The 56229-nt window shown below is 61.1% G+C and carries 52 protein-coding genes and 2 pseudogenes (2 of these 54 running past the window's edge); 26 read left to right on the top strand and 28 right to left on the bottom strand.

Features of this window, described 5'->3' with window-relative positions; all coding sequences use genetic code 11:
* The 5 genes from AB4Y97_RS03760 to rnr all read right to left on the bottom strand — a co-directional run.
* Nucleotides 1-138, bottom strand: the 5' portion of a protein-coding gene (locus AB4Y97_RS03760; protein WP_441997662.1) for a hypothetical protein. Its footprint begins 96 nt before the window's first position; the window shows 138 of its 234 coding nt (coding positions 1-138); the start codon lies at nt 136-138; its stop codon lies off the left edge, out of view.
* A 471-nt stretch (nt 139-609) separates the two neighbouring features.
* Nucleotides 610-777: a 50S ribosomal protein L33 gene (gene rpmG, locus AB4Y97_RS03755; RefSeq protein ID WP_227384139.1), complete on the bottom strand. Its 168-nt coding sequence runs from the start codon at nt 775-777 to the stop codon at nt 610-612.
* Nucleotides 778-952: 175 nt separating this feature from the next.
* Entirely contained in the window at nt 953-1696 is a 744-nt protein-coding gene (locus AB4Y97_RS03750; RefSeq protein WP_441997661.1) for an NUDIX hydrolase, read from the bottom strand.
* Entirely contained in the window at nt 1647-2120 is a 474-nt protein-coding gene (locus tag AB4Y97_RS03745) for a DUF983 domain-containing protein (RefSeq protein WP_441997660.1), read from the bottom strand. Before AB4Y97_RS03745 ends, AB4Y97_RS03750 begins: the two co-directional genes overlap by 50 nt.
* Before the next feature lie 14 nt (nt 2121-2134).
* Entirely contained in the window at nt 2135-4432 is a 2298-nt protein-coding gene (gene rnr / locus AB4Y97_RS03740) for a ribonuclease R (RefSeq protein WP_441997659.1), read from the bottom strand.
* Between the two features lie 299 nt (nt 4433-4731).
* Between rnr and AB4Y97_RS03735 the strand changes: the two genes are divergently transcribed.
* Both AB4Y97_RS03735 and AB4Y97_RS03730 read left to right on the top strand, forming a co-directional pair.
* The gene (locus AB4Y97_RS03735) at nt 4732-4869 is read left to right on the top strand and encodes a hypothetical protein (RefSeq protein ID WP_441997658.1); all 138 of its coding nucleotides are present in this window, start codon (nt 4732-4734) and stop codon (nt 4867-4869) included.
* 190 nt (nt 4870-5059) lie between these two features.
* Entirely contained in the window at nt 5060-5404 is a 345-nt protein-coding gene (locus AB4Y97_RS03730) for a hypothetical protein (protein ID WP_441997657.1), read from the top strand.
* A gap of 76 nt (nt 5405-5480) precedes the next feature.
* On the opposite strand, the gene parE is transcribed toward AB4Y97_RS03730, so the two are convergent.
* A complete protein-coding gene (gene parE, locus AB4Y97_RS03725) occupies nt 5481-7547 on the bottom strand; it encodes a DNA topoisomerase IV subunit B (protein WP_441997656.1) in 2067 nt (688 codons plus the stop codon).
* Nucleotides 7548-7789: 242 nt separating this feature from the next.
* Here parE and AB4Y97_RS03720 point away from each other — a divergent pair, with 242 nt between their 5' ends.
* Nucleotides 7790-7984: a hypothetical protein gene (locus AB4Y97_RS03720; protein ID WP_441997655.1), complete on the top strand. Its 195-nt coding sequence runs from the start codon at nt 7790-7792 to the stop codon at nt 7982-7984.
* Here AB4Y97_RS03720 and AB4Y97_RS03715 read toward each other — a convergent pair.
* From AB4Y97_RS03715 to AB4Y97_RS03695, 5 genes are all read right to left on the bottom strand, one after another.
* Nucleotides 7981-8460 carry an MgtC/SapB family protein gene (locus AB4Y97_RS03715; protein ID WP_441997654.1) on the bottom strand — a complete coding sequence of 160 codons (480 nt, stop codon included), beginning with the start codon at nt 8458-8460 and terminating at the stop codon, nt 7981-7983. The two genes, AB4Y97_RS03720 and AB4Y97_RS03715, sit on opposite strands and share 4 nt — an antisense overlap.
* Nucleotides 8461-8582: 122 nt before the next feature.
* Nucleotides 8583-11276, bottom strand: coding sequence for a type I DNA topoisomerase (gene topA, locus AB4Y97_RS03710; RefSeq protein ID WP_441997653.1), 2694 nt, complete (start codon nt 11274-11276; stop codon nt 8583-8585).
* A gap of 134 nt (nt 11277-11410) precedes the next feature.
* Nucleotides 11411-13054, bottom strand: a complete 1644-nt coding sequence (locus AB4Y97_RS03705) for an isovaleryl-CoA dehydrogenase (RefSeq protein WP_441997652.1) — start codon at nt 13052-13054, stop codon at nt 11411-11413.
* A gap of 88 nt (nt 13055-13142) precedes the next feature.
* Nucleotides 13143-13832, bottom strand: a complete 690-nt coding sequence (locus tag AB4Y97_RS03700; protein WP_441997651.1) for a phosphatase PAP2 family protein — start codon at nt 13830-13832, stop codon at nt 13143-13145.
* 44 nt (nt 13833-13876) lie between these two features.
* Complete coding sequence (locus tag AB4Y97_RS03695; protein WP_441997650.1) at nt 13877-14239, bottom strand: hypothetical protein; 363 nt, start codon at nt 14237-14239, stop codon at nt 13877-13879.
* 151 nt (nt 14240-14390) lie between these two features.
* Between AB4Y97_RS03695 and AB4Y97_RS03690 the strand changes: the two genes are divergently transcribed.
* From AB4Y97_RS03690 to dprA, 4 genes are read left to right on the top strand one after another with little or no spacing between them, the layout of a single operon-like run.
* Complete coding sequence (locus tag AB4Y97_RS03690) at nt 14391-15338, top strand: aspartate carbamoyltransferase catalytic subunit (protein WP_441997649.1); 948 nt, start codon at nt 14391-14393, stop codon at nt 15336-15338.
* A gap of 8 nt (nt 15339-15346) precedes the next feature.
* Nucleotides 15347-16639 carry a dihydroorotase gene (locus AB4Y97_RS03685; protein WP_441997648.1) on the top strand — a complete coding sequence of 431 codons (1293 nt, stop codon included), beginning with the start codon at nt 15347-15349 and terminating at the stop codon, nt 16637-16639.
* Nucleotides 16640-16649: 10 nt separating this feature from the next.
* Nucleotides 16650-17252 carry a glycerol-3-phosphate 1-O-acyltransferase PlsY gene (gene plsY, locus AB4Y97_RS03680; RefSeq protein ID WP_441997647.1) on the top strand — a complete coding sequence of 201 codons (603 nt, stop codon included), beginning with the start codon at nt 16650-16652 and terminating at the stop codon, nt 17250-17252.
* Nucleotides 17249-18451: a DNA-processing protein DprA gene (gene dprA, locus AB4Y97_RS03675; protein WP_441997646.1), complete on the top strand. Its 1203-nt coding sequence runs from the start codon at nt 17249-17251 to the stop codon at nt 18449-18451. Before plsY ends, dprA begins: the two co-directional genes overlap by 4 nt.
* A 4-nt stretch (nt 18452-18455) precedes the next feature.
* On the opposite strand, the gene AB4Y97_RS03670 is transcribed toward dprA, so the two are convergent.
* Nucleotides 18456-18686, bottom strand: coding sequence for a hypothetical protein (locus tag AB4Y97_RS03670; RefSeq protein WP_441997645.1), 231 nt, complete (start codon nt 18684-18686; stop codon nt 18456-18458).
* Nucleotides 18687-18783: 97 nt separating this feature from the next.
* The gene (locus tag AB4Y97_RS03665; RefSeq protein ID WP_441997644.1) at nt 18784-19707 is read right to left on the bottom strand and encodes an AEC family transporter; all 924 of its coding nucleotides are present in this window, start codon (nt 19705-19707) and stop codon (nt 18784-18786) included.
* 186 nt (nt 19708-19893) lie between these two features.
* Between AB4Y97_RS03665 and AB4Y97_RS03660 the strand changes: the two are divergent.
* The 6 genes and pseudogenes from AB4Y97_RS03660 to AB4Y97_RS03635 all read left to right on the top strand — a co-directional run.
* Nucleotides 19894-19992 (top strand): annotated as a pseudogene (locus AB4Y97_RS03660) (alternative ribosome rescue aminoacyl-tRNA hydrolase ArfB); the annotation flags it as partial.
* Nucleotides 19993-20030: 38 nt separating this feature from the next.
* Nucleotides 20031-21704 carry a recombinase family protein gene (locus tag AB4Y97_RS03655; protein ID WP_441997643.1) on the top strand — a complete coding sequence of 558 codons (1674 nt, stop codon included), beginning with the start codon at nt 20031-20033 and terminating at the stop codon, nt 21702-21704.
* 194 nt (nt 21705-21898) lie between these two features.
* Entirely contained in the window at nt 21899-23071 is a 1173-nt protein-coding gene (locus AB4Y97_RS03650; protein ID WP_441997642.1) for a DUF262 domain-containing protein, read from the top strand.
* Entirely contained in the window at nt 23068-24237 is a 1170-nt protein-coding gene (locus AB4Y97_RS03645; protein WP_441997641.1) for a DUF3696 domain-containing protein, read from the top strand. Before AB4Y97_RS03650 ends, AB4Y97_RS03645 begins: the two co-directional genes overlap by 4 nt.
* A 199-nt stretch (nt 24238-24436) precedes the next feature.
* Entirely contained in the window at nt 24437-25207 is a 771-nt protein-coding gene (locus AB4Y97_RS03640; protein WP_441997640.1) for a hypothetical protein, read from the top strand.
* 31 nt (nt 25208-25238) lie between these two features.
* On the top strand, nt 25239-26054 hold the full coding sequence (locus tag AB4Y97_RS03635) for an AbiJ-NTD4 domain-containing protein (protein ID WP_441997639.1): 816 nt from the start codon (nt 25239-25241) through the stop codon (nt 26052-26054).
* 17 nt (nt 26055-26071) lie between these two features.
* Here AB4Y97_RS03635 and AB4Y97_RS03630 read toward each other — a convergent pair whose 3' ends face one another.
* Both AB4Y97_RS03630 and AB4Y97_RS03625 read right to left on the bottom strand, forming a co-directional pair.
* On the bottom strand, nt 26072-26680 hold the full coding sequence (locus tag AB4Y97_RS03630) for a hypothetical protein (protein ID WP_441997638.1): 609 nt from the start codon (nt 26678-26680) through the stop codon (nt 26072-26074).
* A gap of 15 nt (nt 26681-26695) precedes the next feature.
* Complete coding sequence (locus tag AB4Y97_RS03625) at nt 26696-27979, bottom strand: DNA cytosine methyltransferase (protein WP_441997637.1); 1284 nt, start codon at nt 27977-27979, stop codon at nt 26696-26698.
* A 242-nt stretch (nt 27980-28221) separates the two neighbouring features.
* On the opposite strand from AB4Y97_RS03625, the gene AB4Y97_RS03620 reads away from it, so the two are divergent.
* Together AB4Y97_RS03620 and AB4Y97_RS03615 are read left to right on the top strand one after the other, a co-directional pair.
* A complete protein-coding gene (locus tag AB4Y97_RS03620) occupies nt 28222-28491 on the top strand; it encodes a helix-turn-helix domain-containing protein (RefSeq protein ID WP_441997636.1) in 270 nt (89 codons plus the stop codon).
* Nucleotides 28491-29525 (top strand): Cfr10I/Bse634I family restriction endonuclease, encoded by a 1035-nt coding sequence (locus AB4Y97_RS03615; protein WP_441997635.1) that lies wholly within the window; start codon nt 28491-28493, stop codon nt 29523-29525. Before AB4Y97_RS03620 ends, AB4Y97_RS03615 begins: the two co-directional genes overlap by 1 nt.
* Before the next feature lie 5 nt (nt 29526-29530).
* Here AB4Y97_RS03615 and AB4Y97_RS03610 read toward each other — a convergent pair whose 3' ends face one another.
* The gene (locus tag AB4Y97_RS03610; RefSeq protein WP_441997634.1) at nt 29531-30007 is read right to left on the bottom strand and encodes a very short patch repair endonuclease; all 477 of its coding nucleotides are present in this window, start codon (nt 30005-30007) and stop codon (nt 29531-29533) included.
* A 554-nt stretch (nt 30008-30561) separates the two neighbouring features.
* Here AB4Y97_RS03610 and AB4Y97_RS03605 point away from each other — a divergent pair.
* Complete coding sequence (locus AB4Y97_RS03605; RefSeq protein ID WP_441997633.1) at nt 30562-32880, top strand: replication endonuclease; 2319 nt, start codon at nt 30562-30564, stop codon at nt 32878-32880.
* A gap of 26 nt (nt 32881-32906) precedes the next feature.
* Here the strand turns inward: AB4Y97_RS03605 and AB4Y97_RS03600 are convergent, their stop codons facing one another.
* The 6 genes from AB4Y97_RS03600 to AB4Y97_RS03575 form a co-directional block, all read right to left on the bottom strand.
* Nucleotides 32907-34280, bottom strand: a complete 1374-nt coding sequence (locus AB4Y97_RS03600) for a DNA cytosine methyltransferase (protein ID WP_441997632.1) — start codon at nt 34278-34280, stop codon at nt 32907-32909.
* A gap of 494 nt (nt 34281-34774) precedes the next feature.
* Nucleotides 34775-35032, bottom strand: a complete 258-nt coding sequence (locus AB4Y97_RS03595; protein ID WP_441997631.1) for a hypothetical protein — start codon at nt 35030-35032, stop codon at nt 34775-34777.
* Nucleotides 35033-35034: 2 nt separating this feature from the next.
* Nucleotides 35035-35265, bottom strand: coding sequence for a hypothetical protein (locus AB4Y97_RS03590; protein ID WP_441997630.1), 231 nt, complete (start codon nt 35263-35265; stop codon nt 35035-35037).
* Nucleotides 35266-35427: 162 nt separating this feature from the next.
* Entirely contained in the window at nt 35428-36072 is a 645-nt protein-coding gene (locus AB4Y97_RS03585; protein ID WP_441997629.1) for a hypothetical protein, read from the bottom strand.
* Nucleotides 36072-37307, bottom strand: a complete 1236-nt coding sequence (locus AB4Y97_RS03580) for a hypothetical protein (RefSeq protein WP_441997628.1) — start codon at nt 37305-37307, stop codon at nt 36072-36074. Before AB4Y97_RS03580 ends, AB4Y97_RS03585 begins: the two co-directional genes overlap by 1 nt.
* Nucleotides 37307-37525: a hypothetical protein gene (locus tag AB4Y97_RS03575; protein WP_441997627.1), complete on the bottom strand. Its 219-nt coding sequence runs from the start codon at nt 37523-37525 to the stop codon at nt 37307-37309. Before AB4Y97_RS03575 ends, AB4Y97_RS03580 begins: the two co-directional genes overlap by 1 nt.
* 163 nt (nt 37526-37688) lie before the next feature.
* On the opposite strand from AB4Y97_RS03575, the gene arfB (AB4Y97_RS03570) reads away from it, so the two are divergent.
* Both arfB (AB4Y97_RS03570) and AB4Y97_RS03565 read left to right on the top strand, forming a co-directional pair.
* Nucleotides 37689-38267 (top strand): alternative ribosome rescue aminoacyl-tRNA hydrolase ArfB, encoded by a 579-nt coding sequence (gene arfB, locus AB4Y97_RS03570; RefSeq protein ID WP_441997626.1) that lies wholly within the window; start codon nt 37689-37691, stop codon nt 38265-38267.
* Between the two features lie 163 nt (nt 38268-38430).
* Complete coding sequence (locus AB4Y97_RS03565) at nt 38431-39450, top strand: hypothetical protein (protein WP_441997625.1); 1020 nt, start codon at nt 38431-38433, stop codon at nt 39448-39450.
* A 166-nt stretch (nt 39451-39616) separates the two neighbouring features.
* Here the strand turns inward: AB4Y97_RS03565 and AB4Y97_RS03560 are convergent, their stop codons facing one another.
* Nucleotides 39617-40561: an ATP-grasp domain-containing protein gene (locus AB4Y97_RS03560; protein ID WP_441997624.1), complete on the bottom strand. Its 945-nt coding sequence runs from the start codon at nt 40559-40561 to the stop codon at nt 39617-39619.
* Nucleotides 40562-40737: 176 nt separating this feature from the next.
* Nucleotides 40738-41340 carry a hypothetical protein gene (locus tag AB4Y97_RS03555; RefSeq protein WP_441997623.1) on the bottom strand — a complete coding sequence of 201 codons (603 nt, stop codon included), beginning with the start codon at nt 41338-41340 and terminating at the stop codon, nt 40738-40740.
* A gap of 268 nt (nt 41341-41608) precedes the next feature.
* Here AB4Y97_RS03555 and arfB (AB4Y97_RS03550) point away from each other — a divergent pair.
* Together arfB (AB4Y97_RS03550) and AB4Y97_RS03545 are read left to right on the top strand one after the other, a co-directional pair.
* Nucleotides 41609-41950: pseudogene (arfB, locus tag AB4Y97_RS03550) on the top strand (alternative ribosome rescue aminoacyl-tRNA hydrolase ArfB); the annotation flags it as partial.
* A 568-nt stretch (nt 41951-42518) separates the two neighbouring features.
* Nucleotides 42519-44063, top strand: coding sequence for a helicase HerA domain-containing protein (locus tag AB4Y97_RS03545; protein ID WP_441997622.1), 1545 nt, complete (start codon nt 42519-42521; stop codon nt 44061-44063).
* 71 nt (nt 44064-44134) lie between these two features.
* Here the strand turns inward: AB4Y97_RS03545 and AB4Y97_RS03540 are convergent, their stop codons facing one another.
* On the bottom strand, nt 44135-45262 hold the full coding sequence (locus AB4Y97_RS03540) for an anhydro-N-acetylmuramic acid kinase (RefSeq protein WP_441997621.1): 1128 nt from the start codon (nt 45260-45262) through the stop codon (nt 44135-44137).
* 200 nt (nt 45263-45462) lie between these two features.
* On the opposite strand from AB4Y97_RS03540, the gene AB4Y97_RS03535 reads away from it, so the two are divergent.
* From AB4Y97_RS03535 to AB4Y97_RS03515, 5 genes are all read left to right on the top strand, one after another.
* Nucleotides 45463-46086: a histidine phosphatase family protein gene (locus AB4Y97_RS03535; protein WP_441997620.1), complete on the top strand. Its 624-nt coding sequence runs from the start codon at nt 45463-45465 to the stop codon at nt 46084-46086.
* A gap of 123 nt (nt 46087-46209) precedes the next feature.
* Complete coding sequence (locus AB4Y97_RS03530; protein ID WP_441997619.1) at nt 46210-47646, top strand: M20 family metallopeptidase; 1437 nt, start codon at nt 46210-46212, stop codon at nt 47644-47646.
* A gap of 1397 nt (nt 47647-49043) precedes the next feature.
* The gene (locus AB4Y97_RS03525) at nt 49044-49985 is read left to right on the top strand and encodes a ring-cleaving dioxygenase (protein ID WP_441997618.1); all 942 of its coding nucleotides are present in this window, start codon (nt 49044-49046) and stop codon (nt 49983-49985) included.
* A 134-nt stretch (nt 49986-50119) separates the two neighbouring features.
* Entirely contained in the window at nt 50120-51676 is a 1557-nt protein-coding gene (locus tag AB4Y97_RS03520) for a serine hydrolase domain-containing protein (protein ID WP_441997617.1), read from the top strand.
* A 20-nt stretch (nt 51677-51696) separates the two neighbouring features.
* Nucleotides 51697-52020 carry a hypothetical protein gene (locus AB4Y97_RS03515; protein WP_441997616.1) on the top strand — a complete coding sequence of 108 codons (324 nt, stop codon included), beginning with the start codon at nt 51697-51699 and terminating at the stop codon, nt 52018-52020.
* Between the two features lie 38 nt (nt 52021-52058).
* Here AB4Y97_RS03515 and AB4Y97_RS03510 read toward each other — a convergent pair whose 3' ends face one another.
* Nucleotides 52059-52967 (bottom strand): Gfo/Idh/MocA family protein, encoded by a 909-nt coding sequence (locus AB4Y97_RS03510; protein ID WP_441997615.1) that lies wholly within the window; start codon nt 52965-52967, stop codon nt 52059-52061.
* Between the two features lie 80 nt (nt 52968-53047).
* A complete protein-coding gene (locus tag AB4Y97_RS03505) occupies nt 53048-54868 on the bottom strand; it encodes a heavy metal translocating P-type ATPase (protein WP_441997614.1) in 1821 nt (606 codons plus the stop codon).
* 340 nt (nt 54869-55208) lie between these two features.
* On the opposite strand from AB4Y97_RS03505, the gene AB4Y97_RS03500 reads away from it, so the two are divergent.
* Nucleotides 55209-56030, top strand: coding sequence for a MipA/OmpV family protein (locus AB4Y97_RS03500; RefSeq protein ID WP_441997613.1), 822 nt, complete (start codon nt 55209-55211; stop codon nt 56028-56030).
* Nucleotides 56031-56111: 81 nt separating this feature from the next.
* Here the strand turns inward: AB4Y97_RS03500 and AB4Y97_RS03495 are convergent, their stop codons facing one another.
* Nucleotides 56112-56229 carry the final stretch of a 6-pyruvoyl trahydropterin synthase family protein gene (locus AB4Y97_RS03495; protein WP_441997612.1) on the bottom strand. The gene runs 386 nt beyond the window's last position, so only the last 118 of its 504 coding nucleotides appear in the window; the start codon falls outside the window, past its right edge — the gene reads right to left on this strand; its stop codon occupies nt 56112-56114.

The following is a 56229-nucleotide window of genomic DNA, read 5'->3' as shown; positions in this document are numbered from 1 at the left end:
CGCCGTAACCGGGTTCGGATAGTGCTCCAGGGTCGAACCAGTTGCGGCATCGACCCCCATGCCGACAATGCCGCCGATGAGAACGTTGCCTGCAAAACCGGCCGCGCCTGCTCCTGCCACGCGAGTCTGGATCGCCACTTCCTCGCTTCGATACCCTTCCTTTGAGAAGGTCGCGATGAATTCCGATTTCCTGCTAACTTCAAGCGTGCAAGGCGTCGTCGGACAGGTAAGACCCGTCGAGGTCCGCATGGCTGCAGGTGGATCAGAGGTAAAGGTGATCTGCTCTGTCGTGCCACGTGTGACGGTGGCGCAAGCCCCCAAAGATAAACAGCTCGCGATTATCGCGAGTAGAAATATGCGCACAATGCCCCCCAACTGCTCTGCTGTTATGATGTTTACTCGTCTGTACGAGATGTAACAGCTAAGATGCTAGAGTATTGCCTATCAAGGCTGGTATTCAACTTGTTAACAGGCCGAAGTGATAAGGTTTTTGTGTTTGCAAGGGCGCGCCGGGGCTCATTCATTCGCCTCACGGTAGGGCTCCGAAAGAAAAACCGCCTCCTTACGGAGGCGGTTCTCATGACTTCAAAAGCTTTCCGGAAAGCCGGATTACTTAATCTTGGTTTCCTTGAACTCGACATGCTTCTTTGCGACGGGGTCGTACTTCTTCATCGCGAGCTTATCGGTCATCGTGCGCGAATTCTTTTTCGTCACGTAGAAATAGCCCGTGTCGGCGGTGGAGACGAGCTTCACTTTGATGGTTGCGGCTTTGGCCATGGTCAAACCTCTTAGATCCGGTGCTTCGGCGGAATGGGAACTTGGCCGAAACGCAAAAGCCGGGCGAACCCGGCCGAAAATTCGTGCTGCTCCATGCACGATTATCCCCATTCCGTCAAGGGTTTCCCTACGCGGGGATGATCCAAGGTTCGGCCGAAAAGGTGGGCTTCGAGGGCTAAAGCTCCTCCCGCACGAAACTGCCGCGCTTCTGGTAGTAGAAGGGAACCGGTAGCTCATGGGTGAACCCGTTGGAGATCCTGGCCTCCAGCTCCTCCAGAATGACCTTCGTGATCGGCATCAGGTCGAGGGCCTTCGCCTGCGTCAGCGTCACCCAGGTCGTCTCCACGAGCTCCGAATCCGGGCCGATCACGCCCTCGACCGATTCCGCGATAGAGGTACGGTCGACGGCGAAGAAGCGCGTGTCGAATCGCTTCACCCGGTGTGGTGGAGTGATGGCCCGGGCCACCACCTGCAGCCCTTCGAGATCGGGAAAGACGCCCCGCTCCCGGAACGCGGCCCAGGTGCCGGCGGGCGCGCTGTCCGGCCCGCCATATTCCTTGGTGCCGAGCAGGATGCCGGTTTCCTCGAAGGTTTCACGGATCGCCGCCAGCGCCAGGGCCCGGCTGCGCTGGGAGGAGGGGCGTGTCACCCGCGCCATCAGGGCCTGCTCGGCACGGGGATGGAGCATGCCGACTACCGACATGGAGCGATCCCCGGCCTCGACCCGCCCACCGGGAAAGACGAAGACGCCGGGCATGAACTTGTGCCCGGCATGCCGGCGTCCCATCAGGACCTTCGGATTCTTTCCCTTCCGATCGACGATGATCAGGGTGGCGGCGTCGCGTGGGGTGATTTTCGTGAGAGCCGAGTCATGCGCCTCGGAGGCGCGGAGATTCGTCTGTTCCAATGTCTGCGTCACGCCCGATCTCCCCTTCCATCGCCTTGCGGGCGCGCGCCGCCCCGAAACCATGCATCCCTAACGCGTATTGCAGGCCGACGACAGCGCCTTTGACCGGCTGCATGAGGATCAGGCACAGGACGAGGGTCAGGGCGGGCCAGATGGCGAGGTGAATCCATATCGGCATCTCAAGCTTGGTCTCGGTCATGAGAATGCCGTAACCGATCAGATGGCCGACGATGAAGATCACGATATAGGGCGGAAGGTCGTCCGCCCGGTGGTGGTGAAGTTCCGTGCCGCAGGCTTCGCACCGGTCGGTCACCTTCAGAAAACGACCGAAGAGCCGCCCCTCGCCGCAGGCCGGGCAACGGCCCAGGAAGCCGCGCTTCATGGCCGTGACTCGGCTGATGGGTTCGGATGGAACCGGCTCGGAAAACGAGGGCATTGCAATTCCTTCAATCAGGCGCGACTGCGCCGTTTGACCTTCACTTTGGGCGCCGCGCGACGGCTCGGCTTGCCTGCCTTGGCGCCGCGCGCTTTCTTCGCCCCCTGGGGCTTGCGGCTGAAACGCCCCTCGGAGAGCAGCTCGAACCGCAAAGCGCCCGCGACGGGAGCCGCTTCCACCAGCTTCACCTGAACCCGGTCGCCGAGCCGGTAGGTTTCGCCCGTGCGCTCGCCGCGCATGGAATGGGTCTTTTCGTCGTAACGGTAGTAATCGGCCCCGATCGTCCCTGCCGGAACGAAGCCGTCAGCGCCGGTCTCCTTGAGCTTGATGAATAGACCGGCCTTGGTCACGCCCGAGATCTGCCCCTCGAATATGGCTCCGATCCGGTCGGCGAGGAAGTGCGCGATCAAGCGGTCGATTGTCTCACGTTCCGCCGCCATGGCGCGCCGCTCCGCCGCCGAGATGCGGGCGCTGATCTCGATCAGCTCCGCGCGGGTGGTATCGGCGGGGAGCCCGTCCTTGCCGAGTTTCAGCGCCCGGATCAGCGCGCGGTGCACGATGAGGTCGGCATAGCGGCGGATGGGGGAGGTGAAGTGCGCGTAGCGCCTCAGGTTGAGGCCGAAATGGCCGTAATTCTCGGCGGAATATTCGGCCTGCGACTGGGAGCGCAGCACGACCTCGTTGATGAAGAGCTGATGCTCCGAGCCCTCGACGGTGCGCAGGATGCGGTTGAACAGCTCCGGCTTCAGCGCGCCCGTGGTCGGCAGCTTCAAGGCGATGGAGGCCAGGACCTCGCTGAGTGCCCGCATCTTTTCCAGCGAAGGCTCGTCATGGACCCGATAGATCAGGTCCGACTTGGCCTTCTCCAGGGTCTCGGCGGCGGCGACATTGGCGAGGATCATGAATTCCTCGATCAGCCGGTGCGCTTCCAGCCGCTCGGGCACGAAGATCCGGTCGACGGTGCCATCGGGTTTGAGCACGATCTTGCGCTCGGGCAGATCGAGGAAGAGCGGTTCGCGGATGTCGCGCGCCTTCTTCACGGTCTCGTAGGCCGCCCAAAGGGGCTTGAGGATCGAGTCGAGAATGGGACCCGCCGTCTCGTCCGGCCTGCCGTCGATGGCATCCTGCGCCTGTTGATACGAGAGCTTCGCAGCCGAGCGCATCATCACCCGGTGGAAGCTGTGGTTCTTTTTACGCCCGTCGGGGCCGATCACCATGCGTACGGCAAGCGCCGGGCGGGGCTGGTGCGGGCGCAGCGAACACAGGTCGTTCGAAATCCGCTCCGGCAGCATGGGCACGACCCGATCCGGGAAATAGACCGAGTTGCCGCGCTCCTGCGCGTCGCGGTCCAGCGCCGAGCCGGGACGGACATAAGCCGACACATCGGCAATCGCCACGGTGACGATGAAGCCGCCCTTGTTGTCTTCATCCTCGTCGCGCACCGCATGGACCGCGTCGTCATGGTCCTTGGCGTCGGGCGGGTCGATGGTGACGAGGGGGACGTCGCGCCAATCCTCGCGCCCGGCCAGGGTGGCATGCTCGGCCCTTTCCGCCTCGGCCAGGGCAGCGGCGGGAAAGTCGCTTGGAATGTTGTGGGTGTGGATGGCGATCAGGCTCACCGCCTTCTCGGATTTCAGCGAGCCGAGCCGCTCCTTCACCTTGGCATGAGGCAGGCCGAAACGGCCGTGCTTCACGATCGAGGTGGCGACGAGATCACCATCGCGGGCTTCGCCCTCGTCGCCGGGGCGGACCAGCAGTTCCTTCTCGCGCGATTTCTTGTCCACCGGAACGAGCCGCCCGCCGCCTTCGGGGAGCGCCTGGAAGATGCCGAGCACCTGCGCCCGCTGCTTGGCAAGGATCTTGGTGACCCGGCCCACATAGCGATGGACGTCGCCCTGCTTCAGCGGATCGACCCGCAGCAATGCCCGGTCGCCGACGCCGGCCACCGGCATGCCGGGGCGCGGCTTGCGCGAAGGAATGATGATGATGGTCGGAATGGGTCCGTATTCTTCCTCGTCCCATTCGGTAGGCTCGGCGATCAGCTCGCCATCCCGGTCCCGCCGCTTGATGTCCGCGAGGACGACCGGTGGGAGCTGGCCCGCCTTGTGCACGGTCTTGCCGCGCCGGTCGACGATGCCCTCGATTTCCAGATCCTTCAGCAGCTGCTTCAGCCAGATGCGGTCGCTGCCCTGGACATTGAAGGCGCGGGCGATTTCCCGCTTGCCGACTTTACCGGAGGAACTCGTGATGAAGGCGACGACGTCCTCCCGGGAGGGCAGGGTCGCGGTCGAGGTTTTGGAACGTTTAGCCAAGGAGGAAACTCTTCGCGTTCATATGCTCTTGTGGCATGCGGGCACCGCCACGGCTAGCGCATCGTGCGGAAAAGTGGACCCGGTTTTCCGGATACACCGATGCGCCGCTTAAGGAAATGAGCATCGGATTGCTCCCAAAAGTGGAGTCCACTTTTGGGTCCGATGCTCTAGCCCGGGCCGCTATCGCCCATGATGACGCGCGAGACGCTGTGATGGATCCAAACCGCCATTCAAGACAAAAAAAAGGCCCCTTGCGGAGCCTTTGAGGGACCGGCTCGTGGGGGCAGAATGAGCCGGTGATGCCTGTCAACGTGGGATTCAAACGAAGGTTCCGCAGGTTTCAAAAAATTTCTGAAATTTTTTTCGAGGTGGTCGTCGTGGGGCAGCCGCCGCTCCCGCGGGCGGGTTCGCAGGCGGAAAGCGCGCTGATTATTTGAAGTAACGCATTTGAGCCGCCGCCTTCCAGGACCGGGGGGCGGGAATGTGATACAAAGGCATTTGGCGCGTCCCCATGGCGGCAACCGGGAAACGATCCGTCATCGATCGATCCTGAGAGCCTGGTTGATCGCATGATCCTGCGGCGAACCGGCATCCGCTTCGTCTGGACATGCTCGAGAGGGAGATCCCATGTTCCGGTTCCTCGCCTTCACGCTTGTCCTTGCCGCAACCTCCGCCCTCGCTGCCGAGGATATTCCGCATCTCGACATTCAATCCACCTGCAAGGCCGCCGTCCCTCTGGTCCCTCAGGATCGTTCTCCGCAGGAAAACTGCATGAGGGACGAGACCGACGCCCGTGGCGAACTCGACAAGAAGTGGACCAGCTTTCCGGCAGCCCTGCGGGCGCGGTGCGTCGAGGAAACGAATATCGGCGGGTATCCCAGCTATGTGGAAGTACTCACCTGCCTCCAGATCGCCACCGGCAATGCTGCGCAAGCGCCAAGCGAGAAGACCTATAGCCGTCCACGCCGGTAGCGGGAAACGACGGGCGTCCCGCAAGGCTGCCGAACGTCACGTCACCCGACATCAAGGTTGCCTGATATCAGGATCGTCAGATATCCAGATCCGCCTCGTTCGCGAAGGCCGCCCGTTCCTGGATGAAGGTGAAGCGGGCCTCGGGCTTGTTGCCCATCAGGCGCTCGACCGCGTCTCCGGTCTCCGGACGCTCGTCCGCCTCGACCACCACTTTCAGGAGCAGGCGCTTCTTCGGATCCATGGTGGTTTCCTTCAACTGGGCCGGCAGCATCTCGCCGAGGCCCTTGAAGCGGCCGATCTCCACCTTGCTGTTGGCCTTGAAGGCGGTTTTGAGGAGCCTGTCCCGATCCGCCTCGTCGCGCGCATAGACCGTCTTGCCGCTGTGGCTGAGGCGGAACAGCGGCGGCACGGCGAGGTAGAGATGGCCCGCATCGATGAGGCGCGGCATCTGCCGGTAGAAGAAGGTGATGAGCAGCGAGGCGATATGCGCGCCGTCCACGTCTGCGTCGGTCATGATGATGACCTTCTCGTAACGCAGATCCGCATCCCGGTAATGGGAGCCCGTGCCGCAGCCGAGCGCCTGGACGAGGTCGGAAAGCTGCTGGTTCTGGTGCAGCTTGTCCCGGCCGGCCGAGGCCACGTTGAGGATCTTGCCGCGCAGGGGCAGGATCGCCTGGCTCTTGCGGTCGCGCGCCTGTTTGGCCGAGCCGCCCGCCGAGTCGCCCTCGACGATGAACAGTTCCGATCCCGCTGCGCCCGCATTGGAGCAATCGGCGAGCTTGCCGGGCAGGCGGAGCTTGCGGGTCGCCGTCTTGCGGGCGACCTCCTTCTCCTGGCGCCGGCGCAGGCGCTCCTCGGCCCGGTCGATGACCCAGTCGAGGATCTTGTTGGCCTGGAGCGGGGAGGCGGCGAGCCAGTGGTCGAAGGTGTCGCGAATGGCGGTCTCGACGATGCGGCCTGCTTCCAGGGTCGCCAGCTTGTCCTTGGTCTGGCCTTGGAATTCCGGCTCGCGGATGAAGACCGAGAGCATGGAGGCACAGGTCGCCATCACGTCGTCGGTGGTCGCCGGCGCCATGCGCTTCTGCTGGCCGACACGCTCCGCATGGTCGCGCAGGCCCCGCAGCAGCGCGATGCGCAGGCCGTTCTCATGCGTGCCGCCTTCGGGGGTCGGCACGGTGTTGCAGTAGGAGGAGGAGAACCCATCCTCGTTCGCCATCCAGGCCACCGCCCATTCGAGCGAGCCGTGTCCACCCTGCTTGGTGATCTTGCCGGAAAAGATCTGGTCGGTGACGAGCTCTTTTCCGTCGATGTCGTGGGCGAGGTAATCCTTGAGCCCGTTTGGAAACTTGAAGGTGGCCTCGGCCGGAACGCTGTCGGCGCCTTCGAGCAGCGACGGGGCGCATTTCCAGCGGATCTCGACGCCGCCGAAAAGATAGGCCTTGGAGCGCGCCATCTTGAACAGGCGCCGGGGCAGGAAATGCGCATCCTTGCCGAAGATCTGGTGATCGGGCTTGAAGCGCACCTTCGTGCCGCGCCGGTTGAGCACCCGGCCCACTGTCTCGAGCTTGGTCTGGGGAATGCCGCGCGAGAAGACCTGACGATAGAGGGTCTGGCCGCGCGCGACCTCGACCTCGAGAATCTCGGAGAGGGCGTTCACCACCGACACGCCGACGCCGTGCAGGCCACCGGAGGTCTCGTAAACCTTCGAATCGAACTTACCGCCGGCATGCAGGGTGGTCATGATGACCTCGAGCGCCGACTTCTTCGGGAATTTCGGATGCGGGTCGACCGGGATGCCGCGGCCGTTATCCATGACCGACAGCCAGCCGCCTTCCTCCAGTTCCACCTCGATGAAGCTCGCGTGGCCCGCGACCGCCTCGTCCATGGAATTGTCGATCACCTCGGCGAAGAGGTGGTGCAAGGCCTTCTCGTCCGTGCCGCCGATATACATGCCGGGGCGGCGGCGGACGGGCTCGAGCCCTTCCAGCACTTCGATGGCGGACGCGTCGTAGCCGCTCTCGCCGGGGGTGCCCTGCGGGGCATTGCGGGAGACTTTGGCGGCGGCACTTCTGGCGGAGGCCGGCGCAGCCCGCTTCACAGGCGCCGCTTCGTTGCCCCCGAAGAGATCGTCGTTATCAGTCATTGGGACCTTGGTCCGTGATGATTCGCGTTTCTTGACACTGCTTTTCATTCCTCAATTCATACGAGAACAAAACGTAAACGTGAAGTGCGATAGTGAAGCACAAGCCATAAAATTCGCTGATGGGGAAGACCTGTCATTCTCATGTCACCTCTAAAGGCGATCTTCACTCGAAGGCGAGGAACTGTTTAGCTATCATTCACGTTGGCTGGATACGCTTAGCGAAAGCTTAATGGAGGATCACCGTGACGATGCGGACGACCGTGGGAACGGCGCAACAGCTCCACCTGACCCGAGCCGCGCGAACCGCCGGTGAAGCCTTTGCCTTCGACGAGCCGGAGAACCTGGATCAGCCGTCGCGGACCCGCAAGTCGACGACCTTGTTCTGGCTGGGACTGGCGGCGGCTGCCCTGGCCGCGCTTTACTTCATCACCCGCTAGTCGTCTGTTTTTCCTTCATCCTGCTTGCCCTGCAGCAGGCGGTGAAGCACGTTTTCGAGCGGCCTTCCCATGATCAGCAGGATCAGGGCAATCGCGATGCCGGTCAGTGTAATCAGCCAAGCTCCCAGGCCCGCCGTGATGCCGAGCACGGCCGCGGTCCAGACGGTCGCGGCCGTTGTGAGGCCCTTGACCTCCATGCGGCCGATATTGCGAAGGATGACGCCCGCTCCAAGAAAGCCCAGGCCGGTCATGATGCCCTGAATCACGCGACTCAGGGCATCCTGATTGTAAATGATTCCGCCATAGACCGAGCCTGACAGGACCAGCATCGCCGCGCTCAGCGAGACGAGGGCGAGCGTCCGCATGCCCAGGGGCTTGCTCGTGAGTTCCCGGTTCAGGCCGATGGACATGCCCGCCAGCGTGGCGACCACGAGGCGGAGCATGATCTCGACCTGATCGGGAGACAACCGGTCCATCGCTATCCTTAGCGCATCGTGCGGAAAAGTGGACCCGGTTTTCCGCATACAACGATGCGCCGCTTAAGGAAATGAGCATCGGATTGATCCCAAAAGTGGAGTCCACTTTTGGGTCCGATGCTCTAGCCGGCTTTGGCAGCCTTCGCGGAAGCTTTGCGGGTTGTCGTCTTCTTGGCAACCGTCGATTTGGCAGCCGGTTTCGTCGCCGTCTTCTTGGTTGCCGCTTTCTTGGCGGGAGCCTTTTTTGCAGCCGTTTTCCGGCCGCGTGCCGGTTTCTTGGATCCGCCCATGGCCCGGCGGGCGTTCAGGAGCCCGATGGCCTCATCGAGCGTCACCGCTTCCGCGGCCACGGCCCTGGGCAGGGTCGCGTTGGTCTCGCCGTCGGTCACATAGGGCCCGAAGCGGCCGGCTTTGACAACGATGGGCTTGCCCGATTCCGGGTCCGCCCCGAGCGCGCGTCCGGGATCGGCCGCTCCCCGACGGAAGCCGCCTCCCGCGCCGCTCTCCTTGGCGACGATCAGGTCGATGGCCCGGTTGGCGCCGATCTCCAGCACGTCATCGTCCTTGCCGAGATTGGCATAGGTCTTGCCGTGCTGAACATATGGCCCGTAGCGCCCGATGCTGGCGAGAATCGGCTCGCCCGATTCCGGATGCACGGCGACCGTGCGCGGCAGCGACAGGAGCTTGAGCGCCTTTTCCAGATCGATCAGGGCAGGGGACATGCCCTTCGGAATCGACGAGCGCTTCGGTTTTTCGCCTTCGCCGAGCTGGACGAAGGGGCCGAAGCGGCCATCGCGCAGGGTGACCTGCAGCCCGGTTTCCGGATCGTCGCCCAGAACCTTCACGCCGGGCGTGCCGCCGTTCTCGGACGTGCCTTCACCGTCGCCCTCGACGCCGGAGGCGGCGAGCTGGCGGGTGTATTTGCACTCAGGATAATTCGAGCAGCCGATGAAGGCGCCGAACTTGCCAAGCTTGAGCGAGAGCTGGCCGGCGCCGCAGGTGGGGCAGGTGCGCGGGTTCGAGCCGTCGCCCTTGTCCGGGAAGATGTGCGGCCCGAGAAGCTCGTTGAGCGCATCGAGCACCTCGGTGGTGCGCAGCTCCTTGGTCTCGCCGATGGCGGCCGAGAAGTCCTGCCAGAAATCCCGCAGCACCTGTTTCCAATCGATCTCGCTGTTGGAGATGCGGTCGAGCTGTTCCTCCAGATCCGCCGTGAAATCGTATTCCACGTAACGGCGGAAGAAACTTTCCAGGAACGCGATGACGATCCGGCCCTTGTCCTCGGGCACGAGCCGCTTCTTCTCGATCTTCACATATTCGCGGTCGCGCAGGGTCTGCAGCACGGCGGCATAGGTGGAGGGACGGCCGATGCCGAGCTCTTCCATGCGCTTGACGAGGCTGGCTTCCGAGTAGCGCGGCGGCGGCTCGGTGAAGTGCTGGCCGGCGGCGATGCGGCGGCGCTCCAGCGGATCGCCTGCCTTCATGGGCGGCAGGCGGCCTTCATCATCGTCCGCCTCGTCGTCCTTGCTCTCGTTGTAGAGCGTGAGGAAGCCGTCGAACTTCACCACTTGTCCGGTGGCGCGCAGATCGAGTTTGCGCGGGCCGACCTGGGCCGTGACGTCGGCGGTGGTGCGCTCCAGCTCCGCCGATTCCATCTGGCTCGCCACGGTGCGGGTCCAGATCAGGTCGTAGAGCTTGGCCTGTTCGGGTTCGAGATATTTCGCCACGTATTTCGGTAGGCGGCTCATATCGGTCGGACGGATGGCCTCGTGCGCTTCCTGCGCGTTCTTGGCCTTGGTCGTGTATTTGCGCGGCACACCGGGAACATAGCGCTCGCCGTATTCCTTGCCGATCACCCGGCGCACGGCCTGCACCGCCTCCGGCGCCATGTCGACGCCGTCGGTACGCATATAGGTGATGAGACCCACCGTCTCGCCGCCGATATCGACGCCCTCGTAGAGACGCTGCGCGATACGCATGGTCTGCGCGGGAGCCAAGCCCAGCTTGCGGGAGGCTTCCTGCTGCAGGGTCGAGGTGGTGAAGGGCGGATAGGGATGGCGCTTGGCGGGCTTGGCCTCGATATTCGCCACCAGGAAGGTCGCCAGCTCCAGATCGCGCTTGAATGCCTCGGCCTCAGCGCCGCTGCCGATATCGAGGCGCTGGATCTTCTTGCCGTCCGCGCCGACGAGGCGCGCGTCGAACACGCCGCCGTCCTTCGTCGCGAGGGTGGCGATGAGCGACCAGTATTCCTGCGTCTTGAAGGTCTCGATCTCGAGTTCGCGGTCGCAGACGAGGCGAAGCGCCACAGACTGGACGCGCCCTGCCGAACGCGCTCCGGGCAGCTTGCGCCAGAGCACGGGCGACAGTGTGAAGCCGACGAGATAATCCAGGGCGCGGCGGGCGAGATAGGCCTCGACCAGGGCCTGATCGATCTCGCGCGGCTGGCTCATAGCCTTCTGCACCGCGTCCTTGGTGATGGCGTTGAAGGTGACACGCTCGACGGGCAAGTCCTTGAGCACCCGCTTCTCGCGCAGGGCCTCGACCACGTGCCAGGAAATGGCCTCGCCCTCACGATCCGGGTCGGTGGCGAGAATGAGCTTCTCGGCCCCCTTGATCGCCTTGGCGATCTCGGAGACGCGCTTGGAGCCCCGGTCTTCCAGCGTCCAGACCATGCGGAAATCGGCATCCGGGTCGACCGAACCGTCCTTGGCGGGCAGATCGCGGATATGCCCGAAGGAGGCCAGGACCTCGTAATCCTTGCCGAGATACTTGTTGATCGTCTTGGCCTTGGCAGGCGACTCGACGACGACGACTTTCATGAGCGACTTCCTACGTAGCCGCGAGCAATGCTCGAATGTGACGGCGAAACCGACGGTCAGCCCCTGACCATCGCGGGGCGGGATAAGTGGGTTATGATTGCGGACAAGTCAAATCGATCTTGTCCACCCTTCGGTCATATGGGGGTGAAAACCCTGTCCAGCAAGGGTTTGACGGCTTGCCCTACCTCGTTTGCGCCGATCATGCGGGCAGGCTGGTTAAGCCGGGTCAGGGCATAGGACAAGGTTATTTCAGGAGGAGCGGAGCGCGCCAGGGCCGCCGTGGCGGCCAGGGTGAACAGGCGGTCGGCGATCAGCCGCGCCTTGGTTTCTGCATCGGGAGACCGAAGCGCCAGCACGATGTCCCGGGCCGCATCCGAGGCGCCGGGCAGGTCGGCGATATCGGCCATGAGGTGGTCAAGGACCAGGGCCGCGGCTTCCGGCTCCCGGGTCTCGGCCCGCAGGATATCGAGGGCGATGACGTTGCCCGAGCCTTCCCATATCGCATTGACGGGAGCCTCCCGGTAAAGTCGGGGCAGGGGACTTTCCTCCACATAGCCGTTGCCGCCGAGGCTCTCCATGGCCTCGTAGAGCAGCCGGGGAGCGGCCTTGCAGATGCCGAATTTCGCGGCGGGGGTGACGAGGCGGGCATAGGCGGCCTCGTTCTCGTCCGTGGCGCTGCCGTCGAAGCTGCGCGCCAGCCGCATGGACAAGGCCGTCATGGCTTCGCTTTCCAGGGCGATATCGGCCAGGACCATACGCATGGCCGGCTGGTCGATGAGCTTTTTCTGGAACACGCTGCGATGCCGCGCGTGGTGATGGGCGAGGTTGAGCCCCATCCGCACGAGCCCGGCGGAGGCGACGGCGCAATCGAGCCGGGTCAATTGCACCATATTGATGATGGTGTGCACCCCGCGCCCTTCCTCACCGATGCGCCAGGCGAAGGCTTTTTCGAACTCGACTTCGGAAGAGGCATTCGAGCGGTTGCCGAGCTTGTCCTTCAGCCGCTGCAGATGGATGGCGTTGAGGGAGCCGTCGGGCCGGAAGCGCGGCATCAGAAAGCAGGTCAGTCCTCCTGGAGCCTGGGCAAGGACCAGGAAGGCATCGGACATGGGAGCCGACATGAACCATTTATGGCCGGTAAGCGCATATTCGTCCCCGGCCGTGGGATCTGCACGGGTCGTGTTGGCGCGAACGTCGGTTCCGCCCTGCTTCTCCGTCATGCCCATGCCGAGGGTCGCGGCGGTTTTCTCCCAGAAGGGAACGAAGCGCGTGTCGTATGCCCGCGAACGGATCTTCGGCAGCCATTCCTTCAGGTGGTTCGGCGCGGCGGCGAGCGCCGCCACCGAGGCATGCGTCATGGTCATCGGGCAGACATGGCCGCTCTCGACGCCGGCGACCGTATAGATCCGCACCGCCCGCGCCATGTGGCCCTGACCGGTCGGATGATCGGGCCGGGCATCGTCCCACGTGGAGGCGTGAAGCCCGTCCTCCATGCTGGCCTGCATGAGGGCGTGATAGGCGGGATGAAACTCGACGGCGTCGATCCGAAAGCCGCGCGAGTCGAAGGCATGGAGCTTCGGCGGGTTCTCGTTGGCGAGCCGCCCAAGCTCGAGGCGCTCCGCCGAGCCCCAATGCTGCCCGAAAACGGGAAGTCCTTCGTTATCGAGATCCGCCCCGTTGGCCTGCACGGCGTCGAGCAGCGCTCGGTCGGTCGCGATCAGGTTCACGTCGCCGAAGGGCGGAGTCTGGTTGAAGACGTCCTGGGATTCATGGTTCATCGGGCGTTCCGTCGATGCCAGCTGGAAGAATATAGAGCGGACCGCGCAAAGAAGGAGAATCTGCCGCCTCTCGGGATGCTTTCGGAGCCTAAGGACCGAGGGCCTTTCGGAGTTCCGGGGCGACGTTGTCGAGCCGCTTCACGAATGCCGCATCGTGCAGCAGGACGTCCGCGACGAGCAGCCCTCCTTTCCGTCCGGCCTCGATATCCGACGGATAGTGGAAACCGCACACCACCCGGCTCCAGCCATAATCACGGCCCCGTGCTTCAAGCTCCACCTTTCGCTCGGGGGCGACATGGGAAAGCAGGGCTGCGAAGAGCGCTCCCGTACCCGCATGGGTCGATGGGAAGGAACTGCTCTGAGGCAGCTTGATCGGGCAGGTCCTGACATGGCTGCTTGCTTTGAAGGGGCGAGGGCGGCCGAAGCGATCCTTGACGGGCGCGAGCGCCTCCTCCAGGGCGGCGGTCGCATCCTTGAACAGGCGGCGTGCCTTCCTCAGCTCATTCTTGTCGACCGTGGCGCCCATCCCTTCGAGAAAACTCGACAAGGTTTGGCGCGCGTCCCTGATCGCTTGATCCTCTCTCGCCTGGGTCCATTGCGCCTGGGAGAAAAGGACGCCGTCAAGATCCTGAGCGGCCGCCGTGGGGGACGGCGGCGCGCCGATCTGAGCGGTATCGATCGAGACATCGAGGCGGAACTTGTCCTTGGCCACGGAGGGGGCTGCAGGGACCAGGGAAAGGGCCAGCAGCCCGACGGCGAGAAGAGCAGAGCGGTTCATATCCTCTAGCTTCGGATCTAGCGCGGATGCAGTCAACGAGCCGGTCAGTTCACTCCGCCGGTCGGTGGCTTCGTCATGGCGATGACCTTGTTCAGAGCGTTCCGCAAAGCCTCTGCAGCGTGCAGATCGACGGTCAGCCGTGCATTGACGGCGATGATGGTTTCCCGCTCGCCGAATGTTGCTTCCCGAATGTTGCGCTTTGCGCCGAAGGTTATGGATACGGTGTGACCATTGACCAGAAAGACGTCGAGCACCTGATTGGCGAATTGTTCCGCGATCCCGGGCGTATCGATGATCCGGATCGACTGCGGATGTTTGACCGGCTGCGTGGCGGGGGCTGCCCCGCTCTCCGTCTCCTCTGGGGACTTCGTTGCGGTCTTGGGCATCTTCCTCTTGTCGGTCGTCATGTTTTTCTCCTCCACAAGCCGACGCCGAACTGTCGAATGGATAATGTTCAAGTCAAGGGCGATTCCACAGCTTCGGCGAAAGCGATGCGAGATCCGCGGCGAGACGCTGCTTGCCGCTCCCTTCGACTCCGCCTATAGCCATCTTTTTAAGATGAATAACGCGCCCCGCTCCGTTTTCCCCCACCGCCACCTGCTCGGTATCGAGGGGCTTTCCCCGTTGGATATCCGGGCTCTGCTCGATCTGGCCGATGCGCAGGTCGAAGTCAGCCGGCAGATCGAAAAAAAGAAATCGACCCTCAGGGGCCGGACTCAGATCAATCTCTTCTTCGAGCCGTCCACACGCACGCAATCCTCCTTCGAGATCGCGGGCAAGCGCCTCGGCGCCGACGTGATGAACATGTCTGTGGCATCGTCCTCCGTGAAGAAGGGCGAGACGCTGATCGACACGGCGGCGACGCTCAACGCCATGCGCCCGGACCTGATCATCGTGCGCCATCATGCGGCGGGCGCGGTGCACCTTCTGGCCCAGAAGGTCGATTGCTCGGTGGTCAACGCGGGCGACGGGGCGCACGAGCACCCGACCCAGGCGCTGCTCGATGCGCTCACGATCCGCCGCAACAAGGGCCGCATCGAGGGCCTGACGATTGCGATCTGCGGCGATATTCTTCATTCGCGGGTCGCCCGCTCCAACATGATCCTGCTCGCCGCCATGGGCGCGCGGGTGCGCCTCGTCGCGCCGTCGACCCTGCTGCCGCCGGGCATCGAGCGGCTCGGTTTCGAGACCTTCACAGACATGCGCCAGGGCCTGCGCGATGCGGATATCGTGATGATGTTGCGCCTGCAGCTCGAGCGCATGAACGGCTCCTTCGTGCCCTCCGTGAAGGAGTATTTCCGCTTCTACGGACTCGATCAGGAAAAACTGTCCTATGCCAAGCCCGACGCGCTGGTGATGCATCCGGGGCCCATGAACCGGGGCGTCGAGATTTCCTCCGACGTGGCGGACGGTGCGCAATCCCTCATCCGCGAACAGGTCGAAATGGGCGTGGCCGTACGCATGGCGGTGCTAGAGGCACTCGCGAGCCACCTGCCCAATCGATGAGAAGCGCGATGAGCCATCAACCAATTCTCTTCAAGAACGCTCGCCTCATCGACCCTTCCAGTGGACGTGAGGAGCGGGGCGGTGTCCTGGTTCGGGATGGCATCATCGCGGATGTCGGCGCGCAGGTGATGGAGGCCTCCGATGCGGAGACCATCGATTGCGGCGGGCAGGTCCTCGCGCCCGGCCTTATCGACATGCGCGCCTTCATCGGCGAGCCGGGGGCCGCGCATCGCGAGACCCTGAAGAGCGCGGGCGAGGCCGCGGCGGCCGGGGGCGTCACGACCATCGTCTCGATGCCCGATACGAGCCCGGTTCTCGACAATTCGGCCATCATCGATTTCGTGCTGCGCCGGGCGCGCGACACCTCCATCGTCCGCGTCTGCCCGGCGGGCGCACTGACGAAAGGCCTCGAAGGCAAGGAAATGGCCGAGATCGGCCTCTTGCGCGAGGCGGGCGCCATCGCCTTCACCGATGGCGTACGCTCGGTCACGAACGCCCAGGTGATGCGCCGCGCGCTCACCTACGCCCGCGACTTCGACGGGCTGATCATCCACCATGTGGAGGACCCCGATCTCGTCGGCACGGGCGTGATGAACGAGGGCGAATTCGCCGCCCGGCTCGGCCTGCCCGGCATTCCGCGCGAGGCGGAGACGGTCATGCTGGAGCGGGATATCCGCCTCGTCCGCCTCACCGGCGGGCGCTACCACGCGGCGATGATCTCCTGTGCGGATTCGGTGGAGATCATGCGAGCCGCGAAAGCGAGGGGGCTTCCGGTCACCTGCGGCGTCTCCATCAACAACCTTGCCCTCAACGAGAACGATATCGGCGATTACCGCACCTTCCTGAAGCTTTCGCCGCCCCTCCGGCACGAGGACGACCGGCAAGCGATGATCGAGGCGCTGGCGGACGGAACCGTCGACGTGATCGTCTCGGACCACAATCCACAGGATGTGGAGACCAAGCGGCTGCCGTTTTCGGAGGCCGCCGACGGGGCGGTGGGGCTCGAAACCCTGCTCTCCGCCGCCCTGCGCCTCGTCCATTCCGGGCACATCACTCTGCCGCAGCTCCTTCGCGCCTTGTCGGCGCGACCGGCGGAAATCCTTGGCCTGCCTGGCGGCAGGTTGAGGCAGGGTGCGCCCGCGGACCTCATCGTGTTCGATCCGGACGCGCCCTATGTCCTCGACAAGCGCAACCTCCGCTCCCTGTCCAAGAACACGCCTTTCGACGAAGCCCGTCTGGAAGGACAGGTGACGATGACGATGGTTGCGGGCAGGATCGTGTTCACTCGCCGCTCGAATTGAAGAGACGTGAATGTCCGACGACACCCATATGCTTTATCTGCTGGCCGCCCTGGTTTTCGGTTATCTCCTCGGCTCGATCCCCTTCGGGGTCATCTTCACCCGCATGGCGGGCTTAGGCGATATCCGTAATGTCGGGTCGGGCAATATCGGCGCGACGAATGTCCTGAGGACGGGGCGCAAAGGCCTGGCGGCCGCGACCCTGGTCGGCGATGCCCTGAAGGGCACGGCAGCGGTGCTCATCGCAGGCTACTGGGGGCAGGATCTCGCGACCATCGCGGCGCTGGGCGCCTTTCTCGGCCATCTTTTCCCGGTCTGGCTCGGGTTCAAGGGAGGCAAGGGAGTCGCGACCTTCATCGGTATCCTGATTGGTCTCATGCCGCTCGCGGCGGTGATCTTCGCCCTCATCTGGCTCGGCCTTGCCTACCTGACGCGCTACTCCTCTCTGTCGGCGCTGGTTGCCACCGCCGCGACGCCGCTGGTGCTGTGGGTTCTCGGTGAGCCGAAGATGGGGGGCGTCATGGTCATTCTCGTCGTGCTGCTGTGGTGGAAGCACAGCGAGAACATCAACCGCCTTCTGGCCGGGACCGAAGGCAAGATCGGACAGAAGGGATGAGCGGCGCACGCCTGACGGACGAGCAGCGCCTCGACTGGCTGCGCCTCATCCGCTCGGAGAATGTGGGACCGCGCACCTTCCGAGCCCTGGTCAACCAGTTCGGCGGGGCTTCCGCTGCTCTGGACGCTCTGCCGGATCTCGCCCGCCGAGGCGGCCGTCTGCTGCTGAAGGTCACGAGCCGGGCGGAGGCGGAAAAGGAAATGGCCGCCGCCGCCCGCCTGGGCGCCCGTTTCGTCGCCATGGGCGAGCCGGATTATCCGAAGACCCTGCAGGCCGTCGACACGGCTCCGCCGCTGATCGCGGTACGTGGATCGAGTGATATTCTGGCCAAACCTTCCGTCGCCATCGTCGGCTCGCGCAATGCCTCCGCCGCCGGGCTGACCTTCGCCGAGCGCCTGTCGCGCCAGCTGGGCGAGGCGGGTTACGTGGTGGTGTCGGGTCTGGCGCGCGGGATCGATACACGGGCGCACAAGGCGACGCTGGAAACCGGCACGGTCGCTGTGCTGGCGGGGGGGCACGACAAGGTTTATCCGTCCGAGAACGAGCCGCTCCTGCGCGCCATCGTGGAGCAGGGCGGGGCTGTGATCTCCGAGATGCCCTTCGGTTGGGAGCCGCGGGGACGGGATTTCCCGCGCCGGAACAGAATCGTATCGGGCCTTTCCTACGGTGTCGTGGTGGTGGAGGCCGCGCGCCGCTCTGGCTCACTCATCACGGCTCGCTTCGCCCTCGAACAGGGGCGCGAGGTTTTCGCCGTGCCCGGCTCGCCTCTCGATCCACGCGCCGAGGGCACCAACGATCTGATCCGCGAGGGCGCGACCCTGTGCGCCGGGATCGAGCATATCACCAGCGTGCTCGAACCCCTCGTCGCCACAGGCCTGCGCTCCGATATCGGCGTCGAGGAGCCACTCCACCTCGCGGGCACAGAAGAGCTCTGGGACGAACTCGACCTGCCGGATGTTCCCCGGCCTCCGGTCGGTGCCGTCACGCCCGATACGGGCGTGTTCGAGGATCGAGGTGGCATTCAGGCGGAGGTGGGAGTGATCGACCTGCTCGGCCCGTCGCCGGTTTCCATCGACGATCTCGTCCGCCAGTCCGGTCTCCCGATCCGCGTCGTCCAGATGGCCTTGCTGGAGCTGGAAATCGCAGGGCGCCTCGAACGGCACGGGGGGAATGCGGTGTCGTTGGTGGCAGGCCGCTGACCGTTCAAGGACGTCTCGCGTCGCATTGGACGGTTCGGATCGCCTCCATGCGCGCCATGTCCAGGAGATAGGCCAGCAGATCGAGCTTGGATTTCCGGGCCATGAACGACAATTCGGCTGCGAATTCCGCGATGTACTGAGCCGTTTCTGCCGACGAGGCATCGGATTCCAGGGGACGGACCCCATCCTTCTCGAGAGATTGGGCATTGCTGGCGCGGAGCGGAGGTTTGGACATGGAAGCGCTTGCTGACCTGTTCATTTCGGTGATGCCTAGATAGCAGCACAACCAAAAATAATACAAGGTCACGATTTATATCTATAGTTGCAAAATCTCAGAGAAACGCAATCAGCAGGGGCATCGAGGCCATGGCCAGAAGGGTCTGCAACGTTAGAATCTCGGCCATGAGAGGCGCGTTTCCGCCCATCTGCCTCGCCAGCACGTAAGCAGCGCTCGCCGAAGGTACCGAGGCTGCAATGATGGTTACAACCAGATCGTTGCCCTCGACTCCCACCATCCGCGCAATGGTGACGGCGACGACAGGCAGAAGCAGGAGCTTGAGGGCTGACGACAGGAAATGGGCCGGTCCGGGTTTGGCGAGGCGCCTGATATCGAGGCCCGCGCCGACCACGAGAAGGCCGGCGGCGAGCGCCGCGCGGCCCGTCAGCTCGATATAGCTGGCAATGGGCTTTGGCAGCGGAGGAGCGAGCAGGTTGAGCGCGAGGCCCAGGGCGCAGGACCAGATGAACGGGTTGGTGGCGAAGGAGCGAAGAATGTCGAAGGGACTCTGCTTAGGTCGGCCCGCATAGCGGATGAAGACGTAGAAGGCGAGAAGATTGAGCAGCGGCACCATGGCGGCAATCGCCACCGCGATCAGCGCGACGCCGCGCTGTCCGAACAGGCTGCCCGCGACCGCAAGGCCGATGAAGGTGTTCCATCGCGTCGCGCCCTGAAAGACCGAGGTGAAGCTCGGGCCGTCGATGCCGAGATGGCGTTCGAGCAGGGGCCTGAGCGCCAGCATGATGAAGGCCATGGCCAGAATGGCGCCGATCAGCGCGCCGCCGACCCCGAGAACCGGCACGGATGTCAGGTCCGCCCGCGAGAGGGTGTCGATGATCAGGGCTGGGAAGAAGATGACATAGGTGACCCGCTCGAGCCCGACCCATTGCCTGTCGTCCACGAAATTCGTGACGCGGGCGAGCCAGCCCGTTGCAATGATCAGGAAGGTCGGGATCAGGCTGGCGAAGACGGAGGACATGGAGCAGGAAGCCGGTTGAGGACGAGCGACGCTTTGGAGAAAGCCGCTTTGGCGTGAGCCAAATGGCAAGAGCCGAATGGACAAAGGCGCTTAGACCGGATCAAAAGCCTCGACAAGCATCCGGCGGCCGATCATTGGACATAATGACGGAATGCCCCAGTTTTCACCTGTCCTCCCGAGGCCCCCATGATCCCGGTGACCGATACCATCGTGCTCGACGAATCCGAGATCGAGGAAAGCTTCATCCGGGGTTCGGGGCCAGGCGGGCAGAACGTCAAAATGGTTTGATACTTTACAGTCATGTTGTACCGATGAGCATGACCATGCCGAAAGCGTATTCCTACGTTCGATTCTCCACGCCATCCCAAGCCCAAGGTGACTCCCTCCGAAGACAGTTGGAGGCCGCAAGGGCTTGGTGCCTAGAGCACAACCTTGAACTGGACGATTCCCTTCGGGACCTTGGCGTCTCTGCTTGGAAAGGAAGCAACCGAGAGGAGAAGACTGCTCTTGGGCGGTTTCTGGAGCGCGTTGAGTCCGGGGAGGTTGAGCCAGGGTCCTGCCTAATTATTGAGTCTTTGGATCGTCTTAGCCGAGAGGCGGTCAGCGACGCGGCCTACCTTCTGCTCGGGCTCGTTCGAAAAGGGGTCCGCGTCGTAACTCTCGCCGACAGAAAGGAATATTCGAAGGAGGACATCGACAGTCGGGGCGGCGTCGACCTCATGATCTCAGTCGGCATCATGGCGCGGGCGAACGAGGAGTCGAACATCAAGTCGCTCCGGATTGGTAAGGTGTGGAGCAACAAGCGGGAGAGGGCAAGGGCGGAAGGCCACAAGGTGTCCGGCGCCACCCCTGCATGGATTCGCCTTGATGGGCAGAAGTTTGTCATTCTCGAAGACAGGGCCGAAGTGGTGCGTCGGATCTTCCGGGAGGCTGTTGCAGGACGTGGCAAAAGGTCGATCGCGAAAGGCCTCAATGAGGAAGAGGTTCCTTCACTTAGAGGAAAGAGGGGGTGGTGGAGTTCGACTGTGGACACCGTACTCCGCAACCGCGCTGCCTTCGGTGAGTACCAGCCCCACATTGGCCGCCATGCGAATCGTAAACCGGAAGGTGAGCCCATCAAAGGCTACTATCCTGCTGTGATCAGCGAGGAGTTGTTCTGGAGAGCCCAGGAGGCCATTGATCGCCGAAAGGGAGCCTCCGGGCGGCGCGGTGCAGGAGTCGCTCATCTTCTTACTGGCTTGGTAAAGTGCGAGTGCGGCGGTCCTATGCGCATCAGTTCAAAGGGCAAGCCTCCCAAAGGTGCCCGATATTACGAATGCAACGATGCCGTCCGCCACTTCGGATGCGACAACAGGCAACGATGGCGCGTCGATAAGATTGAGCGGCGGCTGCTCCGGGTAGTGTCTTACCTCGACGTCGCGGCCGTTCTCGGGGACGCCGAGAAGGAACGAGTTGACCGTGTGACGCCTCTCCGGACGAAACTTGCCGCTGTAGAGGCCCGCCGAGGGCGCCTGATCGACCTATACGTGGATGGCGATAACGCCGTGAGAGACCTTATTGCCCAAGCGGCCGAAGAAGCTGCAAGGCTTAAGGAGGAGATTGGGGAGGCAGAGAGGGCTGTAGCCATAGAGACCGCCGATCCGGGCATCGCGGCTCGCTTGGAAGCCATCAAGGACTTGCAGGTACGAATGGATGCGGCGGCCGACGCCGAAAAGACAGTGATCCGGACGGCTCTCGCCGAGCAGATGCGCCGTCTGGTTGTTCAGGTACGCTTTGATAAAGATCTTGGGGTTATGGCCTTGCTTACCCCTAAGAGCGGGGTCAGGGATGCGCCCTGGGTCGTTGGGGCGAGAAATGCGGTCCGGTGGAGGGCTTGGCTCAATGATGACGATCCCCACGGCATTGAAGATTTTGAGGATCTCAAGTCCGAGCCGCCGTCCCATGCTCCATTGGAGCGATTCGTTTGGCGGGCTACAAGCGGCCCCTCCCAGGGCTGAGCATCAGGGTAGCTCCTAGCAGGCACTTGCCAGCTTGATCCAACTGGGGGGTTGACGGAGAACCTTTCGCTGCTTCCTTTAGTCGCCGGTTCCGACCAATATCCGTAGACATTGTGCCAAGCGGGTTCACGTATAACCAAATCTTGGACCTAGGTCCGGAATGTCCATTTATACAAAGTACGAGCTGCACCAAGATGAATGACGTTTCCCCTAGTGAAAGCAGTGAACTAGACGCCGTTGTTACAGAAGATGTGCTGGGTGTTGAGGCGGAGTTAGTCGATAACACGCTTCTGATCGACAAGCCCTTTGATCCCAGTAAAATCAAAGTAACAACGGAAAAGAAGAATATAGATCTTGTTGTCCGGCGGATAGATCATGGCGAGGTAGATCTGGCCCCTGAATTTCAGCGGCGCGCGAGGGTTTGGCATCCGCACCGGAAAAGTCAGTTGATTGAGTCGCTTTTGCTTCGTATTCCGCTGCCTGTTTTTTACGTGTCCGCCAATCCTAAAGATGATTGGGCAGTGGTTGATGGACTCCAGAGGATCACGACGATCTATGATTTCATGAAGGGGGAATTCAGTCTTGCGGGGTTAGAGTATCTTGGGGTTCTTGAGGGCCGGAAATTTGCCGACCTGGATCGCGCCATGCAGAGGCGCATCGAAGAGACTGAACTCGTAATCAATGTGATCCAGCCGGGCACGCCAGAAGAGGTGATGATAAACATCTTCAAGCGCATTAATACTGGCGGAACTCCGCTTACGGGCCAAGAAATCCGCAATGCGCTGAACAAGGGGCCTGTGCGGAAATACTTACGTGATCTCGCAGAGGATCCAACGTTCAAGTCAGCAACTGACTCTTCTGTTCGTGATGATCGTATGGACGCTCAGGAGATGGTGCTCCGCTTCTTGGCGTTCCGAATGACGAAGCCATCAGACTATCGCGTTAACGACCTTGACACATTCCTAAATGAGGCAATGCGTAAGATCAATGCGATGACAGAAGAGGAGCGAACACGCCTTGCTTCCGAATTTTTCAGAGCCATGCGGACGGCGCATTCGATATTTGGGACTGTGGCGTTCCGTAAGCCCAGGATGGGCGGTAACGGTCAGGTCCGGACAGGCAGAAATCCAGTCAGCAAGCCTCTATTTGAGGCTTGGTCAGTAGCATTAGCAGGGCTTGGCGACGATCAAGTTACAATTGCCATCAATCGGCGGGATGAGATCATTGCCGAGTTCCAGACGCTCCTTGCGCAAGATCCGGAGTTCGTGATTTCAGTCTCTTACTCGACTGGCGTTCCTACGCGTGTGACCAAACGATTCGGCTCTATTGAGTTTCTGCTCCAGAAGGTACTGTTGTTGGATCAATGATCTCAGAACTGACTATCAAGAATTTCAAATGTCTTGCCAAAGCAACCATGACGCTTGAACCGCTTACGTTGCTGGCCGGGCTCAATGCTGCCGGGAAGAGCAGCGTCATTCAATCGCTTCTTACTCTAAGGCAATCCTATTTGATGGGAAGTCTGAGTCGCGGCCACCTATCGACATCGGGCGATTTAGTAGATCTGGGAGGGCCAGGAGAGGTTCTGTTCGAATGGGCGGATGCAGACTGCATTGAGATAAGCTTTAGGCGCGACGAAGATCGCAATACACTGATCCAGTTTCCCTTCATGATCACAGAGGATCGAGCTTCTGCGATAATGCAAGACGATGACGCAAGTCGGCGTGCAATCGATTTGATGCTCAAAGGTGGAGCTTCGGCCGTGCTCCTACAAGGGGAGGTACATGGAGAGCCGCCGCGCTCCGCCTTCCACTATCTGCATGCTGAGCGTCACGGGCCACGGAAATTCCTGCCGATGTCGGCCTCTCGCGCCCGGGCGTTCGACCTCGGGACACGAGGGGAGTACGTGCTCCACGCGCTCCATGAGTACCAAGGTGCGATCACCCTTTCCGAAAATGATCCACGCGTGATCTCAGATCTTGGTGGCCGTCTCGGAGATCAGGTAGAGGGCTGGCTGGGCGAGGTGAGCCCTGGCGCCCAACTAGACATGACGCCAGTTACCGCAGCCGACCTAATCGTGGGCGCATTTACGTTTGCACAAGAAGGGGAGCTTCGTAGTCGTGAGTATCGCGCGACAAACGTGGGCTTTGGGCTAAGTTACGTCCTACCAGTCTTAGTGGCATTGCTGGGAGCTCCGGCCGGAGGGCTCGTTCTGATAGAAAACCCTGAAGCACATCTTCATCCCAGGGGGCAAACGAGGCTTGGCGAATTGTGCGCGCGGGCAGCCGCGGCCGGAGTGCAGGTGATCGTTGAGACTCATTCGGATCACTTTATGGATGGCGCGCGCATCGCTGTACGCGAAGGGATTCTTGCTCCACAGCAAGCAGCCTTCCACTACTTCAAGCGTGTCAATGGGCGCTCCGAGATACTCTCGCCGAGTATCGACAGAGAAGGTAAGCTAAGCGCTTGGCCTGAAGGCTTTTTTGACCAGCATCGAAGAAATACAGCTCGCCTTGTAAAGCCAAAAATCTCGTAGCGCCATGACTGACTACGTATTGAACCGTGCGTCCGTTGCTGTCCCATTCGCTGACGTCACAAGTGCCCGGACTGATCTTTCCGAGATGCTCAGAGGGCTGGCATTGCTGGATAGTGAGGCAGAAACTCTCCCGGCATTCAGGTGTTACTGCGACCCGTGGCTCATTCCCATCGCTTCAACCGACGGGCGGGAATGGAGCATGGGGGAGGTCGCACATAGTCTTTATGAAACTGAAGATTATGATTTAGCAGCCTATTTCGATTCTCTAAGTCGAATGGTCCCAGCCGATTCTGATGTAGGGGAAGATCTTGCCCAAACTCTACTTAATTTTGAAATCGAGAAGGCCGTCGCTGGTCACGAAGGTTGCTTTGAGCGCGCCCAGGAAGCGGCTGCCGATTTAGCGATCTGTGCCGTTTCTTCTTCGCTTCTCGCCAGCGTTCTTGGTTTGAATGTTTGGTGTTTCGATCAGTTGGCGTTTAATTCTGGAGGACACGACTTCGTAGTCGAACATGTAGCGACGCCTGCGCACGCCATGAGAATCCAACAGCGCCGCACTCAAGGTATCCGAACCCAGCTAACGGCTCGTGCATTCTGGGCATTAAAAGACCGAGCGTTCCCTAATCTTAGGTTCGGCATCGATGTTGAAGCCCAAATTGGGGCCTTCGATGCAGGTTTGTTGCCACTACTTTTCCGGCGTCTGGCGGATCTGGACCGACGCGTTGCACTTTGGCGGGAGGCAGGAGCATTCCCGGAGACGCTGCCTCCAATCACTCCCGAAAGTGAAGAAACCATGAGGCAGTATGGTCCAGCTAGAAATTTCCGAAACGCGCAAGGCCGGAATCAAACGTTTGAGGATCATATTTGGGTTGACAGCCTTCATCGTATCCATCTGTTCCGGCACGCCGACGTGAAGCTTATTGAGATTGGTTACGTTGGTCGGCACCTGCCCACAATCAGACATCCCACCTGACTAGGCCTTACGAAAGATTGAGGCGGTAACAATGCGCGACGAGACTCTGCCATTTTCACGACGCTTCGGATACCGATCGCCCGATGCAGAGATTACCGTTCGGGAGGATGCTCCGGATGAGTTGCGCGAGGCCATTGTGATGCTCGCTGACAATCTTGGGCTACGTCCGGAGAACGCTCGATTGGAGGTTTGCGGAATCCTGCTGACGCAGCCTGATCGGAATAACTGGACACCCTATCCAAACATCTTCGAAGAGGTCCAATGGTACGTGAGGAACTGTCCTTGGTATCGCGTTTACGATATCGCCGAGGGCTTCTATTCGCGTCTCGCCTCACAAGACTGGGATAAGGGTCAAGAATTTGAGGTCCGTCTGAATGAATTTTTCCGGGAACGCGGGATAGGTTGGTCCATGGAGAGTGGACGGGTTGTCGCGCGGGGTTCAGAGGCATTCACGACAGCGTCTAAAGAAGCCACCAGCTTGATGAAGGCAACTGGTCGAACGACGGCCGCCAACGAGATCGAGGAAGCTCTTCAGGACATTTCCCGGCGACCATCAGCAGATGTTACCGGGGCAATTCAACATGCAATGGCGGCACTCGAATGCGTCGCGAGAGACGTATTCGGGAAGCCGAATAAGACGTTAGGGCAACTCATCTCAGAGCTCGACATCCCGAAGCCGATGGACACTGCCCTAGAAAAGCTCTGGGGCTTCGCCTCCGAGCAGGGACGCCATATCAGGGAGGGTCGTAATCCTAGGTTCGAGGAAGCGGAACTCGTCGTCACCGTGGCATCCGCAGTCAGCACGTATCTTCTTCGCTCGCAGGGTGGACAAAGATCACAAGACTAGGTTCCAAGTTTGGAGTTCTAGTCCGCCAGCGTGACGCCTTCGACTGAATCCTCACCACCTATCGCGAAGTTGGCGTGCATTAGATACAGCAAAACCATCGATTGATGCAGAATCCCGAACCGGAGGTAGTCCGGTCTAGTGTGCATCATCTTCAGGAACTTTGCTTCGTCATAGCCTTCTTCCGCGATGGCCGAAAACGTCTTTAGCAGTTGAGCTCGTTCACTGCGTTGTTCGATCATTTCCATGAGTGTCATGTTGACCGAGCGGATATTGTGAGCAAATGCGTTCCGGACACGCCTAACCGCCTCCAGAAAACGAATATACTCCTTGGGACATCCGGTCAGTTCGATAAGGCGGAGAACGGAGCTGCGACCCTGGTATCCCATGTCGCCAACGAAGTCAGCCACCGCTTTGCTTGGGTCATCACCACTGCCACCAATGGTCAACATTCGTGAAACCAGATCACGGCATGCGGTTTCGTGTAGCGCATCGATCTTGATGATAAATGCCCAATCCGACGTTTCCTTGTAGGTTGCAAGGAGGACATCTTTGCCCACTCCGAGGTGTCCGCAAAACTTGTCCGCTTCCTCAAGCAGGGTCACGAACAGGTTGCTCTCGTCGCTCATCGAGGTGTGCCGTCCTTATTCCGCAGCCTCGGGCCATAGACGAGGCGCTTTCCGCTTAGTTTTGCGTTTAGCGGCTTCAGGAGCGACGGTGAGGGGCAGTATCTTTTGAAGCCCCTCGGCCGCTGCAACCGAACGTCCGTCAACGGCCTCAAGGATGCATCGGACCATCTTCGCGGCAGCATGAGCCAGAAGAGGGGGCACGGCATTTCCAATCTGCTTCAGCATCTGCCATTCGGAGGACTTGAACACGAATCCGTCATGGAAGCTCTGTAACCGCGCAGCTTCGCGCACTGTAATCCATCGCTCCAGCCGTGGATGAACCCACTCCGACAGATCGCGGTGCATCTGTGCCAAGATGGTGTAACTCGGCAGATCTGGATGGAGGCGGCGCCACTTCTCCGGGCGAGCACCGTTCCAGATCTCCTTGGGCAACGAATCCGCCTTTGCTCCCGGAGCGAGCAGAGCAATTAGCGCCTTCCGCCGTTCTTGAATTTCCTTAGTGTGTTGGTTGTGAAGGAGCAGCTTGTCTTTGGGCCCTAGGCCTCGGCGCCGCTTGATGGCCTTGGTGTATGGACCGCCCGCTGCATCGGCGCGCATCGTCCTCATGTACGAGGTCAGCTTCTCTGCCTTCGGATATGGCATCGTTTGACCGCTTGGAACCACGGCATCTGGTAGGTCGCCTATCGCCTCGGCCACGGTAACGTGCTTTTTCACCCGCATTGTATCCAGGACCGCAGAAGCGAGGTCGCGGAGATCATAGGGAAGCGCCTGATCGTCTCGCGTGCCAAAAAAGAAAACTCGCTCGCGGGTCTGCGGAACACCGAAATCTGCGGCAGAAAGCTTCAGGAAGGTTGTGTTGGTGTAACCAATGCTTGCAAAATGTCGTAGGATCGCGTCGCGAAAGTGCCCCTTGTTCATGAGGAGCATATTGGGCACGTTTTCCATGAGAAACATGCGAGGTTTCAGTGCTTTAACAATGCGGGCATATTGGAGGTAAAGTTCGTTCCGGTCATCAGAAAGATCACGCGGGCCGATCTGGCTGTAGCCCTGACAAGGAGGCCCTCCAAATACAAGATCAACGTCTTCTAGCTTGTACTTGGCTCGATGCTCAGCGCCAGTGCCCTTCAAAAAATCGTGGATGTCGCCCTCGAACAGCGGGGTCTTAGGAAAGTTATACCTATATGTTTCGCAGGCAAAACGGTCCCACTCCAAGGCGACCTTAATATCAAATCCTGCTAGTTCCACACCTTCGCAGAACCCCCCACATCCCGAAAAGAGTGAGACCGCCGTCAAGCTCAAAATCTGTCTCCTTTGGCCGGTGTCATGATGGGGCTCTTAGTCTCGCCTATTAAGAGGTTGATGACGATAATGTATGTCCCGCAGGGGCGACAAGGCGCTCCAGATCGCCGTGCACAGGTATCTCTCCAAGGGCTAAATAGCCCGTGCTGCTACATTGGTAGTAGCGCCCCGGAGGTCGTGGTTGCTGGGTACGGAGCCTGGATGGGACTCATAGTCCGTAGTGGATCAGCAGACGTCGTGCTGTGGTCTTCGCCTGTATCACTATACGAGCTGTTCCCTTGGATATTGCCGCCTCAATCGGACCCGCTGTCCGGAAGCATCGGGAGATACTGCGGCTAAGCCAAGAGGAGCTAGGCGATCGGGCCGGCCTTGACAGGACATATATAGGCCAAGTGGAGCGCGGACGCCGGAATCCCACTATGGTGAGCCTCCAGAGAATCGCTCACGGCCTCGGAATTGAGCTCGACGTCCTGATCGCTACAGCGCGTGAGCTTGCAGCAGGACGCTCTTAATGCCCTTTGATTTTCCCCTTCATCCAGATCCGAAAGGCCAAATAACAGTGTGTGCCGCATGCCATGCTGCGGGGAAGGGCTGCCTAGTGGATGTCCGAGGAGGGAAGGTCAAGGGGCGAAAGACCAAGTTCCAGGTCACGCAGTCGCGGGTGATGGACTGTGCCTTTGATTCCTTTGTGCCTGGAACCGACGGCGACCCGGATCCCTCTCGGTCATTCCAGGCCTACCGCCATCAGGCTTATGCCAATGTCGCTAGCGCTGGAGACATTATCTGGCCTGTCGGATTTGAGTTGACTGATCAACAGTTGGCCAAGGTCGATGGCGATATTTATGAAATGATGGAGGCAGCAGCGCTTTGGAACGCGGCCGCCGCGTGGAATACGCTGATGGAGACGGGCGCTTGGACCAGCAAGATATTCACCCAGCCACCTCTCGCGGTTCCGACACCCACCCGCAAGGTAGCAATTGTGAAAATGGCGCGGGGCGCCGACACGACAAAGCTCCTTAACCCAAAGGCGAGATCCGAATACCAAGCATTCGAGACTGCTCTGCAATCGGGTGGTATGGAGCTGAAGCTCAGCACCCCTGACATATTGGGCTTGCGTGTCCCTGACCCTATGCCGCCTGGATTTGCGCCATTCATGTCGCCCTTGAAAGATCTCCAAGCGTCAAGTCAAGAGACGCTGGAGACAGCATGGCAGGGTATTCAGGGTACATTGGAAGGTCGCCACTTTCTCTTTGCCATTGCGGTTAAGACCAGCACCCGGAGCGATCGACTTTACCAAGCTCTCTTCGAAGCAAACGTACTGAAGTACATCTTGGGCTATGTGCTGCGTGGACCAGCCATCCGATTCCATGCGCACCTAGAGACCTTCGCAAATGCCGACGTGGTGGGCCGCTATAAGGCTGCCTCAATGACATCGCTGCTCGCCGGTGGCGTGCCCACGAAGGCAGTCGATCAGCTCTACAAAGCGTTGAGCCCGAGAGATACGGCACAAATGATACTCGACCAACTGCCGACCTATCCGCTCTGAAGGAATCAGGAATTCTGACGCGGGCGTCTCGCTGGCCCGAGGAAAGCAATCAGCTCTTCCCGGATGAGATCTGGCTCAGCCCGGATGCGGCATTCCCAAAGCTCCAGAACGTCCCATCCTTGTTCCCGAAGTGCCGCCACGTTCCGGGCGTCTCGGGTCTTATTCCCAGTAATCTTAGGCTCCCAATACTCCCGTCGGGTTTTAGGCATCAGTCCAAGCGGATGGCAGCCATGACCATGCCAGAAGCACCCTCGGACCTCAATTACCTTTCGCCGGGAACTGAGCACGATGTCAGGTCTTCCGGGGAGATCCTTGCGATGGAGCCGAAACCTGTAGCCTAGCGCATGAAGCATCCGCCGGACGGCTACCTCAGGTTTGGTGTCTTTCCCCTTGTTCGCCTGCATGTTCCTGCGGCGCCCTTCAGGCACATCCGCGAACCGCTGTTTACCCTGGCGGTCGGACTCCAGTTTTTTGTCAGTCATTGATCGGAACCACCTAGCCCTATTGTAGGATGAATTCTTCTGTGTACCTAGCCTCGTTCGCCCGGATGATCCATCCGGTAAGCCCGCCGTTATCCGCTCCCGGAGACGCAGAGCCGATCTCTGGCAGAGCTCGTGGGTTCTCAATGCTACGAATTCTGGACAGGGATCACAGATTAGGTCTGGACGTAGGCGCGCCGACAGAGAACCCTGAAAAGGAAATCCCGCCGTTCACGGGCTGCAACCCCGGCGGGATGTCTGGGAAACGAGGGAATCATGTCCATCGGCTTCATCTCTGTCAATCCGGGTTGCACCGCACGTAGTGGCGGGTGACTGCCCGGTTCGGACATACACCGTTCGAACCGACACCACCTCCCCAAACGCAATTGTTGACAACGCGGACTGCCTATCCGCGACCTTCTTTCCTTGATGCCAAGCCGGATCCGTTTGCCGATCATGTCCCGTCATGGCGTCGACATAAGCGCGCCAAATCCAGACGGACCTCAACCAAGAAACAACTGGCGACCTCAGCCGGGGTCAACGAGCCATCACCATCATTGCGCCTCGACCTTCCAGCGAATGGAGAGATTGATCCGTGGGCGGCGATCCCGCCGCTTGCGGACGTAGCGGACCGCAACAGTAAGGCGAGCGAGTCCCTCAATGAGCTGAATAAGGAGTGGACCGGGGCGCTTGCGGACATCGTCGATCTCGACAACGAGGCAGATGAGGAAGAGCGACTGGCCGTTGAAGCCGACACGGCACGGCGTAGGAAAGAGGGTCTTGATTGGCAGCCTAAAGGCGATGCCCTCGACTTGTTCCGGGCGCTGCCATCGCCATGGCAGTCCATGCTGTTGCGACGCCATGGGGGCACGGGAGCTGAAACGGCAGATGATCTTGTATTATCTCTGTCCGAAGAACCTTGCGTCCGGCAGTTTTCGGGAAATTCATGGCGACACGACGCCTGGACGGCGGTTCAGAAGCTACGGCCTATTGCCGAGGGCGTCGTCGCAATAATCCAATCCTTGATGCACGTGGACCAAGCCGCGCTGCCTCTCCTTTCGGCGTCGGATACCGACCTGCTTGGTATCGCCGAGCACGAAGCTGAGGTTGCTACGCGGACCTACATCCATCGCCTCCGGATTGCAGAGGCGCGACAGCGCCGCGCCGGACTCCATCGTGAGCGGCTCGTGGACGCCGTGGCGCGGGGGGCAGGAGCCGAAGAGCTCGCCCGACTGCACGCCGCGATTGATGAATGCTTAGATGCTGCGACGGCTGCCGAGCGCGTCAAGGAGGCCCGAACCCGGCTTGAGGCCGCTCGTGCCACAGGCATGCCGGTCAGTGAACGTCGTAAACTGCGGAAACTCCTCAAGTTAGCCGATCAGGCCCTGGATAGGGCACTGGCAGCAGCCCCCAAGGAGAGCCACCCGAGCGAGCGCGATGCGGGATCGGTTCGGCGACGTCTGCGGCGGCGTATCGGGCAAGCGGCGGTACATGCTGCCGGAATCCTTCAGCTCATCGGCGGCCCCAAGAACGAGCACCTCCCGTCCTACGTTGACCAGTGGACGCTTCATCGCTGGCGCGAGAAGCGAGCCTCGAACCGCACCTTCATGTCATCCCGTGAACTCCTTCGGACGACCGAAGATGGAAGAGAGGTCCGCATTCCGCTCCTTGAGGTAATAGAAGGCAAGCGGGAGGCCCGGAGGGCGATGTGGTATGCAATGGTGCTCGGAATGCGCGACCATGCCCGTCGCGTGAATGCGCAGATCGACCGTCGTGTCGGTGATGTCAATGATAAGCTCGTCCCACTCTTCATCACAGCGTCCTTGCCGCCGAAATGGCACCTGCATCCATCGCATGGAAGGCGCACTCCGGACCTGTCGCTGTCGCCGAAGGACGGGGTCCGCGAACTCGGGGAGCGATGGCACCGCTCATTGATGCTCCTAAGGGACAAGGGCATCATTCCTTTCGGTGTAAAGACTTACGAGCCACATACCGATGGGACGGGACACTTACATGCTATGCTCTACGCGCGAGCCCGCGACGTCGCCCAGATTAAGCGGGTTTTTGGCATGCATTGGCCTGCCACGACAAAACAGGAGGAGAACAGGCGGGCAGAAGGGAGCTTTGATGGTGGCCCAGCTCTGAAGGTCAAGGATTGGGACGGCAACGGCGTCGCCGATCCAACAAGTTACGTCATGACGTATGTCCTCAAAGGGCTGGATGCCGAAGGTGATCGATCTCCGGACTCGGATGATGACCGAGTCGCAACTGAAGCTGCTGTCGCTTGGGCATCCTCCCTTGGCGTCCGTCGCTTGTCGATCGTCGGGCTGACAAGAGGCATTATGGGGCGATGGGAGGACCTGTTTCGCTACGTCCGGGGCGAGCATGTTCACGAATGTCCGCGGTCCCGCGCCGTCATCCGAGCGATGCGCAAAAAACAATGGGCAACGGCTCTCGCTCTGCTAGGCGCATTCCAAGATCGGTCAGAGGCGAAGCGGCGGCCGAGGCTCGTTGCATATCACGAAATCCGTGAGAACCGCTGGCAAGAACAGGTGAGGCTGCGTGCAGGTTGGCTGCACCCCCGAACTGATCAGGTCATGGCAGTGCGTCGTCCCTACGCTTGGGCCATTGTTACGATCGAAGAGACCAGCGACACAGGGGAGCGCGAAGCAGGGCAGAGCGACGTTGAAGCATTGGGAAACAGCGGACTTTCAAATGTCGTTAGTTACCCAAGGGGCGGCTCCTTGGCCTCTTCTTCCGGGGGCGATCCACCCCGTAGCATGCCTTCGGCGTCGCCGCTCGCCCCTCCGAGCGGTTGCCCAGCAGACGACGCCATCAGCATAGACAAGATCCAATCCCTAGGCCGCCTTGGCTAGGGTAGGGGCATGCATTGCTTCAATGCCTAGTCAGAAAACAGGTATTGGTCGGCATCCGGATCCCAATTCTGCGCATCGAATGCCTCGACTTTGTCACGCTGCCGCTGTTCCCTTCGGCGTCGTAGCTCAATCTTTTCGGCCTCGTACTCGAAGAATGGCTTCACTGCCGCTTTCAGATTCCAGCGCCGGGCAGATGATAAGGACGCGACCGCGGGAATTTCCTCAAGAAATTCGATGGCCTGCTCTGCCCGTACGAATTGTCGTGTTCCCAAATAGCGCTTGACCTTCCGCAGATCCGTCATCTTCTGCGAGAGATCGGCTCCGGAGAGGCCCTTGGCATGCCCTAACCAGCGCTCGTAGTCCTCCGGAATCTTGGGTTCGATGTCGGGAATGTCACCGCGGGAATGCGCAAGCAGGCAGTCGCCGAGACTTTTCGCCAATGGCGGCGGAACGGCATTCGCGACCATCAGCATCTTGTCCGCCTTCGTTACAGAACGCTTCCGCGGCTTACGACCCTCCGCCTTGGGAGGTGCGTCGGGAAGCTTAGGATCCCAATTCCATGTATTTGGGAAGCCCGCGAGCAGCGCAAACTGAGGGAAGCCCAGCCTGGGAAGCGATTGGACGTCCTGAATGTCGTCTCGTCGCGGTACGTAGCCTGAGGCTGGACGGCTGAATGACGACCGCACGATTGTCGCGCAGGAACGGTCGGTGCGACGGGTTCCAGCAGATTGTGCCCCGCCAGGCGCTTGCCAATACAGACGCCTACCTCCAACCATGAGTCCGAAATCTGGACCCAGCACATCGGCGACGGTCATTTGTTCCCGTGCCTTGGCGGCGAGGAGATAACCCAGCATAAAATTGTCGGCTTCATCAAGACAGCCGATGCATAGGAACCGACGCCGGTTCTGAGCCGAACCGTAATAGCTAGCGTTCACGATTGTTTCTGTGATGCCGTAGCCAGCTCGTCTTATCATAATTATGAAGCGTCGATAGACGTTTGATCGCCGGACGCCCGGAACATTCTCCAAGACGAAATACCGCGGCCGTGCAGTCGCGATGATGACGCCATATGCCTCGGTCAGTCTTGCTCGGGGATCATCATCGCCTAATTGTTTCCCGGCCGCTGAGAAGGCTTGGCACGGTGGCCCGCCAACTATGATGTCTGGAGCGAGTTCCGCGATATCCGGAGCTACTGTAAGCAAGTCCAGAAGATCACCTTGAACGTGACGACGCGGGCGTCGAATTCCATGGGGGCGGAGCAGCCCACCCTCCCGGATGTTGGCTTGGTGAACGGCAAGGGCCTTTTCCTCATAGTCATACGACGCAACTACCCGATGCCCTGCTCGGACCATGCCTAGGGCCATGCCGCCTGCTCCGCAGAATAGGTCGACTACGCGCATCACTTTTCAATCCAATGACTTCATTCACTGCTGAGTCCGGCCCAGCACTTCGCCGCGCATAGTGAAGCCTATTCACTAATGAAGTCTGCTCGGAGCCTATTGGATCGGCTCTGATGCTAAGCGGAATTGTGTTCCATCCTACCTTAGGGGGCTCCCTCGGAGCCACCGTCCCGCTTCGCTGATCCTCCGATGAGTGCAGGAGGACCCGCGGCCGTCACAAGGCACGCTTCGCTCTTCGGCCTTGTGACGACCGCAGAACCCCCTTGCCCGCATACTCCGGGCGAAGCGGGACGGTGGCTCCGAGGGAGAGACCAACGGACAGGGAGGAGCCTGCCCTGAAGGGCGAAAAGTCCGTCAAGGGGCTTCGCGAACGGTTTCCAAGGGAGAGGACCTACTGATCACGCCCGAGTATGAGCCGCCACTAACCGTACGGCGGCCGCGGTAACGCGCCCCACAAAGGTTGCGATGGTCCGCCGTCCCACATCACTGCTGTCTCAGATGCGATCCAAGTCTCTGGCGGCAAGAGTCGAGATGTAGCGGGCGAGATCTTGCGCCTCCTGCTCCGCATCCATCAGTTCCGGCTTGTCGAAGTACTTGTTGAAGACACCTGCGGCGCTTGCGTTGAAGAGCAGGTCATAGGCCACGCTTGGAGACGCAGTGACCTCGATCAGGTGATCGAAGACATGAGCCTCGAAAGCCTCGTACCGGACCTTGAAGGCCTTGAACGTAGCGACGTCGGAAAGCGGCCCCATGGTCAGCTCCTCCGGTCGCCGTAGATCGGACGAAGATCCTGGACGGCGGCCCGCTGGATTTCGTCCAGCCTCTCCCAGGCGTCGATAGGATCAGACAGGGTCGGGTTCGTGTCCTGGAGCCGGTTGAGAATGAGACCAACGGCAAGCCGGACAGTCGTCGACCCCGTAACCTCCTCAGCCGAAGTCTCTCCGGCAGCAACGGCTTCTACCTTCTCCTTGATCTGTTCGTACATCGGTTCATCTGCGTATGCCACTACAGCCACTCCCAAAAATACAAAGGGCGATCAAAGGGCCGCCCTACTGGTATTCATTATACTTCATCTGTATTATCTGTAAATGTTGCATTCTTTATACCTAGAAGATCTCCAGGTATCAACTTTGCAACATTTTAATACTTAATTGACACCTGCTTTATTTGGAACAAGACCGGAGGGAGGACCATCGCTCCCGACCCCATCCGCGGCGTCGGCCAACTCAGCCTCAGCCTCAGCCTCAGCCTCAGCCTCAGTGCGCCACGCCCCGAAGACGACCTCCTCCTTAGCCCGTGGACGCACATGCAGACGAAGCCGGTGAAGGTGCCCCGCTTGGACGCAGCTCATGACCCAATCGCGTGTCACGGGATCATCGAGCCGAGCAAGCAACACATCGAGCGCATCGTCACGCGCAGCCGGTCGCGCCAAGTCCTTCATCAGTCGACCGATCGGAGGACTCACCGAGTACCGACCGACGCCGTGTCTCTCCCACGGACCAGGCGGCCCACCACGCTCGTACTCCGTGATGTATGCCTCCTCTCGATCCCCACAAAGGAAGCGGATCATCGACACCTCTTCGTCGGTTAGACGGAACGGGAACCGCGATGGGAATAAGGACCGGAGCCCCGCCATCACCAGAGACGACATCAGGGACGACAGGAAGCACACCGCGAACAGGACCTCACCGCGTAGAGGACTCCCAACACCTCCACCGGACCGCCTGACAGCAATGTGTCCCCGTGCCCGGGCAAGCTCACCACACCCCACCTTCTCCGCAGCCTGCTTCATCACACCCCCTCCTTCAGATCGTTCGTAGCCACTTCCTCCAGGTCACGGACGGCATCGAGTTGTCGCCGTAGCCGATCACGCTGCCGCCCGACGTCTCCTGCCGAGAGGACCGCATTCTCTGCACGTTGCTCTGCCTCCCGGCGCCGCTGCACTTCCTGCATCACTCGTTGATCCAGCTCCTCAGCACGGCGCCGTTCACGTTCGACGTCAGCAGCCGCAGCTCGTCGAACAGCCTCTTCGATCGAGGAGCGCCGGAAGCCGTCCAGGAACCCGCGCAGCCGACCGCCCCAAGTCAGCGCCCGGGACACCTCCGCCCGAGCGGAAGCAAGGATTCGATCAGCCTCCGCCTTTGCCCTGGACAGCACACCCCGAGCCTCCCGCTCGCGCTTCTCCGCGGCGTCGTGCATCCTCTTCGCCTCCTCCGCCTGACGGAGAGCGGCGGCCTTCAGGGACTCGACCTGTTCCTTCGTCGTCGACACGACCTCGTCTGCACGTAGACGAATCCTTGAGGCCCTCTCCTGGGCGGTCTTCACGGACGCCACAGCAGCTCGCTCGGTCTGCCATTCATCACGAGACAGACGCCGCTTCCCAGGGCCGAGGCGAGTAAGACCGGACGGCAGGCCTACAGCCTGCCAATAAGAATCCTGCCAAGCCCGCATGGCCTTCTTGTACGCGACGTCGCCGCGCCGGTTCATCGCCTTGCCGTCCTCCCCATCCTGAGGACCAGCCTCCTTGATCAGTCGCTTGGCCTCGACGCCTGGATGCAGGCGGGAGGCGCGCAGATCACCAAGCAGGATGTACGCGTGGATGTGCGGGTGGCCCTCGTCTTCGTGCCTGATCACCGACAGGAGGGCATCTCCGTACTTGGCACGCAGCCACGCGACGGTCCGGGCTTCCCATGCCTCGACATCAGCCCGAACGTGAGGATCAGACCGCATCTCGTCCATCGTCGCAGGATGAGAGGCAACCACGGTCGCGAGCGTCTTCTGATCGCTCCGGACAGCCCTGTGCTTGCCGTTTGCCAGTGTCACCTTCGCGGCATCGCAGGCCTCATCGTGGAGCTGTCGAACCTCCGCAACGGGAACACCGAAGACCACCTTCGGCGCCTCCGGCTTCTCGACGTGCGGCGTCGCCCCAGGCTTCCGGTCTGCCTCGTCCAAGATCCACGACACGGACCTTCCCGCCTTGCACGGTTTCCGTGCGTAGAGCTCCAAGTGGACGAACTGGAACGCCATCAACGACGGACCTTGTCACTGCCGGAGGGGATTCCAGGAATGAGCCTTTGCATCTCCGTATCGTGAGCCAAAAGGAGTCCTGCGATCATGAACGGCAGCCCCTCATAGCTGCCTTCATCCCAGCAGGCATCGAGAGCAGCCTGGACGCGAGCAACCGTCTCCGCATGCACGTCCAAGACCAGTGCCATATCGGTGAAGTTCAGTTTGATCGTAGCCATCGCACCCTCCACGTGGACCATCCCACTGGGAAAGCGTGACTCGGAATTTTCGCCGGCGGAATAGGTGTAGTGACCGACTACAGCTAGTTCCGCCAACCTTCGGTCGTCTCCATAGCCGTCGGCGCTCCGCGGGCCCTGCCGGAGGCCTCTCCGAGAGGTGCTCATGGGGCATCGCCCCGCCGCACGGCTCCCAATAATTCAAGACCGCCATGGGGTCGATGAAGCGCCCGACAAGCGCTTCCCCAAGGATAGTGTGGAAGGGAAGCTCTCGATTGCCCTATATGTGCGGTATCTGAACTCAAGCGCCGCCAGGGCCTTTATGATCCCGATTACACCCTCTCTGTCGATCGATGAAAACGAGATCGAGGAGACGTTCATTCGTTCCTCCGGACCCGGGGGGCAGCACGTGAACACGAGTTCAACAGCCGTCCAGCTTCGGTTCGACGCCCGGAGATCGCGTTCGCTCCCGGATGACGTTGCGGTTCGCCTTATGAAGATTGCGGGCAGCCGTCTCACCCAGGACGGCGTCATCGTCATAACGGCCCAGACCCATCGGAGCCAGCAGAGGAATCGCGAGGAGGCACTTGCTCGACTTGTGGACTTAATCCGGCAGGCCACGGTTCGCCGGAAGACTCGCCGCCCCACGAAACCGACAAAGGCATCTATGGAGCGCCGTCTTCAATCCAAAGAGAAGCGTTCCTTGATCAAATCAGGGCGACGTACAAAGTTCGCTTCTGAGTGATATAGAAAATGCTGTGCTGTGTCGCTTCCGCCTAGGAGTGCGCTATGCGCGACGAGCACTGCCTTTCATCCCAGAGCAGTGAACGGAGTTCATTGCGCGACTGCCCAGAGCACTGCTAGCAGGATTATGGATCCATACTGGGGCTCTATCGTAACTAAATTCCATGACATTGCTTATAACTGTTGCTGGCCGGGATTTCGCCCTTGCCTGCTCTGATCTCCGGATAACCGCAGAAATCAATAAACGCATCGTCATTCAAGACGAGCATTTCAACAAGCACATCCTCTTCGCCCGGGATAACCTAAACGCCAATATTTCATTCACTGGCGTCGCCCGCTGGCGCAGGGGGCTTCAAACCATCAATCTCTACGACGTCATTTCTGAATCGCTGGCACGCGCTCCCGCTGGCATCAAATTGGGACCGCTGTGTATTCATCTGATAGACGACATCGAAGTCGCATTTCAGGCGCCGGTATTTCGGGGCGTTGATAAGTGGCTTGAGTTGCATCTTCTGAGCCGCCACAGCGCGATCGGCGTTCCGATGATCATGGTTATCTCGAATTATCGAAAGGTCGCGCCATGGTCCCAATCAGGGTCAGAGGACGCACTTGAGTGGGAGGGGGCTCATAAGGGATACAATATCTACTTTAAGGTCTTTGCCGATGACACTGACGTCATCTTCGGGGGTTCGGACCAGTTTGTCCCGGATGCCGACCGAACTCGAATTAAAGGTATTGTCTCACGGGGTGCCGATGCTTTCGACGTGTCTCGATTGGCCTCTGCAATTATCAAAGCGGCTGCACGCCGCACATCAGTAATAGGGTCACAGGCAGTTTCGATGGTGTTTCCAGAAAGCGGATATATTGACACGAACCTCTGGAACCGCACCGCGAATTCGATTATTGGCTTCGTGCCTCGCATGGTTATGCCGAATGGCACGATGATGGGGCCATCCCAATTTCCGGTGCAGTTGGCATTGATAACCGATGGCTATCTGCCAAGGCATAGCCTCTTCTTTAGGTCAATCGTGCAAGACGCTTTCCCTCGGAGACGCGATCGGCGGCTAATCCGGCGTCATTCTAAAGGCTTGGCTATACCTGGGCTTATGGGACTTCTGTCGCTGAATCTGTTTGGCCAAGTCGAGGACGGTTACACGGACTTTGGCCTTAACAGTTCAGGTTGACCCTCCCTGGGACGGTCGAGTCCACACCCAACAGGTAGGTTTTTGGAGAGAAAAAAAACCTTGTTTGCTATCTTAAAACGTGGATCAGGCGTTTGGGGGTAATGGCGGCTCCTGACACGTTGCCGAACGGCGCTCTGTAGTTCCTGCCAAGGGTAGTGGTAACTTATCAAGGTTGCGGGTTGCATAGGAGATCAGCAAAAGCGTCCGACATGGGTTCCATAGTGTCGATTTCTGCGAATAGAAATTGACCAGAAGAATTTACTTCAAGAAAGAATAGCTCTCCATCTGAATTCTCAATGAGATCAATGGCACCGTATTTTAAGTTAAGTCTATGCATTAAATCTCGCAAGCTATCGACAATGACACTTGAAATATTAGTCTTTTTCGCTTCCGCAGAAACATCAAGCCTCCAGTCATCAAGTTTGCGGACGGCTTCGTTGTTGATCACGATCTCATGAGCGAAGACTGTTTCGCCAATAATGGTAATTCGATACTCCTTTTCTCGCGTTATACGTTTCTGAAATATAGCCGGTGCAAGCTGAAGATCCGGAAGGAGGGGATCATACTCTGAAAACATCCGTCTCGTCTCGCCAAATGTATTTTTGGGAGAAGTAAGAGATTTGAATATTACATCTCCGTCATGCTTTCTGATAAATTGTTTAGCAGCATCAGATTGATTGGTAATGCAATAATCTGGAACTTTAAGGCCCGCTTGTTGTGCTTCCCAGAGTTGAATAGGTTTCTTGTTCGCTCTAAACTCGGCATCAGGACGATTTATAACTGCATAGCTCGTCGACAGGGCTATGCTGTCGAATGAATGCGTTGCCTCGCGGTGAGCAAAATTGCGACTATTGGCATCGACAATGGCGCTATCAATCCGCGGTGCCCCAGGCCGACGCCACCAAAGGGACAATACATCGTCTGAGCAGATCTCTCCATTTTCGCTTTGTATACGCCATCCGGAAGGGCTGATAGTGAGCGTATAGTTTATAGGAAAGTCCTCTCCATCCACGACCCAGCAACGAATTGCCGGATAGCGCAGTCGAATAGACCGAGCAACCGAAAGTGCATGCACATCGTTAGATGGAGCAATGACAAGAACACAGGTCATGAGGGGAGGCATCTTTGTTAGGTTATGGGCGATACTACTTTGGGAGGCAGAAGCATGTGGCAAGTAAAGTCAGGTACTTACAAGGATTGGTGAGCTGCGGGTAAATACCTGACTTGCCCTCAATTTTGGCGCAGGCACCAAGTTGTGCATAGAGCCTGCTGCGTCAGATAAGTCCGCTAATTCTCTGTTTTATCGTCTGTTTTTGAGTCAGATTTTTCGTCACTATCGTTCGGTGTCGTGGCGCCGGCAGTAGTATAGTTGGTAGTTACGGTGGTGGCTGTTGCAGGTAGAAAGAAGGGGTCAGCATTCGAGTTCAAGTCGAATGTTGAAGAGACCAGTTCCTTCAGAAAAGCAGTCCGGCGATTTTGCACCTCATCCAAGGAAGCATCATCACTTGGAATTGCGGTGGACTCAGTGAAAGATGGTGTCCGTAGAAAGAATGGAATCCGCTCTATGTCCGATGCTCGCACGTCTTGGCCATATCGACTTGTAAGTTCAGTGAGGCAATTCTGAGAATGATCAAAAGTCACGACAAGTGATTGAACATCTTCCTTGTGAGCAAATACGAACGAAACCGTAACGCGACCAGCTTCTGTGCTTGGAATGGAACCAGCCCAAATCACTTTCGCTTCCGGGTTCTTGTCTTGTGCTTTTAACAGTTCATCCCGAACGGATTCGAAGCGTAGCGCTCGTAAGATGTTAGACTGATCAAGAGAAATTCCGCCGGCTGCCTTGCTAGTGAAATTTTCCAACAACTCACTGGGTCGAACATGGAGCATGGAGGCCTCCTGTTGAGTGCTACGCCCCAATCAATTTCAGTCTTATGGCAGCCGAAATTGATCCTAAGCTCTCACAGTGAAGCTGGATTGTCTACCTAACCCTATCGGCTAGTAGTCTATCAGAGCTTGGGCGCCCTCATAGCAAGATTGCCGCTATCCTGTGGCCTTATGCCAATGGCGCTCGGGGACTTAGAGTTCTTGTTCGCCAGTCGGATCGGCTCCCTCCGAAAGTTGTTAAGAAGTCGGTAGAATGCGTTATGTAAAGTAGCAAAACATCAACAAGGTCGCCACCGCCGTCCAGTTGCGGTTCGATGCGCGTCGCTCGCGCTCGCTGCCCGATATGGTCGCCATCCGCCTGATGAAGCTTGCCGGAAGCCGCCTCACCAATGACGGCGTCATCGTCATCACCGCCCAGCGTTTCCGCACCCAGGAACGCAACCGGCAGGATGCCCTGGATCGCCTTGTCGAGATGATCCGGCAAGCGACAGAAGTGCCGAAGCCGCGCCGTGTCACCAAGCCGACCCTGGCGTCCAAGCAGCGGCGACTGGAGGCGAAGGGCCGACGCTCGGATATCAAGAAGGGGCGGGGGGCGAAGCCGGGTTTCGATTAGGTAAGGGTGCGATCAGTTCAGCCCTTCGCGTGCCCGCGGACGTTCGCCCGAGCAGGCCCGCCGGAAACCGGCAGTGCTTCCAAGCCTGTCGGGCTGATAGATGTCTCACAGCCGTTTCCGGATCAGGATCCATGTGGCGGTGAGGGCGATCAGGAGGAACAGGATTGCGCCCGTCCACTCGAAAAGCCTATCGGCCCGCGCAGTTGCGGCCGGGGCGGTCCGGTCTCGCCTTTTTCCTCGATGACAGGTGCACTGCCCGCGGCCCGAATCATCGATCCCGAGCCTTCCCTGCCGGGAAACATCGTGCCATAGGGGATCCGGCTGGTGGAGAGATCCTGTCGCATCGCTGCTCCGAGGGCTTCATCCAGGCAAGGCCGAACCGTCAGATAACCCGCCCTTCGCGGCGGTTTTCAGGACGCCTGCGGCTTCATGCCTGGGGATAGTGCCCAAGGCTGTGGAGCATTTCCCGTTCCTTGACCCCTTAAAAGCCTTGTCGTGCTAGAGCACGACCCGGCAAAAGGATCGGCTGAACGGCGAAGCCAGTTTTCAGACCGCACGAGAGAGGCGAATGAAGGTCGGCATTGACATGGGACAGATCTCCTCCGCGCCCGGAGGAACGGCGGCATTGCTCGATCTCGAGGAGTTGCTGGCGACGCGTCTGCTTGTCCAGGGCAATTCCGGCTCCGGCAAGTCGCACCTGCTGCGTCGCCTGCTCGAGCAGAGCGCGCCCATGGTCCAGCAGGCCGTGATCGACCCGGAGGGCGATTTCGTCACGCTCGCCGACAAGTTCGGCCACGTGGTGGTGGATGCCGCCCGCAGCGAGGGCGACCTTCAACGCATCGCGGCCCGCGTGCGCCAGCACCGGGTCTCCGTCGTGCTGAATCTGGAAGGGCTCGATACCGAAGCGCAGATGCGTTGCGCGGCGGCCTTTCTCGGCGGGCTCTTCGATGCGGAGCGCGACCTCTGGTATCCCATGCTCGTGGTGGTCGACGAGGCGCAGCTTTTCGCACCCGCCGCCGCCGGCGAGGTGTCGGACGAGGCCAGAAAAGTCTCCCTCGGCGCCATGACTAACCTCATGTGCCGCGGCCGCAAGCGTGGGCTTGCGGGCATCATCGCGACGCAGCGCCTCGCCAAGCTCGCCAAGAACGTGGCGGCGGAAGCCTCCAACTTCCTCATGGGCCGCACCTTCCTCGATATCGACATGGCTCGCGCGGCCGATCTTTTAGGCATGGAGCGCCGCCAGGCGGAAATGTTCCGCGACCTGGAGCGCGGTCATTTCGTGGCCCTCGGCCCCGCCCTGTCGCGCCGCCCGGTGCCGATCCGTATCGGTAACGTGGAAACCTCGGCCCGCAGCGGCAGCTTCAAGCTTCTTCCTCTGCCGGAGCAACCAGCGGAGGATGCCCGCGATTTGATCTTCAAGGCGGGCGAGGGCGAGCTTGCCGCGCGTCCCGTGATGCAGCGCCGCGCGCCGCCCCCGCCGCCGCCTGCCACCAACGATCTCCTGGCCCAGCTCGCCCGCACGCGCCCCGCCGCCGCGCCGGAGCCCGGGCCGGAATTGACGGAGGAAACGAAGGCCGAGCGCGAGGCGGCGCTCGACGCCATCCTGCGCGAGATCCTCGGCGATCCCGAGGCGGCGTTCCGCACGGTGGCCGTGCTCTATCAGGATTTCCTGGTCCGTTGCCGCATCCGCCGCGTCAATGGCGAGCCGCTGAACCTTCCCGCTTTCCGCCGCCGTCTCGCGGTGGCGCGAGCGGGCGTCAACACCGCCACCGCCGAGGGCTCGGAATGGGACCGCGCGGTTGCTTTCGCCGCCGATCTGGAAGAGGACATCCAGGGCGTCTATTTGCTCCTCGCCCGCGCCGCGATGGAGGGTTCACCCTGCCCTCCGGACGGCGAGATCGCCCGCGCTTGCGGCAGCCGCTCGCCCGGCCGCGCCCGCCGCCTCGTCGCCTATATGGAAACCCGCAACATCGTGGTCACCCGCAACGACCCGCGCGGGCTTCGCATCATCGCGCTGCCAGATCTCGGCTGGGAGACGGGCCCCGGCGACCCCAACGCCTTCGAGGAGCCGGCGCCCGCGAGCGGCCAGGATCTGTTCGCGCTGGGTTCGTGAGACCCTCCGTTTCGCTCGATAGAGACGAGCGAAACGGATGCTGCCCGGTTTCGGACGAGGCGTGTCGGCGCTTAAGCCGCCACGTCGAACATCGCGATGCGTCCGCCCGTAATCGGCTCCTTGACGCCGGTCGTGAGCGGGAAGCTGATCGGCATACCGCGAAGGGCACGAACAGCGAGAAAGGCGAAGCATTCTGCCTCCACCGCATCGCCGCGCCAGCCGACCTCTTCGGCCATGACCGGCTCGACCTTCGCGCGTTTGCGAATTTCGTTGACGAGCGTCGGGTTCCGCCGTCCGCCGCCGCTGAGGATGAGACGCGGCGGGCGCTGCGGCAGGAGGTCGAGCGCCTTGCCTACGGCGCCTGCGGTGAAGGCGGTGAGCGTCGCAGCCCCGTCCTCCAGATTCAGCCCGTCGGCCATGGCAGCGGTGAAATCGTTGCGGTCGAGCGACTTGGGATAGGCCGCCATCAGGTAGGGATGGTCGAGAAGCCGGGCGAGGCGTACTTCGTCCACGGTTCCGCTTGCCGCGATGAGGCCGTCCCGGTCCATGTCGCCGCGGCCATGCCGGCCGATCCAGTCGTTGAGCGGCGCATTGGCCGGCCCGGTATCGAAGGCGATCATCGTGTCGCCGCCCCACCAGGTGACGTTGCTCACGCCGCCGAGATTGAGAACCGCCGCATTCGGCTTGGCGTCGATGCTGCGCAGCAGCGCGACATGGTAGCTGGCGGCGAGCGGCGCTCCCTGTCCGCCCGCGGCCATGTCGGCGGTGCGGAAATCGAACGCTACGCTCGTTCCGACGAGCTTGGCCATCAGCGCGCCGTTGCCGAGCTGCCGGGTCTTGCCGTGGCGCGCACCGTCGGGGGCGCGATGCAGCATGGTCTGGCCGTGAAAGCCGATGACCGCTATGTCCGACGGCTTGATGCCTTCCTTCGCGAGAAAAGCCGTCACCGCCGTCGACTGCGCGCGAGTCAGGGCATCTTCCGCCTGCGCAAAGATGGCCGGCTCGGGCCCTTCGAAATCCCAGTCGCGGGCCTGCTCCATGGCATCCCGGAGGAGGGGACGGAGTTCCGGCGGATAGGGCGCGAGCGTCCAGGGCCCGAATTCCTGAACCGTCTCGCCGTCCGTTCTGATCAAGGCGATGTCGATATTGCCGTCGAGGACGGTTCCCGTCATCAATCCGATGGCCCAAACTGACGTCACGACATTCTCCATTTTACGAATCGGGCGAGCCGGCTCCGCTCATTCCGGCCACCGAAGCCCGCAAGGAAGCGGGCATCTTATCGTCGGCCAAGGCAATCACAACGCCTAATCCGATGAGATGGCCAAGCCCAAGAAGATCTTTTGCCGCTCTTTCGCAAAGCGGTTTCCCCCCGCCGCTTCATGCTCTAAAAGGCGGTGCGATGTTTCCTTTGTATTTCCTCCGTCATGGCGAAACCGAATGGAACCGGGCCGAAAGGCTGCAGGGCCATCTGAACTCACCCTTGACCGAGAAGGGGCAGCGGCAGGCGGCGATGATGGCCTCTATCCTGCTCGAGGAACTCGGCCCCCGGCCCGCCTTTCGCCTCGTCTCCAGCCCGCTCGGGCGGGCACGTCAGACGGCGGGTTTCGTCAGCGAGGCGCTGGGCTTGCCGATTGAGATCGACCCGCAGCTTGCCGAACTCACCATGGGTTCGTGGGATGGCCTCACGCGTCATGAGATTCAGACGCGTTGGCCGGAAAATTTCGAGGGTGCATCGGATCACGACTGGTATTTCCGCTCTCCCGACGGCGAGAGCGTCGATGACGTCCGCGACCGCGCGAGCGCGTGGCTTGAAACCGTGAGACAGCCGACCATCGCGGTGGCGCACGGCCTTCTCGGCAAGATCCTGCGCGGGGTCTATGCGGGGCTCGACAACGAGGCCGCATTACATCTCTCCGAGCCGCAGGACACCGTGTTTCGAATGCAGGGCCGGACGATCACACGGCTAGCGCATCGCGCGGAAAAGTGGACCCGGTTTTCCGCATACAACGATGCGCCGCTTTAAGAATGAGCATCAGATCAATCCCAAAAGTGGACTCCACATTTGGGATTGATCTGATGCTCTAAGGGCGGGCGAAACCGTCGCCTGAGCCAGGAGCAAAACGTCTTTGGGATGAGGATGAACGCCATGCAGAACGACCGCCTGAGCCTCGATGAGATCGCCCGCCGCGTGGATGCCAAGAGCAAGGCCTTCTGCGATTCGAGCGACCGCATCTGGGCCATGCCTGAACTGGCCTTCGAGGAACATCGCGCGGTCGAAGAGCAGATCGCGATGCTCGAAACTGAAGGCTTTCGCATCACGCGCCATGTGGGCGGCATGGCCACCGCCTTCATCGCGGAGGCCGGGCAGGGCGGACCCATCGTCGGCATCCTGGGAGAGTTCGATGCGCTGCCCGATCTGGCGCAACAATCGAGGACGACGGAGCACGCGCCGACCAAGTCGGGCACGCCCGGCCATGGCTGCGGCCATAATCTTCTCGGCTCGGGTTCCGCGCTCGCCGCCGTTGCGCTGAAGGATGCGCTGGAGGCGGAGGGCGTCGCCGGCACGGTGCGCTATTACGGCTGCCCGGCGGAAGAGAGCGGCTCGGGCAAGACCTTCATGGCGCGTGCGGGCCTGTTCGACGATCTCGACGCGGCGTTCTGCTGGCATCCGAATGTCATCAACGAAGTCTCGACCACGAGTTCGCTTGCTTGCGTGCAGGCATATTTCCGCTTCAAGGGCCGCGCGGCGCACGCAGCCGCCTCGCCGCATCTCGGACGCAGCGCGCTCGATGCGGTGGAGCTGATGAATGTGGGCGTCAACTACATGCGCGAGCACATGCCCTCCGATGCCCGGGTACATTATGCCACCACAAATACGGGCGGCATTGCGCCGAACGTGGTGCAGGCCTATGCGGAATCGCTCTATCTCGTGCGCTCGCCGCATCTGCCCGATGCGATGACCTTGTTCGAGCGCGTCAAGAAGATCGCCGAGGGTGCGGCCTTGATGACGGAGACGAGCGTCGAGGTGCAGATCACGGACGCGACCTCCAACATTGTGCCGAACAAGGCGCTGCAGGAGGCCATGTACGAGAACATGCGTCGCCTCGGGCCGCCCGCTTTCGACGCGGCGGACACGGCCTTCGCGGACAAGCTGCAGAAGGCCGCGCTGACGGCGGCGGACATTCAGGAGAGCGTGAAGACGCACGGCTCAGCCCTCAAGGGCAAGGTATTGCACGACGGCGTGCTCGCCATGCCGGAGCGCGAAGGCGTAATGATGGGCTCCACCGATGTGGGCGACGTGAGCTGGGTCGTGCCGACGGCGCAATGCCATGCGGCCTGCTTTGCCATCGGCACCGCCTTCCACACCTGGCAGCTCGTCACGCAGGGCAATCTGCCGGCCGCGCACAAGGGCATGGTGCTCGCCGCCAAGGCCATGGCCTCCACCGCCGCCGATTGCCTGCGCAACCCGGATCTTATCGTCCGCGCCAAGGCGGAATTGCGGGAGCGCACCGGTGGCCGCCCCTATATCTGCCCGATTCCGGATGACGTGACGCCGGAGGATCTGCGCAGCAAGGCGGCGTGACCGTGAAAATTGTTGCGGCCGGATGGTCCGGCCGCAATCATCGACCCTCGATCGGTGGCATCCAGTTCGAGCGCCGATCCGGATGCCGCAATGGCAGGCATGCTGCCCTCGGACTTGATGTAAGTCTCATCAATGTGCCATTTGCGGCTGGCAGCCCGCTTGTGACGATTGAAGCAATCGAGCAGTTTTAGCGGTGGCTTCCTCCAGTGCTCCTGTGGGTAGTGCCGCCATATTGCCCATGAAGCGGGGAACCGGATCTCGTCATAGGCTTGCACACGCCGCCGATCCTTTGCTCGCCTCGAATACAGGGTCTCGTCGCAGAAGTCGTTTGTGCGAAAGCGGTTCCACCGAGTGCTACCAGGAGCAATCCCGCAGATATTAGTCCTGCTGCTGCTTTCATAGAAGTCTCCCTCGTTAGCCCCCACAGAACGTGTTTTGCTTTTGACTCAACATCGGTCTGAGGATTCCACAGCGGAGCCCTTGACAGGACCGTCAACGGCACGAAATGGCGGCAGCCCAGTCAAGCCTCACGCTGAACCTGAATGCGACCGTGTCACCTTTGCTGTCGATCGCCCGGTAGAGATGGCACACAATGCGGCCAGTGCCGGATTGCGGGGAGGTCCCTTTACAGCGGCCCGTGCCCGGACCACACCGGGGTGGTGTGCTTCTCAAAGAGTAGTTCATGCCGACCTGTTGCGAATATTACCGAACGATTTTTCATTCAATTTCAGCGAGTTGCGAAAAGCCTGAACCGAGCGTGCGAGACAGTTCAGGACGTGCTGCATAACCGCGGAACTGAGGACCAAGTCATGGAACTCAGCATGGGCAGATCCAATGATGCAAGTTCAAAGGCGCGGTGGAGCAGTCGCTCAAATACACGGCAAGGCATAAAAATACTCGTCAGCCGCAATTGCGTCAATTGGTGCTCACAGTCAGCTATGACGCAGCCTCACGGGTCGATCTTCCTGAAGAGGAAAATTGAGAGGACTATCAATTAACGAGATCGTGACACGATGTGGACGTAGGCGAGGGCATGAACCAACCCGTGATCCTCATGATGCCCGCGTCCGATTTCCCACTGACGTGTTCAGCTACGCCGTGTGGCTCTACGTCCGGTCTCCTTTGAGACTGAGGTCAGAGCTGCCCATGGGACCATCGCGGCCCAGAATGCCAAGGCTTGGTTCAGGCGCGTCGGTTATGCCCTACACCGATCCCGCTTTGGCATCGGTGCCGATCCTTGCCCGCGAAGGCGGGGTGCCGGTCAAAGAGCACTTTGCATAGAGGCCCGGACCTTCGGATCTTCTTGCATTTCAGCAAGGTTGTCTTGGCATTAGCAGGGGTCGCGCTTGCATGGGTGCAACCCTATCTTGAGGCGATCTCACTGTATGGAGAGCGCTATGAAATTGACCGGAATTCACCACCTGACCGCCGTGACCGCCGACGCACCCGGCAACCACGACTTCTACACCAGGGCGCTGGGCATGCGGCTCGTCAAGAAGACGGTTAACCAGGACGATGTGAGCGCCTACCACCTGTTCTATGGCGACGGTCAGGCGTCGCCCGGGTCCGATATCACCTTCTTCGACTGGCCGGTCGAGCGGGAGCGGCGCGGCACCCACAGCATCGTGCACACGGCGCTTCGCGTGAACGGCGAAAAGACTCTGCAATGGTGGAAGGACCGCTTCGACGCCCATCATATCGCTCATGGCGGCATTATCGAGCGCGACGGGCGTCTCTGGATCGATTTCGAGGACCGGGAAGGCCAGCGCCTCGGCCTCGTGGACGATGGTGGCAAGGGCGACGAATCCCATCCCTGGGATCGTAGCTCCGTCCCGCCCGAGCACCAGATCCGCGGACTCGGCCCCATCACGATCAGCGTGCCGCAGATCGAGCGCACGGCGCTGGTCCTGACGGCGGGCATGAATATGCGCGCCGCGCGGGAATACCGCCGGGGCGAGAGTCCGGTCCATGTGTTCGAAATGGGGGAGGGCGGCCCGGCGGCCGAGCTGCACGTGGCGGTCGAACCGCATCTTCCTCCGGCCCAGCCCGGCGCCGGTGGCGTTCACCACGTGGCGTTCCGTACCCCCGACGAGCAGACCTATCAGGACGCGGCGGCGCGCCTGCAGGCCATGCGCGCGCCTTCGAGCGGCCCGGTCGATCGCTATTACTTCAAGAGCCTGTATTTCCGCGAGCCGAACGGCATTCTCTTCGAGATCGCGACGGACGGCCCGGGCTTCGCCACCGACGAGCCCATGGACAAGCTCGGCGAACGCCTCGCCCTGCCGCCTTTCCTCGAGCCGCGCCGGGCGCAGATCGAGGCGGGTCTGAAGCCCCTGTAATGTGTTTCCGCCCGCGCCGTCGGGCGGAAAACTTTCCGATAAACGCAATGTTATTCCTAATTGAACGGAGTGGTAAGTTCTGACACGATCCGCCCCGCCTGCAGTCAAGCTGCGGAAAAATGGGGGCTGTCCGGATGTCATTCTTTCAATGGCCGCGCGCGGCGGTTCTGGCTTCCGTTTTGACCCTGGCGAGCGGCGCTTTCGCGCCGGCGCCGGCACAGGGCTCCGGCAACGCCCTGACCATGCGAGAGCGGATCGACAAGCTCCTGCCCGAATTCGAAACCTACCTGCAATCCAGCATGAAGAGTTTCAAGGTGCCGGGCGTTGCTATCGGCATCGTGCATGACGACAAGCTGATCTACGCCAAGGGTTTCGGAGTCAGGCGGCTCGGCAAGCCCGATGCGGTGAGCCGTGACACGACCTTCCAGATCGGCTCGACGACCAAATCCTTCCTGGGTACGACGCTGGCCCAGGCGGTCGATGCCGGGAAACTGACCTGGAGCGACCGCGTCTCGGATCTGATGCCGGAATTCCAGCTCAGCGACCCTTGGATCGGGCGCGATTTTCGCGTGCTGGATCTCGCCGCCCAGCGCAGCGGGCTCACACCCTATGTGAATGACGGCCTGAGCATGCTGGGCTACGACAAGGCGACGCTCATCCGCTCGTTGCGGGAAGCGCCGGTGACGACGTCCTTCCGCTCGGACTTCTCCTATACCAACATAACGCATATTGCTGCGGGCGATCTTCTCGCGAAGAAGGCAGGCGTTTCGTCCTGGACGGAAGTGGTCAAAGCCGGCGTTCTCGGCCCCTTGGGAATGGCCTCGACGACGGCGACGCCGGAGGCGATCGAAATGGCCACCGATCATGCGACCGGTCATCGCCGGACGCAGGTCGATCCTGTGCCCGTGCCGTTCCACGCCTCGTTTCCTTACGCGTTCGGCGGGGCGGGAGGTCTCAATTCCAATGTCCCCGACATGGCGCAATGGCTGCGGATGCAGCTCGGGCGTGGCCAGTTCGAGGACCGCATCATCGTGTCGGAGAAAAACCTCGACGTGACCTGGACGCCGCGCGTCGCGCTCAACGAACGCATGTCCTACGCGATCGGCTGGGTCGTGAGCGCGACGCCGCACGGGCGCATCATCTGGCACAATGGCGGCACTCTGGGCTTCGGCGCCCATGCCGGTTTCCTGCCGGACCGGGATGTCGGCATCGTCATTCTCACGAATCTGGAGAATACGGGCTTTCCGGATGCGCTCGCGCAATGGTTCTACGACCGCGTTCTCGGCAACACGACTGTCGACAATGTGGCGCTCGCTCTCGAGGCTGCACGGGCCCGGGAAGAAGAAGAGCGCCGGAAGGCACCGAAAGCCGCGCCCGCTTCCGCATCGCAGGATCTGTCGGCACTCAGCGGTGCCTACGCATCGCCCATTCTGGGCGAGGTCACCGCCAGCGTGATCGGGGAGAAGCTCCGGCTCAGGCTCGAAGAGACCGAAGCGGTGCTGACTCTGGAGCCGCTCGGCGCGGATACCTTCAATGCCCGTCTCGACCCGACAGGAGACTATGCTCCGGTGGTTGCCATGACGGGCGACGAACCGCTGACGCAGATCCGGTTCGAAAGGGACGGCAACGGCGCGGTCAAGCGCATGCGGTGGCTCTCACCGAGCCTGCCGCAGGTCCTGGAGCGGCAGTGATGGCCATGAAAGAGACAGTCATGACTGTAATGAAACGCTCCATCCTCGCTGCAACGATCCTCGCGGCTTTCGGCCTGAACGGCGCAATGGCCCTTCCGCGCACGTCACTCGCGCCTGGCGGCGGGTTTCACGTGCCAGTGCAGATGGGTCTGTTCGAATTGTTCGTCGATGACGATTCTTACGTCCATGACCAGCATTACGACTGGAACCAGTACCGCAATGCCACGAGCCGCAAGGAGCGCATCCGGGACTATTACCTGATGCAGAAGGAAGCGGAGAAGGATTACTGGCGGGCGCAGAAGAACATGCAGAAGAACATGATCAAACGCCAGCGCGGCTGGTAGCGTCAGAAGCGGACACCGCCTTTGCGGCAGAAAATGCCTTAGCCTTTTTCCGACAGAATGCCTTCGACGATATCGACCACGGCTGCCGCTTCCTGAAAGGTCGCAAGGCGGCAGGGTTCTCCGTCGAGAAGCCTTGCGAGTTCCGCGATCTGGTTGCCGGCCGACGACGAGCGTTCGATATCACCGCTGGCATGACGCAGGCGGTACCAGTCGCTCATGATGGCGGAGCCCTTCGAGCCCTTGACTTCGAACTGGTTGAAATCGTCGATCTCACCCTCCACCGCGCCGTCGATGGTCAGGCGGCAACGAGCGAACTGCAAAGTCGCCTCCATGCGCGTCTCTGCGCCCGAAGGGCCGCGCTCTACTTTCTTCTCGATCAGCCTGGCGAGGCCGAAGAGGCGCAGCGCCAGAAAGATGAAGTGGGATACGACCTCGCGAGTGAATCCGCCCTGTTCGGGGCCCGCGAGCCATCCCGCCGCGCCGTGCTGCCAGCCGCGCGGCCAGGTCTTGAACCGGACCTTGAGCTGCGCCGAGAGATCGTCTCCCAGCGCCCCGGTCTCGATGAGTTCCTTCAGCCGCAAGGCAGCGGGAGCCGTCGCGAAAGGGAAGTTCACGGCGGAGGGCACGCCCGCATTGAGCGTGGCCTCGACGCAGGCCTTCGCGGAGGCGGGCGAGGCGGAGAGCGGCTTCTCGCAGAAGATCGCCTTGCCCGCATCGGCTACGGCGCGGACGAGTTCCTCATGGGTCGCAGGCGGCGTGGCGACGTAGATGCAATCGATGGCCGGGTCGGCAATCAGGTCTTGAACGTTTTTTGCGCGCGGCACGTCGATTTCGACCGGGCTCGGATCGTATCCGGCGATCACCTCGAATTGCGGATTGGCCTTGAACTCCCCGATCATCCGGCGGCCGATGATGCCGAGCCCCAGAACGCCGATGCCATGTGTCATTGCGATGCCCTCATCCTTGTGGTGAGCGCGTATAGACACCCGGTATGCGGAGGTCGAGTCAGGAACACTCTTTGTTCGGCTTACGCCTCCGCGCCTCCGCGCAGCGCCCGTAGCGCATTCAGGATCACCGCCACGTCGATCCCTTCCTGAATCAGGGCGCCCTCGATCGGGGTGAGATAGCCGAAAGCCGCTACGATCATGCCGAGGAAGGACAGGCCGATCCCGGCGTAGACGCTCTGCAGGGCGATATCGCGGGAGCGGCGGGCAATGCTAACGCCCGAGACGATGCGGTCGAGTCGATCCACCAGCAGCACCACATCGGCCGCTTCCGCAGAGGCGGCAGCTCCTTTCGCACCCATGGCGACCCCGAGATCGGCGGCGGCCAGAGCCGGGGCGTCGTTGACCCCGTCGCCGATCATCATCACGGGCCCCTGCGGTCTCTCTGCCGCTACGACGGCGATCTTCCGATCCGGGGTCAGCTCCGCGTGGATCACATCGAAAGGCAGGCCTGCGGTGACGGCCTCGGCGACCTCGCGCCGGTCGCCGGTCGCAAGTACGAACCGTTCGATTCCCAGTGCGCGCAGATCGTCGAGCAGACGGGCGGTACCGGCGCGCAATTCATCGGCCAGGGTCAGGCTGCCCGCAAAGCGGCCATCGACGGCAATGGCGACCCGGACCGATCCGGCTTGGCGCGGCCCGTCATGCAGGGCCGCCTTTACCTCCGGCACCCTCTGCGCGACGAAACGGGGGCCGCCGACCACAACGAACCTGCCCTTCACGATGCCTTCGAGGCCTTCTCCCGGGCTTTCCACCACTGCTGTGGGGACGGCGAGATCGAGGCCGCGCTGGCGCGCCTCCCGCACAAGAGCTTGGGCGATGACATGCTTGGAGGCCTGATCGAGGGAGGCCGCAAGCGCCAGAAGCTCCTCCCCCGTCATCGCCACCGGATGCACCCCGGTCACATGGGCCTGTCCGTAGGTCAGTGTCCCGGTCTTGTCGATGACGAGGCTGCGCACGCGCGCCATCGCTTCAAGCGCCTTGCCGCCCTTGACCAGAATGCCGGCCTTCGCCGCCCGGGAAACGCCCGAGACGATGGCGACAGGGACCGCGAGGATGAGCGGGCACGGGGTCGCAATGACGAGCACGGCAAGAGCACGGACCGGGTCGCCGGTTGCAAGCCAGGCTCCTCCTGCGAGTAGAACGGTGACGGCGAGAAACACTAGGGCAAACCGGTCGGCGAGGCGGGCCATCGGCGCTTTCGAGCGCTGGGCCGCCTCGACGAGGCGGATGATGCCCGCATAGGTGCTTTCTCCGGCCCGGCGAGACGCCGACAGGTCGAAAGCATCACCCGCATTGGTCGAGCCGCTCATCACCGTCTCGCCCGCCTGCAGCTGCACCGGAATCGCCTCGCCCGTCAGGGCCGATTGATCGAGGACGGCAACGCCGCTTGCGACGGACCCGTCAACCGGGACGATCTCTCCCCGGCGCACCAGCAGCCTGTCTCCCGGATAAACGGCATCGAGGGCGATCTCTTCGAGACGGTCGTCAGTGTAACGCATGGCGGTGTGCGGCACGCGGGAGAGCAGGGCCGTCATCTCACGATTGGCCCGGCGCTCGGCATAGCTTTCCAGATATTGCCCGCCCGCATACATGAGCGCGACCACCACGGCGGCGAGATTTTCGCCCAGGGCCAGGGCGCCGGACATGGACAGGGCGGCGACGATGTCGAGACCCACATCGCCCCGCCGCAGACTGGCGACGATTTCGATAAGGAGCGCGGCAAGGACCGGGACCGTCGCTGCGGCCCAGATCCATTCCGGCCACGCCTTGAATCCCGACAGGGAGGCCAGGAACCCCAGAAGAAGCCCGACGGCCGGCACCGCCACCAGGACAGGGCGCACACGCCGCTGCAGGTCTTGCAGCGAAGCCGGGGCCGCTGAAGGCGAAGGCGCGAGTGCGACCGATGAAGGATGCTTCGGAGAACTTCCCTTGGGATCATGCATCGGCAATTCCGCGAGCCGTAGGACAAAAACTTGAGACGCCGGAGACCGGGAAGAAGTGTAGACCTGTTTCGTGCCGGATACACCGGGCGATAGATTGTCGAATCCGTCTCGCCTGCGTCGATCGGCGGTCGATCATGTATTTTACGTATGGTAAGGCGAGCGCTCACCCTGACGTTGCTTGACCTTCGGCACGTTTCGAGGTCAGGACGACATTTCCCAGCCTGCTGCAGGAAGCGTTATGCGTTTTTCGAAATCTCTCGCACTTGTCACGTTCTTCGCCGTCGGTTCGGCGGCGGTTCCGGTTCAGGCTGCGGATCTCCTCTTCTCTCCCGAGCCTATTGTCCCTGCGGGCTGGATCGTGACCGTGAAGGGTAACCTCAAGGTCGGCCCGTCCTATCCCGGCGCGGATGATTTCAGCGTGTTCGGCTTTCCGTCCTTGAGCTTCCGCCGGGCCGGAACGCAGGAACGCTTCAGCGCTCCCGACGATGGCTTGAGCTTCTCCTTTCTCGAGGATTCGGCGGTTCGCTTCGGTGTCGTCGGCCGTTTCCAGGGCGGGCGCTATCTCAAGGACGACCGCCGCCTGTTTGGTCTCGAAAAGATCGACTGGGCCGTGGAGCCCGGCGTTTTCGTCGAATATTGGCCGGTCGCGTTCCTGCGTGCCCGCGCCGAGCTCCGGCATGGCGTCAACGGACATCGGGGCTTCGTCGCCGATCTCGGCCTCGACCTCGTGCAGACACTCGGCGCCTTCACCGTGTCCGTCGGCCCGCGTCTGGCGCTGGGCGACAGCGAGTTCATGGAAACCTATTTCGGCGTGACGCCATTCGAGGCGGCACTCAACGGCCAGGTCACGCCTTACAAGCCCTCCGGCGGCGTCACCTCGGTCGGCGCGACCGCGGGTGTCAGCTACAACTGGTCGGAGCAATGGTCGACGACCGCCTATGTGACCTACAAGCGTCTGGTGGGCGATGCCGCCGACAGCCCGATCGTCAAGCGGTTCGGCTCCGAGAACCAGGTCGGCCTCGGCCTCACCGTCTCCTATTCGTTTGGCACCGGACGCTGATAAAGCGGATCGGGGGCTCATAAAAAGAGGCAGGCTGGACGGCCCCGGCCTGCCTCTTTCGATTGACGGGACGTGGCGGTTTCAGCGGGAATAGATCGCCGAGTTGCCGCTATGCTCCTTCACTTCGACGCTCTCCAGCCAGACCCGACCTCCGGTCTGGGCATGGGCATAGGCAGCGACGTAATCGTAGACATATTTG

The organism is Microvirga sp. 2TAF3 (assembly GCF_052114965.1).
Taxonomy (GTDB): domain Bacteria; phylum Pseudomonadota; class Alphaproteobacteria; order Rhizobiales; family Beijerinckiaceae; genus Microvirga.
The sequence above is the reverse complement of the archived record's forward strand: the minus strand, read 5'-3'. Positions and strand labels throughout refer to the sequence as shown.

Excerpts from the sequence above, each read along its gene's own strand:
- rpmG (WP_227384139.1), bottom strand. The coding sequence starts at position 777 with ATGGCCAAAGCCGCAACCATCAAAGTGAAGCTCGTCTCCACCGCCGAC.
- AB4Y97_RS03745 (WP_441997660.1), bottom strand. The coding sequence starts at position 2,120 with ATGCCCTCGTTTTCCGAGCCGGTTCCATCCGAACCCATCAGCCGAGTC.
- AB4Y97_RS03735 (WP_441997658.1), top strand. The coding sequence starts at position 4,732 with ATGCCTGTCAACGTGGGATTCAAACGAAGGTTCCGCAGGTTTCAAAAA.
- AB4Y97_RS03730 (WP_441997657.1), top strand. The coding sequence starts at position 5,060 with ATGTTCCGGTTCCTCGCCTTCACGCTTGTCCTTGCCGCAACCTCCGCC.
- parE (WP_441997656.1), bottom strand. The coding sequence starts at position 7,547 with ATGACTGATAACGACGATCTCTTCGGGGGCAACGAAGCGGCGCCTGTG.
- AB4Y97_RS03715 (WP_441997654.1), bottom strand. The coding sequence starts at position 8,460 with ATGGACCGGTTGTCTCCCGATCAGGTCGAGATCATGCTCCGCCTCGTG.
- topA (WP_441997653.1), bottom strand. The coding sequence starts at position 11,276 with ATGAAAGTCGTCGTCGTCGAGTCGCCTGCCAAGGCCAAGACGATCAAC.
- AB4Y97_RS03705 (WP_441997652.1), bottom strand. The coding sequence starts at position 13,054 with ATGAACCATGAATCCCAGGACGTCTTCAACCAGACTCCGCCCTTCGGC.
- AB4Y97_RS03700 (WP_441997651.1), bottom strand. The coding sequence starts at position 13,832 with ATGAACCGCTCTGCTCTTCTCGCCGTCGGGCTGCTGGCCCTTTCCCTG.
- AB4Y97_RS03695 (WP_441997650.1), bottom strand. The coding sequence starts at position 14,239 with ATGACGACCGACAAGAGGAAGATGCCCAAGACCGCAACGAAGTCCCCA.
- AB4Y97_RS03690 (WP_441997649.1), top strand. The coding sequence starts at position 14,391 with ATGAATAACGCGCCCCGCTCCGTTTTCCCCCACCGCCACCTGCTCGGT.
- AB4Y97_RS03685 (WP_441997648.1), top strand. The coding sequence starts at position 15,347 with ATGAGCCATCAACCAATTCTCTTCAAGAACGCTCGCCTCATCGACCCT.
- plsY (WP_441997647.1), top strand. The coding sequence starts at position 16,650 with ATGTCCGACGACACCCATATGCTTTATCTGCTGGCCGCCCTGGTTTTC.
- dprA (WP_441997646.1), top strand. The coding sequence starts at position 17,249 with ATGAGCGGCGCACGCCTGACGGACGAGCAGCGCCTCGACTGGCTGCGC.
- AB4Y97_RS03670 (WP_441997645.1), bottom strand. The coding sequence starts at position 18,686 with ATGTCCAAACCTCCGCTCCGCGCCAGCAATGCCCAATCTCTCGAGAAG.
- AB4Y97_RS03665 (WP_441997644.1), bottom strand. The coding sequence starts at position 19,707 with ATGTCCTCCGTCTTCGCCAGCCTGATCCCGACCTTCCTGATCATTGCA.
- AB4Y97_RS03655 (WP_441997643.1), top strand. The coding sequence starts at position 20,031 with ATGCCGAAAGCGTATTCCTACGTTCGATTCTCCACGCCATCCCAAGCC.
- AB4Y97_RS03650 (WP_441997642.1), top strand. The coding sequence starts at position 21,899 with ATGAATGACGTTTCCCCTAGTGAAAGCAGTGAACTAGACGCCGTTGTT.
- AB4Y97_RS03645 (WP_441997641.1), top strand. The coding sequence starts at position 23,068 with ATGATCTCAGAACTGACTATCAAGAATTTCAAATGTCTTGCCAAAGCA.
- AB4Y97_RS03640 (WP_441997640.1), top strand. The coding sequence starts at position 24,437 with ATGGGGGAGGTCGCACATAGTCTTTATGAAACTGAAGATTATGATTTA.
- AB4Y97_RS03635 (WP_441997639.1), top strand. The coding sequence starts at position 25,239 with ATGCGCGACGAGACTCTGCCATTTTCACGACGCTTCGGATACCGATCG.
- AB4Y97_RS03630 (WP_441997638.1), bottom strand. The coding sequence starts at position 26,680 with ATGAGCGACGAGAGCAACCTGTTCGTGACCCTGCTTGAGGAAGCGGAC.
- AB4Y97_RS03615 (WP_441997635.1), top strand. The coding sequence starts at position 28,491 with ATGCCCTTTGATTTTCCCCTTCATCCAGATCCGAAAGGCCAAATAACA.
- AB4Y97_RS03610 (WP_441997634.1), bottom strand. The coding sequence starts at position 30,007 with ATGACTGACAAAAAACTGGAGTCCGACCGCCAGGGTAAACAGCGGTTC.
- AB4Y97_RS03600 (WP_441997632.1), bottom strand. The coding sequence starts at position 34,280 with ATGCGCGTAGTCGACCTATTCTGCGGAGCAGGCGGCATGGCCCTAGGC.
- AB4Y97_RS03595 (WP_441997631.1), bottom strand. The coding sequence starts at position 35,032 with ATGGGGCCGCTTTCCGACGTCGCTACGTTCAAGGCCTTCAAGGTCCGG.
- AB4Y97_RS03590 (WP_441997630.1), bottom strand. The coding sequence starts at position 35,265 with ATGTACGAACAGATCAAGGAGAAGGTAGAAGCCGTTGCTGCCGGAGAG.
- AB4Y97_RS03585 (WP_441997629.1), bottom strand. The coding sequence starts at position 36,072 with ATGAAGCAGGCTGCGGAGAAGGTGGGGTGTGGTGAGCTTGCCCGGGCA.
- AB4Y97_RS03580 (WP_441997628.1), bottom strand. The coding sequence starts at position 37,307 with ATGGCGTTCCAGTTCGTCCACTTGGAGCTCTACGCACGGAAACCGTGC.
- AB4Y97_RS03575 (WP_441997627.1), bottom strand. The coding sequence starts at position 37,525 with ATGGCTACGATCAAACTGAACTTCACCGATATGGCACTGGTCTTGGAC.
- arfB (WP_441997626.1), top strand. The coding sequence starts at position 37,689 with ATGGGGCATCGCCCCGCCGCACGGCTCCCAATAATTCAAGACCGCCAT.
- AB4Y97_RS03565 (WP_441997625.1), top strand. The coding sequence starts at position 38,431 with ATGACATTGCTTATAACTGTTGCTGGCCGGGATTTCGCCCTTGCCTGC.
- AB4Y97_RS03560 (WP_441997624.1), bottom strand. The coding sequence starts at position 40,561 with ATGACCTGTGTTCTTGTCATTGCTCCATCTAACGATGTGCATGCACTT.
- AB4Y97_RS03555 (WP_441997623.1), bottom strand. The coding sequence starts at position 41,340 with ATGCTCCATGTTCGACCCAGTGAGTTGTTGGAAAATTTCACTAGCAAG.
- AB4Y97_RS03545 (WP_441997622.1), top strand. The coding sequence starts at position 42,519 with ATGAAGGTCGGCATTGACATGGGACAGATCTCCTCCGCGCCCGGAGGA.
- AB4Y97_RS03535 (WP_441997620.1), top strand. The coding sequence starts at position 45,463 with ATGTTTCCTTTGTATTTCCTCCGTCATGGCGAAACCGAATGGAACCGG.
- AB4Y97_RS03530 (WP_441997619.1), top strand. The coding sequence starts at position 46,210 with ATGCAGAACGACCGCCTGAGCCTCGATGAGATCGCCCGCCGCGTGGAT.
- AB4Y97_RS03525 (WP_441997618.1), top strand. The coding sequence starts at position 49,044 with ATGAAATTGACCGGAATTCACCACCTGACCGCCGTGACCGCCGACGCA.
- AB4Y97_RS03520 (WP_441997617.1), top strand. The coding sequence starts at position 50,120 with ATGTCATTCTTTCAATGGCCGCGCGCGGCGGTTCTGGCTTCCGTTTTG.
- AB4Y97_RS03515 (WP_441997616.1), top strand. The coding sequence starts at position 51,697 with ATGACTGTAATGAAACGCTCCATCCTCGCTGCAACGATCCTCGCGGCT.
- AB4Y97_RS03510 (WP_441997615.1), bottom strand. The coding sequence starts at position 52,967 with ATGACACATGGCATCGGCGTTCTGGGGCTCGGCATCATCGGCCGCCGG.
- AB4Y97_RS03500 (WP_441997613.1), top strand. The coding sequence starts at position 55,209 with ATGCGTTTTTCGAAATCTCTCGCACTTGTCACGTTCTTCGCCGTCGGT.